This window comes from Pseudomonas sp. TWR2-1-1 (genome assembly GCF_049897045.1).
Lineage (GTDB): Bacteria > Pseudomonadota > Gammaproteobacteria > Pseudomonadales > Pseudomonadaceae > Aquipseudomonas > Aquipseudomonas versuta.
This window is the reverse complement of the sequence record NZ_JAFCVM010000007.1, coordinates 1-57,671: the sequence shown is the minus strand read 5'-3', so window position 1 is coordinate 57,671 and position 57,671 is coordinate 1. Positions and strand designations below refer to the sequence as shown.

General features: G+C 61.2%; 46 protein-coding genes and 1 pseudogene (1 of these 47 running past the window's edge). 30 read left to right on the top strand and 17 right to left on the bottom strand.

From position 1 onward, the window contains the following. The 4 genes in view from ACP7BO_RS17790 to ACP7BO_RS17775 are tightly spaced (at most 3 nt apart) and all read right to left on the bottom strand, a layout consistent with a single transcriptional unit that may run on beyond the window. Window positions 1–463, bottom strand: partial view of an amidohydrolase family protein gene (locus ACP7BO_RS17790; protein ID WP_426211820.1) — the start only. Its footprint begins 782 nt before the window's first position; only the first 463 of its 1,245 coding nucleotides appear in the window; it begins with the start codon at window positions 461–463; its stop codon lies off the left edge, out of view. After that, on the bottom strand, window positions 460–2,952 hold the full coding sequence (locus ACP7BO_RS17785) for an ATP-binding cassette domain-containing protein (RefSeq protein WP_426211818.1): 2,493 nt from the start codon (window positions 2,950–2,952) through the stop codon (window positions 460–462). Before ACP7BO_RS17785 ends, ACP7BO_RS17790 begins: the two co-directional genes overlap by 4 nt. Further along, entirely contained in the window at window positions 2,949–3,818 is an 870-nt protein-coding gene (locus ACP7BO_RS17780; RefSeq protein WP_426211816.1) for a branched-chain amino acid ABC transporter permease, read from the bottom strand. The genes ACP7BO_RS17785 and ACP7BO_RS17780 overlap by 4 nt, the downstream gene beginning before the upstream one ends. A gap of 3 nt (window positions 3,819–3,821) precedes the next feature. Further along, entirely contained in the window at window positions 3,822–5,015 is a 1,194-nt protein-coding gene (locus ACP7BO_RS17775; RefSeq protein ID WP_397457175.1) for an ABC transporter substrate-binding protein, read from the bottom strand. 188 nt (window positions 5,016–5,203) lie between these two features. Here ACP7BO_RS17775 and ACP7BO_RS17770 point away from each other — a divergent pair, with 188 nt between their 5' ends. The 3 genes from ACP7BO_RS17770 to ACP7BO_RS17760 all read left to right on the top strand — a co-directional run bounded on the left by ACP7BO_RS17770 (window position 5,204) and on the right by ACP7BO_RS17760 (window position 8,413). Next, window positions 5,204–5,602 carry a nuclear transport factor 2 family protein gene (locus ACP7BO_RS17770; protein ID WP_426211814.1) on the top strand — a complete coding sequence of 133 codons (399 nt, stop codon included), beginning with the start codon at window positions 5,204–5,206 and terminating at the stop codon, window positions 5,600–5,602. A 346-nt stretch (window positions 5,603–5,948) separates the two neighbouring features. Next, window positions 5,949–7,088 carry a mandelate racemase/muconate lactonizing enzyme family protein gene (locus ACP7BO_RS17765; RefSeq protein WP_426211812.1) on the top strand — a complete coding sequence of 380 codons (1,140 nt, stop codon included), beginning with the start codon at window positions 5,949–5,951 and terminating at the stop codon, window positions 7,086–7,088. Window positions 7,089–7,129: 41 nt separating this feature from the next. Further along, window positions 7,130–8,413 (top strand): MFS transporter, encoded by a 1,284-nt coding sequence (locus ACP7BO_RS17760; protein ID WP_426211810.1) that lies wholly within the window; start codon window positions 7,130–7,132, stop codon window positions 8,411–8,413. 88 nt (window positions 8,414–8,501) lie between these two features. Here the strand turns inward: ACP7BO_RS17760 and ACP7BO_RS17755 are convergent, their stop codons facing one another. After that, window positions 8,502–9,968 carry an amidohydrolase family protein gene (locus tag ACP7BO_RS17755; protein ID WP_426211808.1) on the bottom strand — a complete coding sequence of 489 codons (1,467 nt, stop codon included), beginning with the start codon at window positions 9,966–9,968 and terminating at the stop codon, window positions 8,502–8,504. A gap of 421 nt (window positions 9,969–10,389) precedes the next feature. On the opposite strand from ACP7BO_RS17755, the gene ACP7BO_RS17750 reads away from it, so the two are divergent. From ACP7BO_RS17750 to ACP7BO_RS17730, 5 genes are read left to right on the top strand one after another with little or no spacing between them, the layout of a single operon-like run. Next, complete coding sequence (locus ACP7BO_RS17750) at window positions 10,390–11,247, top strand: sugar phosphate isomerase/epimerase family protein (RefSeq protein ID WP_426211806.1); 858 nt, start codon at window positions 10,390–10,392, stop codon at window positions 11,245–11,247. Continuing rightward, on the top strand, window positions 11,240–12,289 hold the full coding sequence (locus tag ACP7BO_RS17745; protein WP_397457168.1) for an isopenicillin N synthase family dioxygenase: 1,050 nt from the start codon (window positions 11,240–11,242) through the stop codon (window positions 12,287–12,289). The genes ACP7BO_RS17750 and ACP7BO_RS17745 overlap by 8 nt, the downstream gene beginning before the upstream one ends. Window positions 12,290–12,312: 23 nt before the next feature. Beyond that, on the top strand, window positions 12,313–13,110 hold the full coding sequence (locus ACP7BO_RS17740) for an ABC transporter substrate-binding protein (RefSeq protein ID WP_060693331.1): 798 nt from the start codon (window positions 12,313–12,315) through the stop codon (window positions 13,108–13,110). Between the two features lie 49 nt (window positions 13,111–13,159). Continuing rightward, window positions 13,160–14,722, top strand: a complete 1,563-nt coding sequence (locus ACP7BO_RS17735) for an amino acid ABC transporter permease/ATP-binding protein (protein ID WP_426211803.1) — start codon at window positions 13,160–13,162, stop codon at window positions 14,720–14,722. A 39-nt stretch (window positions 14,723–14,761) separates the two neighbouring features. Further along, window positions 14,762–15,346, top strand: coding sequence for a histidine phosphatase family protein (locus ACP7BO_RS17730; RefSeq protein ID WP_426211801.1), 585 nt, complete (start codon window positions 14,762–14,764; stop codon window positions 15,344–15,346). Window positions 15,347–15,485: 139 nt separating this feature from the next. Here the strand turns inward: ACP7BO_RS17730 and ACP7BO_RS17725 are convergent, their stop codons facing one another. From ACP7BO_RS17725 to ACP7BO_RS17710, 4 genes are read right to left on the bottom strand one after another with little or no spacing between them, the layout of a single operon-like run. After that, entirely contained in the window at window positions 15,486–17,087 is a 1,602-nt protein-coding gene (locus ACP7BO_RS17725) for an ABC transporter substrate-binding protein (RefSeq protein ID WP_426211799.1), read from the bottom strand. A gap of 57 nt (window positions 17,088–17,144) precedes the next feature. Then, window positions 17,145–18,149: an aldo/keto reductase gene (locus tag ACP7BO_RS17720; protein WP_426211797.1), complete on the bottom strand. Its 1,005-nt coding sequence runs from the start codon at window positions 18,147–18,149 to the stop codon at window positions 17,145–17,147. A 16-nt stretch (window positions 18,150–18,165) separates the two neighbouring features. Beyond that, window positions 18,166–19,017 (bottom strand): ABC transporter permease, encoded by an 852-nt coding sequence (locus tag ACP7BO_RS17715; RefSeq protein WP_426211795.1) that lies wholly within the window; start codon window positions 19,015–19,017, stop codon window positions 18,166–18,168. After that, window positions 19,014–20,003, bottom strand: coding sequence for an ABC transporter permease (locus tag ACP7BO_RS17710; protein WP_426211793.1), 990 nt, complete (start codon window positions 20,001–20,003; stop codon window positions 19,014–19,016). The genes ACP7BO_RS17715 and ACP7BO_RS17710 overlap by 4 nt, the downstream gene beginning before the upstream one ends. 288 nt (window positions 20,004–20,291) lie before the next feature. On the opposite strand from ACP7BO_RS17710, the gene ACP7BO_RS17705 reads away from it, so the two are divergent. From ACP7BO_RS17705 to ACP7BO_RS17685, 5 genes are all read left to right on the top strand, one after another. Then, window positions 20,292–21,533: an acyl-CoA dehydrogenase family protein gene (locus tag ACP7BO_RS17705; protein WP_426211790.1), complete on the top strand. Its 1,242-nt coding sequence runs from the start codon at window positions 20,292–20,294 to the stop codon at window positions 21,531–21,533. A gap of 151 nt (window positions 21,534–21,684) precedes the next feature. Then, a complete protein-coding gene (locus ACP7BO_RS17700; RefSeq protein ID WP_426211788.1) occupies window positions 21,685–24,216 on the top strand; it encodes a TonB-dependent receptor plug domain-containing protein in 2,532 nt (843 codons plus the stop codon). A gap of 66 nt (window positions 24,217–24,282) precedes the next feature. Beyond that, window positions 24,283–25,449 (top strand): LLM class flavin-dependent oxidoreductase, encoded by a 1,167-nt coding sequence (locus ACP7BO_RS17695; RefSeq protein ID WP_426211786.1) that lies wholly within the window; start codon window positions 24,283–24,285, stop codon window positions 25,447–25,449. Between the two features lie 29 nt (window positions 25,450–25,478). Beyond that, window positions 25,479–26,540 (top strand): LLM class flavin-dependent oxidoreductase, encoded by a 1,062-nt coding sequence (locus ACP7BO_RS17690; RefSeq protein ID WP_426211784.1) that lies wholly within the window; start codon window positions 25,479–25,481, stop codon window positions 26,538–26,540. Further along, the gene (locus tag ACP7BO_RS17685; RefSeq protein ID WP_426211782.1) at window positions 26,533–27,687 is read left to right on the top strand and encodes a JmjC domain-containing protein; all 1,155 of its coding nucleotides are present in this window, start codon (window positions 26,533–26,535) and stop codon (window positions 27,685–27,687) included. The genes ACP7BO_RS17690 and ACP7BO_RS17685 overlap by 8 nt, the downstream gene beginning before the upstream one ends. Window positions 27,688–27,816: 129 nt before the next feature. Here ACP7BO_RS17685 and ACP7BO_RS17680 read toward each other — a convergent pair whose 3' ends face one another. The 4 genes from ACP7BO_RS17680 to ACP7BO_RS17665 all read right to left on the bottom strand — a co-directional run bounded on the left by ACP7BO_RS17680 (window position 27,817) and on the right by ACP7BO_RS17665 (window position 35,087). Continuing rightward, window positions 27,817–29,409, bottom strand: coding sequence for an ABC transporter substrate-binding protein (locus ACP7BO_RS17680; protein ID WP_426211780.1), 1,593 nt, complete (start codon window positions 29,407–29,409; stop codon window positions 27,817–27,819). A gap of 56 nt (window positions 29,410–29,465) precedes the next feature. After that, on the bottom strand, window positions 29,466–32,009 hold the full coding sequence (locus tag ACP7BO_RS17675) for a TonB-dependent receptor plug domain-containing protein (RefSeq protein WP_426211778.1): 2,544 nt from the start codon (window positions 32,007–32,009) through the stop codon (window positions 29,466–29,468). 161 nt (window positions 32,010–32,170) lie between these two features. Then, the gene (locus tag ACP7BO_RS17670; RefSeq protein ID WP_426211776.1) at window positions 32,171–33,373 is read right to left on the bottom strand and encodes an SfnB family sulfur acquisition oxidoreductase; all 1,203 of its coding nucleotides are present in this window, start codon (window positions 33,371–33,373) and stop codon (window positions 32,171–32,173) included. 124 nt (window positions 33,374–33,497) lie between these two features. Continuing rightward, entirely contained in the window at window positions 33,498–35,087 is a 1,590-nt protein-coding gene (locus tag ACP7BO_RS17665) for an ABC transporter substrate-binding protein (RefSeq protein ID WP_426211774.1), read from the bottom strand. Window positions 35,088–35,396: 309 nt separating this feature from the next. On the opposite strand from ACP7BO_RS17665, the gene ACP7BO_RS17660 reads away from it, so the two are divergent. Genes ACP7BO_RS17660 through ACP7BO_RS17645 form a run of 4 tightly spaced genes read left to right on the top strand, consistent with a single transcriptional unit; the run spans window position 35,397 to window position 40,268 of the window. Next, window positions 35,397–36,416 (top strand): ABC transporter permease, encoded by a 1,020-nt coding sequence (locus ACP7BO_RS17660; RefSeq protein ID WP_426211773.1) that lies wholly within the window; start codon window positions 35,397–35,399, stop codon window positions 36,414–36,416. A gap of 3 nt (window positions 36,417–36,419) precedes the next feature. Continuing rightward, window positions 36,420–37,415, top strand: a complete 996-nt coding sequence (locus ACP7BO_RS17655; protein ID WP_426211771.1) for an ABC transporter permease — start codon at window positions 36,420–36,422, stop codon at window positions 37,413–37,415. After that, window positions 37,412–39,202 carry a dipeptide ABC transporter ATP-binding protein gene (locus ACP7BO_RS17650; RefSeq protein ID WP_426211769.1) on the top strand — a complete coding sequence of 597 codons (1,791 nt, stop codon included), beginning with the start codon at window positions 37,412–37,414 and terminating at the stop codon, window positions 39,200–39,202. The genes ACP7BO_RS17655 and ACP7BO_RS17650 overlap by 4 nt, the downstream gene beginning before the upstream one ends. Before the next feature lie 43 nt (window positions 39,203–39,245). Next, window positions 39,246–40,268, top strand: a complete 1,023-nt coding sequence (locus ACP7BO_RS17645) for an aldo/keto reductase (RefSeq protein ID WP_426211767.1) — start codon at window positions 39,246–39,248, stop codon at window positions 40,266–40,268. 386 nt (window positions 40,269–40,654) lie between these two features. Here the strand turns inward: ACP7BO_RS17645 and ACP7BO_RS17640 are convergent, their stop codons facing one another. Beyond that, a complete protein-coding gene (locus tag ACP7BO_RS17640; RefSeq protein ID WP_426211765.1) occupies window positions 40,655–41,878 on the bottom strand; it encodes an MFS transporter in 1,224 nt (407 codons plus the stop codon). Between the two features lie 329 nt (window positions 41,879–42,207). Here ACP7BO_RS17640 and ACP7BO_RS17635 point away from each other — a divergent pair, with 329 nt between their 5' ends. The 4 genes from ACP7BO_RS17635 to ACP7BO_RS17620 all read left to right on the top strand — a co-directional run bounded on the left by ACP7BO_RS17635 (window position 42,208) and on the right by ACP7BO_RS17620 (window position 46,462). Beyond that, entirely contained in the window at window positions 42,208–43,200 is a 993-nt protein-coding gene (locus ACP7BO_RS17635; RefSeq protein WP_426211763.1) for an ABC transporter substrate-binding protein, read from the top strand. Beyond that, a complete protein-coding gene (locus tag ACP7BO_RS17630) occupies window positions 43,193–44,917 on the top strand; it encodes an FAD-dependent oxidoreductase (protein WP_426211761.1) in 1,725 nt (574 codons plus the stop codon). Before ACP7BO_RS17635 ends, ACP7BO_RS17630 begins: the two co-directional genes overlap by 8 nt. Before the next feature lie 19 nt (window positions 44,918–44,936). Beyond that, the gene (locus tag ACP7BO_RS17625) at window positions 44,937–45,326 is read left to right on the top strand and encodes a 2Fe-2S iron-sulfur cluster-binding protein (RefSeq protein WP_426211759.1); all 390 of its coding nucleotides are present in this window, start codon (window positions 44,937–44,939) and stop codon (window positions 45,324–45,326) included. A 68-nt stretch (window positions 45,327–45,394) separates the two neighbouring features. Further along, a complete protein-coding gene (locus tag ACP7BO_RS17620) occupies window positions 45,395–46,462 on the top strand; it encodes an ABC transporter substrate-binding protein (protein WP_426211757.1) in 1,068 nt (355 codons plus the stop codon). A 39-nt stretch (window positions 46,463–46,501) separates the two neighbouring features. Here the strand turns inward: ACP7BO_RS17620 and ACP7BO_RS17615 are convergent, their stop codons facing one another. The 3 genes from ACP7BO_RS17615 to ACP7BO_RS17605 form a co-directional block, all read right to left on the bottom strand. Continuing rightward, window positions 46,502–47,587, bottom strand: a complete 1,086-nt coding sequence (locus ACP7BO_RS17615) for a YkvI family membrane protein (RefSeq protein ID WP_426211755.1) — start codon at window positions 47,585–47,587, stop codon at window positions 46,502–46,504. A gap of 92 nt (window positions 47,588–47,679) precedes the next feature. After that, on the bottom strand, window positions 47,680–48,057 hold the full coding sequence (locus ACP7BO_RS17610) for a RidA family protein (RefSeq protein ID WP_426211753.1): 378 nt from the start codon (window positions 48,055–48,057) through the stop codon (window positions 47,680–47,682). Window positions 48,058–48,085: 28 nt separating this feature from the next. Further along, window positions 48,086–49,222 carry an NAD(P)/FAD-dependent oxidoreductase gene (locus ACP7BO_RS17605; protein ID WP_426211751.1) on the bottom strand — a complete coding sequence of 379 codons (1,137 nt, stop codon included), beginning with the start codon at window positions 49,220–49,222 and terminating at the stop codon, window positions 48,086–48,088. A 180-nt stretch (window positions 49,223–49,402) separates the two neighbouring features. On the opposite strand from ACP7BO_RS17605, the gene ACP7BO_RS17600 reads away from it, so the two are divergent. The 9 genes and pseudogenes from ACP7BO_RS17600 to ACP7BO_RS17560 form a co-directional block, all read left to right on the top strand. Beyond that, complete coding sequence (locus ACP7BO_RS17600) at window positions 49,403–50,026, top strand: helix-turn-helix domain-containing protein (RefSeq protein ID WP_426211749.1); 624 nt, start codon at window positions 49,403–49,405, stop codon at window positions 50,024–50,026. An 85-nt stretch (window positions 50,027–50,111) separates the two neighbouring features. Continuing rightward, complete coding sequence (locus ACP7BO_RS17595; RefSeq protein WP_426211747.1) at window positions 50,112–50,834, top strand: GntR family transcriptional regulator; 723 nt, start codon at window positions 50,112–50,114, stop codon at window positions 50,832–50,834. Further along, the gene (locus ACP7BO_RS17590; protein ID WP_060693322.1) at window positions 50,831–51,619 is read left to right on the top strand and encodes an SDR family oxidoreductase; all 789 of its coding nucleotides are present in this window, start codon (window positions 50,831–50,833) and stop codon (window positions 51,617–51,619) included. Before ACP7BO_RS17595 ends, ACP7BO_RS17590 begins: the two co-directional genes overlap by 4 nt. Before the next feature lie 171 nt (window positions 51,620–51,790). Beyond that, window positions 51,791–52,723 (top strand): 3-keto-5-aminohexanoate cleavage protein, encoded by a 933-nt coding sequence (locus ACP7BO_RS17585; RefSeq protein ID WP_060693320.1) that lies wholly within the window; start codon window positions 51,791–51,793, stop codon window positions 52,721–52,723. Between the two features lie 68 nt (window positions 52,724–52,791). Continuing rightward, window positions 52,792–53,670 carry an SMP-30/gluconolactonase/LRE family protein gene (locus ACP7BO_RS17580; protein ID WP_426211744.1) on the top strand — a complete coding sequence of 293 codons (879 nt, stop codon included), beginning with the start codon at window positions 52,792–52,794 and terminating at the stop codon, window positions 53,668–53,670. A gap of 62 nt (window positions 53,671–53,732) precedes the next feature. Continuing rightward, window positions 53,733–55,022 (top strand): annotated as a pseudogene (locus ACP7BO_RS17575) (MFS transporter); the annotation flags it as partial. A gap of 101 nt (window positions 55,023–55,123) precedes the next feature. Beyond that, on the top strand, window positions 55,124–56,452 hold the full coding sequence (locus tag ACP7BO_RS17570) for an MFS transporter (protein WP_426211742.1): 1,329 nt from the start codon (window positions 55,124–55,126) through the stop codon (window positions 56,450–56,452). Window positions 56,453–56,682: 230 nt separating this feature from the next. After that, window positions 56,683–56,814: a hypothetical protein gene (locus ACP7BO_RS17565; RefSeq protein ID WP_426211740.1), complete on the top strand. Its 132-nt coding sequence runs from the start codon at window positions 56,683–56,685 to the stop codon at window positions 56,812–56,814. Window positions 56,815–56,933: 119 nt separating this feature from the next. After that, window positions 56,934–57,671, top strand: a 738-nt coding sequence (locus ACP7BO_RS17560) for a hypothetical protein (protein WP_426211738.1), incomplete at its 3' end; no start/stop codon positions are given.

The window sequence follows — 57,671 nt, the reverse complement described above, 5'->3', positions numbered from 1 at the left end:
GCAGGCCTTCCTGGGGGAACACGCAGATTTGCAGGCTGATCGCCCAGGCATAATCCGCCTGCAACCGGCGTACGGCATTGAACCCGGTCAGGCCGATCTGCGGGTCCAGTTCCACGTGGGTGCGCATGTGCGTGGTGCCTTGCAGTATCGCCTTATCCAGCACCAGGGCTGCGCGCCGGTACACATCGTCTTCGGTGAACTCTGCCTTCGCGGCCCGGGTTTGCGCTACGGCTTCGGCCAGCGTGCCTTCGTGCAGCTGGCAGCGCTGCATGATGCAGGCCTTGTCCAGATGGATGTGGGTTTCAATCAGGCCCGGCAACATGAGCCGGCCGCACAGGTCCAGGGTCTGCCATTGACGGGTGTCGGCGCTGAAGGCTGTGACGAAGTAGCCGTTCTCGACATACAGCACGCTGGTGCGGTGATCGTCACCCAGCCGTGCGTTGATGATTTTCATGGCGTTCATGCGCTGACTCCTTCACCCAGGTAAGCGGCCGCCAGTTCGGTGTCCTCACGCAAGTGTGCAGCGCTGGCGGCTTTGACGATGGTCCCGGTTTCCAGCACATAAGCGCGATCCGCCACTTGCAGTGCCAGGTTGGCCATTTGGTCCACCAGCAGGATGGTCACGCCCTCGTCGCGCAGCGCGGCCAGTGCGTCGTACAGCTCGCCGATCATGGCCGGTGACAGACCGAGCGAGGGCTCATCGAGCAGCAGGATTTTGGGTTTGGCCATCAGGCCGCGACCCACCGCGACCATTTGTTGCTCGCCCCCGGAAAGCAGCCCGGCCGGGTTGTCGATACGGTCGCGCAGCCGCGGAAAGCGCTTGAGAATGGCCTCGATTTCAGCCTCGGCATCAAACGCCTCGCGGCGCGAATAGCCTCCGAGCAGCAGGTTGTCGCGCACGCTCAGATAAGGGAAAACCTGACGGCCTTCCGGCACCAGCGCCAGGCCTTTTGCGGCGATGGTGCTGGCGTTGGCCTGCTCGATGTTTTCGTTGTCCAGCAGGATGCTGCCGCTGGTGGCGCGATGCAGCCCGGCCAGGCATTGCAGGATGCTCGATTTGCCCGCGCCGTTGGCGCCGAGAATCGCCACCAGCTCGCCGGGATTGACCAGCAGACTGACCTTGTCCACCACGGCCGATGCGCCGTAATCGATGACCAGGTCCTTGACGTACAGGCGTGCATCGCGGCTACCGTCCCAGACCTGTTCACGAGGTGTCGCCTGATAGTCGGTGCCCCCCAGATACGCCGCAATCACTTGCGGGTTCTGGCGGATTTCAGCCGGTGGCCCCGAGGCGATCGGCTTGCCGGCGTCGAGCACCAGCAGGTGGGAAGACACGGCCATCACCAGCGCCATGTCATGCTCCACCAGAATCACCGTGAGGCCAAAGTCCGCCAGCTTGCGCAGCAGCACGGCCAGTTCATCGGTGTCGCGCCGACTCAGACCCGCAGCCGGTTCATCCAGCAGCAAGACCGCAGGAGCTGTGGCCAGTGCCCGGGCGATTTCCACCAAGCGACGGTCCACATGGGGCAAGTCTTCGGCGGCAATATTGACCTCGCCGCGGTAGCCCACCAGGGCCAGCAGATCCAGTGCCAGGCTGCGCTGCCCGGCACTGGCAAGACTGAATGGCAGGCCCAGGCGACCTTTTTGCATCGCCACCAGCAGGTTGTCCATGACCGACATTTCACCGAACAGCAGGGTGGTCTGATAGGTGCGGGCGATACCGGCCCGGGCGCTTTTCCAGGCCGCCAGCCCGGCCAGTGGCTGTTGCAGTTCAATCTGGCCGCTGTCGGGCGCATAAAACCCGCTGATCATGTTCAGCACCGTGGTTTTCCCGGCGCCGTTGGGGCCGATGATGCTGGTAATGCTGCCGGCGGGCGCATCCAGGCTGACGTGTTGCGCGGCCTGCACGCCACCGAAGCGAATCCCGATGTCGGTGACCCGCAAGCCGGTGGACGGGCCACGGCTGCGCAGATACGCGGCGATGCGTTGCTGATTAATCTGCGTCGGCGCCAGCAGCCGGGGCGGCTTGATCCAGCGGCGGGCGAGGGCGCCCAGCAGGCCGTTGGGTGCGATCCACAGCACCACCAGCAGCATTACGGAAAAAATCAGCAGGCGGTACTCGGCAAAATCCGATAGCAGCTCCGGTACCAGCACAATCAGCAGTGCGCCAATCAGCGGTCCGAACAGCATGCCGCTGCCGCCGACGATCACGGCCAGCACAAACAGGATGGACTGGGTGAACGGAAAGGATTCCGGGTTGATGAACATCATCAAGGGCGCGAGCAAACCGCCCGCCAGCCCGGTCAGGGCGGCCGACAAGGCAAAGGCCAGGGTTTTGCTGAGCACCGGGTTGAAGCCCAGTGAGCGGGCAGCAATTTCCGAGGCTTTGACCGCGCGCATGGCCTTGCCCCAACTGCTGTGGCTCAGGCGCTGATAAAACAGCAGCGCTCCAATCATCAGTGCGCCAGCCAGCAGCGCGAGCAGTACGGCCGGATCGAGACCGGCAAACTCTGGCAGCGGGATCCCCATCAAACCGTTGGAGCCGCCAGTCACCTCCCGCCATTCGATGAGGCTGTGATGCACCACAAAGGCAAAAGCAATGGTGATCATCGCCAGATACGGGCCGCTGACCCGCAGTGCGGGAATCGCCAGCAGCGCCCCGATCAGCCCTGCAACCGCGCCGGCGACTGGCAGCGCCAGCCACAGCGGCCAGCCGGCCATGGTCAACAGTGCCGAGACATAGGCGCCGATGGCGTAGAAGGCAATATGACCGAAGGAAATCTGCCCGCTGAGACCGATCAGGATATTGAGGCCCACGCCGACCACCGCCGCCAGGGCGCAGAGGGTGAAAACCAGTAATGAGTAGCTGTCCAGAGTGAAAGCCATGGCCACGCAGGCCACGGCGAGCAGGGCAATGCCGGCCGGTGCGGCCAGGGTGTTGAGGTTTTTCATACTTTCACCAGTGCCTGGCTGCCGAAGAGACCGTTGGGGCGTATTGCCAATGCGAGAATGACCAGCGCAAACGTGAATATCTGGGTGAACGCGGAGCCGAAATACAGGGTGATCAAGGCTTCGGTCAGGCCGAACAGCAACCCGGCGGTGAATACGCCGCCTGCGCTGCTGATGCCACCGAGAATGGCCACCGCAAACGCTTTGAGGCCGAACAGCATGCCCATTTCCGCGTTGACACTGAACAGCGGCGCAATCAACAGGCCGGCGATCCCGGCGAACACCGTGGACAGGGCAAAGGCGATGGCCACCACGCGATTGACGTTGATCCCCATCAGCATCGCCGCCCGTGGATTTTGCACGCAGGCCTCAAGCACTTTGCCCAGCCGGGTGTAACGCCGCACCAGGTACAGCGCCAGGGCAATGCCCGCGCCTGCCAGCGGGATCAGCAATTGCAGGGCGCCAATATTGCTGGCGAACAACTCGACCTTGAGGTTGACCAGGCTGCTCTCGAACTGACGAGGCTCCTTGCCAAAGGTAAAGAGTGCCAGGTTATCCACCAGAATCCCGCCCGCGACGGTTGCCATCAGCCAGGCCTGCGAGCCGCGGCTGTGGAACGGCCGCACCAACCAGCGTTCGATCACCAGGCCGTACAGGGCACAAAGGCACAGCGTCAGCGGCAGGGCCAGCCACAGTGACCAGCCCCAGGTGATGCAAAAGGTGTAGCCCAGCACTGCGCCGACCATCATGGCGCTGCCCTGGGCAAAGTTGACGGTTCGCGAGACAACCCAGGTCAGGTGAAAACCCAGCGCCAGTAACGCGTACATGCTGCCCAGCCCGAGGCCGGTGACGATGGCGGCGGTGAACATGGCTTACTCCTCAGGCGTGAGCGGTACGATCCGGTCATTGACGAAGTGGGTGAACACATAGTCGTCAGGCCCCAGCGCGTCATGCTTCAACGGCGTGAACGGCTGTTGGTAGTGCTTGATCAACCCGTCGTATTCGCGGATGGCGTAGAAACCGTCGCGTACCGCCTTGCCGTCGGTGCTCCCGGCGTTCTCGATGGCCCGGGCGGCCAGATGCAGGGCGTCATAGGCATTGGCAATACCCACTGCCGGTGTCACGTCGGCCAGGGTCTTGATCTGCGGGTAAGCGGTTTTCAAGGCGGCCAGCAGGGCATCGCCTTTGGCATTGTTGTGTTCGGTGAACACGTAGGTCTGGATGAAATGCACCCGGGATGCATTAGGCCCCGCCAGCTCACCAAAGCGGCCACCGGCCGGGCCCCAGTGCGAGACCACCGGCACGTCCCAGCCCATGCGGTCCAGAGACTTGACCACCTGTGCCGAGGGGCCGACGTTGCCGACCAGCAGCAGGGTATCGGCCCCGGCGTTTTTCAAGCGGGTCAGTTGCGGCACGACATCCAGGTCACTGTCCTGAATCCGCTCGACCCCGGCGTTGGCCAGCCCGCGTTTCTCCAGCGCGCGCTTGAAACCGGCCTCGTTGGACTCGCCCCATGGATTGTTGATCAGAATCATCCCCGGCTTGTGCATGCCGTGGTCGACCCCGTACTTGACCAGGGCCTCATCCACCAGTTCATCGACCGCGGAAACCCGGAAAACATAATTGTCGGCGGCGCCGTTCTCGGTGATTTTGGTCCCGGCAGCCCAAATGCCCATGAACGGCACTTTCATCTGATTGGCCAGCGGCACGATCGCCAGGGAAACCGGGGTATCAAGCCCCCCAAACAGCACGGCGACTTTCTCGCGCTGGACCAGCTCACGAGCGGCGAGCATACCCTTTGACGGATTGCTTTCGTCGTCACGCCGCACCAGTTCCAGTGGTCGCCCGAGCACGCCGCCGCTGGCGTTAACCTCATTGATCGCCATGGTCAGGCCCCGGGTCAGGGCTTCGCCGGATTTGGCCGACTGGCCAGAAAGGGCGGCCACCAGCCCGACCTTGATCGGCGGCTCGCCCGCTTGCGCGCCACCGGACATAGCCATGTTGAGGGTGACGGCAGCAGCCACGGGAAACAGCAGGCGTTGCAGGTTTGGAAGCCGGATGGCCATAGTGGAATCTCCTGATTGCTAGCATTTGCATATTTATTGCTAGCAAGTAGGGTGCCACTCGTAACCGTCCTATAAATGCGGGTTTTCTGCCGTGTACAAAGGCTGTTTACGCTCTAAATTAAAGCGTCTTGCACCATGGGGAGGCGCGCTTTATCCCCGGTAAATTCACTGATTCAGGAGTTTCAACGATGTCTGAAACCAATAAAGACGTACAGATTGTTAGCAATTTTCTTGAGGCCTCCATGGCCCCGGATCCGGTCCGGGCCGCGACCTTTATGAGCGAGGATGTAAAGATCACCTTCACGGGTGGCCGGGTCATGCCTGACCCCCTTACGATCACCGCATTCAACGGCTCGCGTTACGCCTGGGTGAAGAAAGCCCTGGGCAATTTCGACTGGATGGATCGCGGTGACCACACCGTGGTGTATTCCAACGGCACCCTGTATGGCGAGTGGCCGGACGGTCGCAGCTTCTCGGGTAATCGTTATCTGGACCGCTTCGAAGTACGTAACGGCAAAATCACCCGCATGGACGTATGGAATGACAGTGCCGAATGGCTGCTGGTGCCGGAGATAGCCAAAAGCTGATCGGGTTTATGGCCTCAGGCAACAGCTTGCTCGCGTAGCGCGTTGAAAAGCTCGCGAGCAAGCTCGCTCCTACAGGGGACGTGTAATGGATCAGGCTTATCGGCGCCTGCTCTAGAGGCGCAACGGCTTTACGCCGTACCGGGCCATACGTTCACCAACTGTAGGAGCGAGCTCTTCGTTGGCACGTTGAAAAGCTCGCGAGCAAGCTCGCTCCTACAGGGGATGTGTAATGGTTCAGGCTTGCCTGAATATGACAAAATGTTTCACAGTTACTTTTGATGTTGTACGATAACGTATGTGTAATTCGGCAAACCCAATAATCTTATAAAAATGGGAAAACCCGCCTGTGATCATTCGCAGTATCGAAATTATCCGCATCAGTATTCCGTTCACCGCGGGGTCGGTGCAGCGGCACAACCATGGCCTGGCCAAGGACGACGACGCGTTCAATGCCGCCTCGCCGAGCCACCGGCGGATGGAAAGCCTGATGCTGAAAGTCACGACCGACACCGGGCTGGCGGGCTGGGGTGAAGCGTTCGGGCATGGGTCCAATCCGGTGACGTTCAAGGCGCTGTCCGCTGTGGTGGGGCCGATGTTTATCGGCACGCGGCTTGAAGACCATGAGCAAACCATGGAGCGGGTGCGCCGGGCGGTGCATGGTTTTGGCTCTACCGGAGCAATGCTTTACGCACTCTCGGGCATCGACATTGCGCTGTGGGACCTTGCGGCCCAGACGGCTGGCGTGCCGCTGTATCAACTGCTGGGCGGCACCCCGCGCACGCTTGAGCTGTATGCCAGCCTGGTCAGTTATGGCAACGACCCCGATGAAGTGCGCCGCCAGGTCAGCCGCGCCCGCGAGCTGGGCTTTCGCAAGATCAAACTGCATGAAACCCATATCGACGCGATTGCCGCTGCCCGTGAGGCGCTGCCTGTGGCGGCGGGCGAGTTGATGGCCGACGTCAATTGCCCATGGTCTGTAGGCCAGGCCAGTGAAATCGCTCAGCATCTGACGGCCCTTGAGCTGACCTGGCTGGAAGAACCGGTGTGGCCACCCGACGACGTCGCCGGTCTGGCCCGTGTGCGTCGCATCGGGGTGCCGTTGTCTGCCGGTGAGAACGCTGCCGGGGTGCAAGGCATCAAGGCCTTGCTGGAACATCAGGCCATAGACATCGTACAACCAAGCGTGGCGAAGATTGGCGGCATCGGCGCCATGCTTCAGGTGTTTGCCCTGGCCGCAGAGCATGGAGTCAAGGTGGTACCGCACTGCTTTTACTTTGGCCCCGGGCTGCTGGCCGTGGCTCATCTGTGCACGTTACTGCCCGCGGATGTGGCCGTGGAGGTGCCGTTCATTGAGTTCGAGCGCCTGCTGTACCCGGCCCTGGCATTTAAACCACGCATGGACCTGCCCTCTGTTGCCGGTTTGGGCTTCGCCCCGGACCTGCAAGTGATCGATGACTACTGCATCGAGCGCGCCTTGATCGATTGAACCCGTTCAGCTGTTTCCAATAATAAAAAAGGCACACAAACATGAAAGGCAACTATCGCTGGTACATCGCCGGCTTACTGTTCTTTGCAGGCATGCTCAATTACCTGGACCGTGCGGCACTCTCGGTGGTTGCACCGCTGCTCAAGAGCGAGTTGCACATTGACGACGCGCAAATGGGCTTCATTTTCAGTGCTTTTTTCATCGGCTACTGCGCGCTGTGCTTTATCGGTGGCTGGGCCGCCGACAAGTACGGGCCGAAGAAGGTGTTCGCCTGGGCGGCAGGTACCTGGTCGTTGTTCTGCGGTTTGACCGCAGTGATCACCGGTTACTTTCAGTTGCTGATATTTCGCGTGTTGTTCGGTATGGGCGAGGGGCCAATGGGTACCACCACCAACAAGGCGATTACCAACTGGTTCCCGCGGGAAGAAGCGGGCCGGGCGCTGGGCTTCACCAACTGCGGGCAGCCGCTGGGTGCGGCCCTGGCCGGTCCTGTGGTCGGGCTGGTGGCATTCAATTTCGGCTGGCGTGTGTCGTTCGTGGTTATCGCGGTGCTGGGCGCCTTGTGGCTGTTGGCGTGGCTGATGATTTTCAAGGACACCCCCGAGCAGCATCCGAAAGTTTCCCGGGCCGAGTGCGAAATGATTCGGGCCAGCCGCGAGGAAGTGCTGGTTGAAGGTGTCGAAGAAGGCCGCAGCCTGTTCAGCTATATCTTTTCGGTACCGGTGCTGGCAGTGGCGACCGCATTTTTCTGCTTCAACTACGTGCTGTACTTCTTCCTTACCTGGTTACCCAGCTACCTGATGGACTACCAGCATCTGGACATCAAGAGCATGAGCATCATTGGCGTGATCCCCTGGCTGGGCGCTGCTCTGGGCTTTTTGGGCGGCGGTTTTCTGACCGATGCGCTGGGCAAGAAACTCGGCAGTGTGATCCTGGCCCGCAAGATCATGCTCGCCCTGGGGCTGGGGGTCGCCGCAGTGTGCGTGCTGATTACCACGCAAGTTTCTTCATTGGGCATGGCGGTGGCCTGCATCACCGTGTCCAGTATTTTCCTGTTCGTGACCCCGCAGATTTGCTGGGCGCTGATCCAGGACATCGTGCCCCAAAGTCGGGTCGGCGGTACCGGGGGCTTCGTTCATTTGCTGGCCAACCTTGCGGGGATCATCGCACCCACGCTGACCGGGCTGGTGGTGCAGTATGGCGGCGGTTACAACGTGGCCTTCGTCATCTCGGCCGCCGTATGTGGCCTGGGCATGGTGGTTGTGGTGCTGGCGGTGAAGGGGCAGAACCCTCAGGCGCCGGCGGCTGTTGCGGTGATGCGCTAAGGGGGGCTTTCGGGTACTGGCCGGGCAGAAACACCCGGCCTTGCCCCAGGCCGGCCGGTCCCACCCTGCGGGGTTACAGCGGTTTGAGCTAGAAGCTTTTCTTGAACACAACCCCGCCCTTCATGATCAGTTTGATGCCGTTGTCCGGGTCTTCCAAAAACCCCAGGCTCTGCGTCGGGTCGCCATCGACTACCAGCAAATCTGCCAGAGCGCCTTTTTCGATCACGCCAAGTTTGCCGGGGTAGGGGTTGCGGGCTCCGGCCATGGCCAAGAGTTCGCCATTATGTTTTGTCGCCATGTTCAGCACTTCGTTGGCCGCATAAAAGCGCGTCATTTTTGCCAGCTGTCGGCCCTGGGTCGCGGTTTTTTCGGGGTTGAATAAAACATCTGTTCCCCAGGCGGTCCTGATATTGAAACGCTGGGCAAACTCATAGGCATTTGCAGTCCCCTGAGCCACCAGACGCTGACGTTCACGACGCACAGGGTCGGGGTAAACATTGGCATCCTCATCTTGCAGAAAAGGCTGCAGGCTCCACCAGATGTCGTTGTCGGCCATCATGCGTGCAGTTTCTTCGTCCGCCAGTTGACCATGTTCAATGGATCTGACCCCCGCCCGAATGGCCCGCTGAATACTCCTGGGCATATACGCATGGACCATCACATAAGTGCCCCAGTCGGCAGCGGCGGCCACCGCCATTTTCAATTCCGACTCCATGAACTGAGTGCTATCCAGGTGATCGTGCAACGAGGCCACGCCACCACCGGCCAACAGTTTGATCTGCGAAGCCCCGAGCAGCAGTTGCTCGCGGGTGCGCCTGAGCACTTGAGCATCACCGTCGGCGATCTCGGCGGCGCCGATCTGCTCGGTAAAACTCAGTGACCTCAGTGCGCTGCGAGGGACCTCGGAGCGCATCCTGAAATCGCCGTGGCCCGAGGTCTGGGAAATCATGGCGCCCGAAGGGAAAATGCGCGGCCCGACCACCATTCCCTCGTCTATGGCCCGTTTCAATGCAAACGACGGCCCGCCCGGATCGCGCACAGTAGTAAAGCCACGCATCAAGGTTTTTTCTGCTTCATGAGCGGCCACCAAATGCACATAGCCTGCATCCGAACTCATGGCGTCAAGTTCGGTGATGGCGGCCAGGGTAGTGTGCCAGTGGGCATCAATCAGCCCCGGCATGACCACGCGCTGCCCGCAATCGATCACCAGCGCGCCCTCAACCGGGGTATCGACCGGCAGCAATGCATCAATCACGCCGTCCTTGATGAGTATGCAAACCTGCCCGTCAAGCACCGGGCTCCCGTCAAACAACCGCAGATTGGTCAGCAGAATGGCGCGTGCAGCGGCCTCGGTGGCGGTAATTTGCCCTGAAACACCGGCCAGGTTAGAGCCAGGTGACCGGGCGCTTTTCAACTTGCGGTAGAAGTCGCGCCGTGACAGATCGATCATCATTCTCTGGTGAAAGTCCTGTATTAACGGCGAGCTGCAATTACACAACGGGTGGGCTTCGAATTCAAAAGCGTGACTGGGCACATAACGCGAATAAGCAGGCATGACCGACCTCCGTTTGATCCTGGTCCGGGCTGGCAGATTTTTTTGATGCAGGCACAACTGCCCGTGATCCGCTTTAGCGCCGGGCGCCTTCAACCAGCAAGGTTTGCGACAGCATAGAAGATAAACCGCGCCTCGCCCGGGAGCAGGTGCGCTGCGGTTTACGATTGCTGCGCAACCGGACGTAGCCTTCGGCAACTGCTACGCAAAGCAGGCGTTGCAGTCGCTGACGAGGTAGCGGTTAGTTCATGTTTTTCTGAACTTTCTATTTGCTGCAGCCTATTCAATGATTTGCCGTTGTAGATTTAGGATTCGTCTCACGGGACCGATGCCATCAGAGCAGCAGCCCGCAGTCCCCCCTTTCTACTGCCCAGTAACGCCCATGGCTCAAATAGCCGGGCCCTGACGCAGTCGAGAGGAATGCATGAAACTGGAAATCTTCCGCACGTTGTGGGGCTTTACTGCCAGCAAGGCACAAGCCCTGGATGAATTGCTCACTGCCGGTTTCAATGGCATCGAAGCCCGCTTGCCACTGCAGGCCGGTGAGCGTGGCGAGTTCGGTGCTTTTCTGCGCAGCAATCACGTTCCCTATATCTGCACCCTGTTCAGTGACGCCGATGTCTTGCCCGATCAGAGCGCCACGCCGGCCCGACACCTGGCGGACATTGATCGCAAACTCGGCCTGGCCTCTGAGCTGTCCCCGCGTTTCGTCAATCTGCTTGCGGGCAACGACCGCTGGCCTCTGGCGGTGCAGGTGGAGTTCTTTGGCCACGCCATGGAGCTGGCCGCCAAGCATGGCGTGTTCTGCAGTTTCGAAACGCACCGCGCCCGTTCCCTCTACAGCCCATGGGTGACCCTGGAGCTGATCCGCCAATTGCCCCGGTTACGTTTCACCAGTGACATCAGCCATTGGGTGGTGTGCTGTGAGCGCTTGCTGGACGACCCGGCCGATGACCTTTCGAGCTTCGTTGAACGGGTGCATCACATCCAGGCCCGGGTCGGTTATGACCAGGGCCCGCAAGTGCCGCACCCCGGCGCCCCGGAATATGCCCGTGAACTGGCCTTTCACCAGGGCCACTGGCAAGCCGTCTGGGCTTCGCAGCAGCAACGCGGCTATTCGGTCAGCACCCTGACTCCGGAGTTCGGGGCCGATGGCTATCTGCATCACTTGCCGTTTACCAACATGCCGGTGGCCGATCTCTGGACCTTAAACCAGTGGATGGGCCGCACCGAACGCGAACACTTCGACCGCTTCATCCGTGAAGGAGCCCACCATGAGTAATGCCTCGCCAACCCTGGCCAACTTCAACAGCATTCCGGTGGTCAATATTGCCGGGCTGTTCAGCATCGAACTGGAGCATCGCCTGGCTGTGGCCGAGCAATTGGGCCGGGCCGCCAGTGAAGTGGGTTTTCTGTACATCACCGGGCACGGCATCGATCCGGCGCTGATCGAAGGGTTGCGCCAGGCCGCCAGGGATTATTTCGCCCAGCCGCTGGACGCCAAGATGCGCCACTACATCGGCACTTCGCAGAGCCACAAGGGTTTCGTGCCCGAGGGTGAAGAGGTGTATTCCAAGGGCAAGCCGGACCATAAAGAGGCATTCGACATTGGCTACGAGGTGCCTGCCGATGACCCGCTGTTCCTCAACGGCACACCGCTGCTGGGGCCAAATCACTGGCCTGACGTACCGGGCTTCCAGCACGCGGTACAGAGCTATTACCAGGCCGTGTTCGCCCTCGGTCGGCGCCTGTTTGATGGCTTTGCCCTGGCCCTGGGGCTGGAGGAGGGCTATTTCGACGCTCTGGTGACTCGCCCGCCGTCCAAGTTGCGGCTGATCCATTACCCCTTCAACGCCGAAGCCGTGGACGCGCCGGGCATCGGTGCACATACCGATTACGAGTGCTTCACCATCCTGCATGCCGATCAGCCGGGGCTCGAAGTGCTCAATGACCAGAACCGCTGGGTCGACGCTCCGCCGGTGAGCGGGGCGTTTGTGGTGAACATCGGCGACATGCTGGAAATCATGACCGCCGGGACGTTTGTCGCCACAGCCCACCGGGTACGCAAGGTCGCTCAGGAGCGCTACAGCTTCCCGCTGTTCTACGCCTGCGATTACCACACCCTGATCAAACCGCTGCCGGCCTTTGCCTCTGACGCCCAGGACTACGAGGCGCTGGCAATTGGCGAGCACATGTGGGGCCAGGCCCTGCAAACCTACCAGTACCTGCAAAAGCGCGTAGCGAGTGGCGAGCTTGAATTGCCGTCCCGGGCCCGCAAGCCATCGAGCTTCGGTCACCTGAAAAACACTGCCACTCAATCCTGAAAACACCCACGGAGCTTGCCACGATGAAAACCCACTACGCCCTGACCCGACTCAGCCTCCTGACCGCCGGGCTATTGTGCGCCGGTGCCGCCTTCGCCAGCACCGCAACCCCCGGCGAGTTGAAGGTCGGCATGGAAATCACCTACCCGCCGTTCGAGTCCTACGACGCGAATAAAAATGTGGTCGGCTCCGACCCTGATCTGGCCCGCTCACTGGCCAAGGCGATGGGGGCCAAGGCCAGCTTCGTCGATACCAAGTTCCCCAACTTGATCAACGGCCTCAACGCCGGGCACTACGACGCGATCATCTCCGGCATGTACATCACCCCCGAGCGCCAGGCTCAGGCGCGCACCATCCCCTATGCCAACACCGGCGCCGCAATCATGGTGCCCAAGGGCAGTGATTTGAACCCTCAGGTGCCCGAGGACTTGTGCGGCCTGAAGATCGGCCTGGAGCAGGGCACCACCTGGAGCGGCAAGTTTAACGAGCTGTCCCGCGACTACTGCGTGCCCAACAACAAGGGCGCGATCACTGTCCAGGAGTTCCCCTCGGCCCCTGAAGTGACCCAGGCACTGTTGTCGAAAAACGTACAGGCCCAGGTGGAAATCGCCGGTGCCGCACACATGATCGCCCAGCGTACCAACGGCCGGGTGGTGGTCACTTCGCACAAGCTGGTGTACCCGCAGACCCTGGGCATCTACGTCAAGAAAGACGCAGAGGACACGTATCAGGCGCTGGTCAAGGCCCTGGCCGAGAGCAAGGCCAACGGTGAGTACGCCGCGATGCTCAAGACCTATGACCTGGAACCGGTCTCCGAGTAATGCCTGAAATCGCGCCCTCGCCAGAGGGCGCGACTTGTGTGAGGTGTCTATGCAATTTGATTGGTCTTACTTTTTTTCGCTGTTTTCCATGTCGGACTTTTGGGCAGCGAGCCTCACCGTCATCGAGCTAAGCACCCTGGCCTGGTTCCTGGGCATGCTGCTGGGTTTTGTCCTGGCATCGGCCAAGCTGTCGCGCTCGCCCTTGTTGCGGATCCCGGCGTCAATTTACATCTGGTTCTTTCGCAGCATTCCGCTGCTGGTGCTGGTGGTATTCATCTACAACCTGCCCCAGTTGCTGCCGGGAACCGGACCGATCCTGTCGGTGCCGTTCTATTCCGGCCTGCTGGCACTGGTGGTGACCGAGGCCGCCTACATGGCGGAAATTCATCGTGGCGGGCTGATCTCGGTCGCCAAGGGCCAGAAGGAAGCCGGCCGCGCGCTGGGTATCGGCGTGTTCGGCCTGCAACGGCTGATCGTGATTCCCCAGGCTTTTCGTATCTCATTGCCGACCTTGATCAACGAATACATCACGGTGGTCAAACTGACTTCGCTGGTGTCGGTGATTTCATTGACCGAACTGCTGACGGTCGGCCAGCGCCTGTACGCGCAGAACTTCCTGGTGATGGAAACCCTGGCGGCAGTGGGGGTGTACTACGTGCTGATCGTCACCGTATTCGGCTTCGCCCTGCAGCGTCTGGAAAACTATCTGGATCTCAGCCAGCGCACCCCGCAAACCCTGGACAGCATCTCGGCTCGGGGGCTGCGGGACAATCTGCCGGTCACGACGCCAGTCAAGACCGCCACTGCGGCCAAAGGCGCCGCCCCGGCCTTGCAACTGCAAGGCGTGCACAAGCGCTACGGCGATCATCATGTGCTCAAGGGCATTGACCTGAAGGTGCAAAGTGGCGAGGTGATTTCCATCATCGGCCCGTCGGGCTCCGGCAAGACTTCGTTGATCCGTACGGTCAATGGCCTGGAAGCCATCGAGCAGGGGGAAATCCTGCTGTTCGGTGAAAGCTTCATCAATGCCGAGGACAAACCGGGCAATCTTCGGGTTCGCCAGGGCGTGCGGCGCATCGGCATGGTGTTCCAGAATTTCAACCTCTTCCCGCACCTGACGCTGCTGCAGAACATCAGCCTGGCGCCCCGTTACCATGGTGCCGGACGCGCCCTGAGCGAACAGCGCGCCTGCCAGTTACTGGACAAGGTCGGCCTGCTGGAGCATGTCCATAAATACCCCCATCAACTGTCCGGCGGCCAGCAACAGCGGGTGGCCATTGCCCGGGCTATGGCCATGGACCCGGACATCCTGCTGTTCGACGAACCTACTTCGGCGCTGGACCCGGAGCTGGTGGGCGAGGTGCTCAGCGTCATCGCCAGCCTGGCCCGCGAAGGCATGACCCTGTTGATTGTCACCCACGAGATGGACTTTGCCCTGTCGATTTCCGATCGGGTGATCTTCATGGAAAACGGCCTCGTACAGCTGGATGCATCGCCTGCTGCTATTCGCCAGGAGCCGGGGGCGCAAAGGGTCCGGCGTTTTATCGGGCTGCAAGAACCGCAGGCAGGGGAGGCCGGAGCATCGCCTGAGTGCTTCGTATCAGCCGGCTGATACTATTGCGCCCCCATGACAGAACAAGGACGCAAGACAGTGGACAGGGAAATTATCTTGATGCGCCATGGCCAGCCGGATCTGGTCAGGGTCGACAAGGTTTCAGCGCTCGACATGAAGCGCTGGATCGCCCACTACGACCTCTCTGAAATCGTTGACCAGCCCGCGCCGCAGGCCAGTGTGGAGCTGGCCGCCAGCGCCAAAGTGATCGTGTCGAGCAGTGCGCCCCGGGCGCTGACATCGGTTCGGGCGCTGGGCCTTGAACCGGCCCATGTCGATGAGATTTTCTGCGAAGCGCAGATGCCCCATGCACGCTGGACACAGCCACGCCTGTCACCCTTTACCTGGGCATTTATCCTGCGCATCTCATGGCTGTGCGGTTTCTCGGGGCAAGTCGAGTCAGCCCCCATGGCCAGGGCACGGGCCAAAACGGCAGCGCAACGGCTGCAGTCCCTTAGCGGCGAAGGCGCCGTGCTTCTGCTTGGCCATGGCTTTATGAATCGATTGATCGCCAAGCAACTGGAAGCCGGCGGATGGACCCGCCATCAAAGCAGTGGCAGCCGTTACTGGAGTGCCACGACTTATCGCAAGGCTCTAGCCACAGGCAGCCCGCAGGCTGACTGAGCCGTCAATAACAGGGTCGAGACCACCCGCCGGCTTGCCCGCGATGATCCCGTACACACCGCAGTCATCCTGTCAGTGCGCGTTATCTTAGAACAGCTCGCGAGCAAGCTCGCTCCTACAGGGGGGCTGCTTGATGGGCTCAGGATTTGATGAAAATCTGCGCCGCATTCCCCCCCAGCCCCTCGGCCCCGACGTAAAACCGGTTAACCCGTTTGTCATAGACAATCGGGTTGACCAGTGTCGAGATCCCCAGGTCGGGCAGGTCTTCAATAATGATTTTCTGAAACTCGCTGAACAGCGCAAATCGTTTTTGCACGTCGGTTTCCACAGCCGCGGCTTCGAGCAGCGAGTCGACTTTCGGGTTGCTGTAGTGCGCGCCGTTGGAGAAGGGCACCCCGGGCTGGAAGTTCTTTGACCAGTACAGGCGCTGCACGCCCACGGTCGGGTCGAACAGGTTGCTCATGCCGTTGAGGGTGAAGTCGAAATCGCGGTCGGTGTAGACCCGTTTGACGTAGGTGGCGAAGTCCTGGGAGCGCAAGGTCACCTGGATCCCGATCTTGGCCAGGGCCTGTTTGATGTAGTCGGCGGTGCGGCGGTAGGTTTCCGGGCCGGGCAGCGGATCCAGGGTCAATTTGAAGCGCACGCCGCTGGCATCCCGGGGCAGGCCGGCGTCGTCGAGCAGCTGGTTGGCCCTGGCCACGTCGAAGGCGTAACGCGGCAGGTCGGGGGCATGGAAGTTTTTCATGTCGGGGCTGATCGGCCCGTACAGCGGCTGGCCGTAGCCCAGGAAAATAGTCTTGCGGATGAACTCCAGGTTGATCGCGTGGGCGATGGCGGCCCGTACCGGGTGGTGTTGCAGGTAAGGGTTGTCGAAGTTGAACTCAACCCGGGTGATGCCGTTGATGTAGGGCTCGCCGCGGTCCTCGATAGCCAGGCGCGGGTTGTTCTTGATGCGCTCGATGTCACTTAGCGGCACGCCACCGGTGGAGATGTCGATTTCCCCGGCTTCCAGTGCCGCCACCGTGGCTGCCGAGTCGGCGATAAAGCGCACGATAATCCGGTCCAGATACGGCTTGGGCGCATCCCAGTAGTCGGGGTTGCGGTCGAGGATGAGATGGCTGCCGCGCACCCACTCCTTGAACACGAACGGGCCGGTACCGATCGGCGCGGTGGCGTTGGCGTTGGCGTGGGTCTGCGGTGGGGCATCGCGATACACGTGTCGGGCCACGATCGGCGACTCGCAGGCCGCCAGCGCCGTCAGCAGATACGGCGCCGGTTTGCTCAATTTGAGTTGCACCAGATACGGGTTGATCGCAGTCACCTCAGTGACGTTGGCGAAGGTCGCCCGGCCTCGGGGGTTGGAGGCCTTGAGGGTTTGCAGGGAAAACACCACGTCATCGGCGCTGAAGTCCTGCCCGTCGTGCCACTTCACACCCTGGCGCAGGCTGAAGGTGTATTGCAGGCCGTCGTCGCTGACGGTCCAGGCCGTGGCCAGTTGCGGTAATGGCTTGAGGTCGAAGTCGTAGGTCAGCAAACCCTCGGTGACCTTGCCGGTGATGTACACCGCCGCCCCGGCGGTATGGGTCAGGTTGACCAGAATCGGCGGTTCGATGGCGATGTGCATTTTCAACGTCCCGCCGCGCACCGGCGGTTCGTCGGCAAATGAGAAGCGCGGGGTCAGTTGCAGCAGCGTAGTGGTGGCGCTGGCGTAAACCAGCAACTGGCGTCGGGTCAGGCTCATGGTGGCATCCGGTGCGGCTCGGGTCCGCTTGGCGAACCCGGCTCGGGTGAGAGAAAGTCAGCGAGGGGTACGGCCTTCGACCGGATGGCCGGGGTCGGTATAGCCCGGGGTCGAGGTGTGGCCGGGGCTGACCAGCTGGTCGACGAAGGCTTCGTCTTCGGCTGTGATCTTCACTTTCAGCGCCCGCAAGTACTGATCCCACTGCGCTTCGGTGCGCGGGCCGGCGATGGCCGAGGTCACCTGACGGTTGTTGAGGACCCAGGCCAGGGCGAAATCTGCCGGCGTAATATCGCGGCCGCTCAGGTGTTCCTGGATACGTTGAGCCACGGTCAGCGACTCTGGACGCCACTCGGTTTCCAGCACCCGTTTATCGCTGCGCCCGACCCGCGAATCGGCGTCCGGCTTCTCGTCGGGACGGTACTTGCCGGTCAGCACACCACGGGCCAACGGGCTGTAGGTGACCACGCCGAGCCCGTAGCTATTGGCTGCCGGGATCTGCTCGGCTTCGGCGGTACGGTTGACGATGTTGTAGAGCGGCTGGCTGGCAACCGGGCGGTCGATGCCCTGTTCGTCTGCCAGTTGCGCCACCTCGGCAATGCGCCAGCCACGAAAGTTCGACACCCCGAAGTGGCGCAGTTTGCCCTGTCTGATTAGGTCGGCGATGGCGCGTACGCCTTCACCCAGGGGCGCGTCAAAGGTGGCGTGATGGAAATATAGAATGTCGATGTAGTCGGTGCCCAGGCGCCGCAGGCTGTCTTCCACCGACTGGATGATCCACTTGCGCGATTGACCGCCAATGTTAGGCCGACCGGCCCGCGAGTAACCGAACTTGGTGGCCAGCACCCAGTCCTGACGGTTGCCCTGGAGCGCCCGGCCGACCACGGTTTCGGACTGGCCGTCATGGTAGACGTCAGCGGTGTCGATAAAGTTGATGCCCTGATCGAACGCCGTGGCGATGATGCGACGGGACGTGGCTTCATCGGTGGGACCGCCGAACATCATGCTGCCCAGTGTCAGCGGTGAAACCTTGAGGGCACTACGGCCCAGATAGCGATAGTCCATAACATGTACTCCAGGGTTATTTGCGGCCTTGGGCCTGTGCGGGATTGAAGGCGTCGGTCAGGCCGTCGCCAATCAGGTTGAACGCCAGAACGGTAAACAGGATGGCCAGGCCGGGTATGGCCGTCAGGTACCAGGCGCTGCGGATCTGCTCTCGACCGCTGCCGATCATGCTGCCCCAGCTCACCTGATTCGGGTCGCCCAGGCCCATGAACGACAGTGCGGACTCCATCAATACAGCCGATGCCACCATGATAGAGGCCGTCACAATCAGGGTCGGCAGGATGTTGGGCAGCACTTCGCAGACGATAATGCGCAGGTGCGTATAGCCGACACTGCGGGCTGCAAGAATGTATTCGCGCTCGCGAATCGAGCGCACTTCGGCGCGAACCAGGCGGGCGACGGTGGGCCAGGAAATGATCCCGATGGCAAAAATCAGGGTCGGCACCGAAGGCTGGGCGATTGCCACCAGCGCCACCAGCAGCACAAAGCCTGGCATGGTCTGAAAAGTCTCGATCAAACGTTGCAGGCCATAGTCGATGCGCCCGCCGAAGTACCCGGCCAGGGCACCGATGCTCAGGCCCAGCAGCACCCCGAACAGGCTGGCGAGCAGCCCCACCTGCAGGGATACGCGGCCGCCGTGAACGATGCCGGCCATCAGGTCGCGGCCCATGGCATCGGTGCCCAGCGGGTAGTGCCAGTCCTGTCCCGGCCACAGCAGCGCATCGGCGTCCATCGCCAGCGGGTCGCCGGGATAGAGCACAGGCGCAAGCACGGCGAGGGCGGCGACGGCCAGCAAAAACAGCAACCCGGCAACCGCTGTCGGGTTGCGTAAAAAACGTTGCAGCGCAGCATTGCGCGGGGTGCTCATCGACGGCTCCCGATACGCGGGTCGAGCCAGCTTTGCAGCAGGTCCACCAGGACATTGGTGGCAATCACCAGCAATGACGACACCAGCAAAATGCCCAGCAAGACGTTGTAGTCGCGCGCCATCACCGCGTCGTAGGCCAGCCGCCCGAGGCCGGGCAGGCTGAACACGGTTTCGATCACTACCGCGCCGCCGAGCAGGCCGCCCAGGTGCAGACCGGCCATGGTGGTGATCGGCAGCAGCGCATTGCGCAGTACATGCTTGAAGGTGATGACCCAAGGCGACAGGCCCTTGGCGGTGGCCGTGCGCACGTATTCCTGGGCGCCGGCTTCGAGCATCGAGGCGCGGGTCAGGCGGGCATAAATGGCGATATAGATCAGGGCCAGGGAGCTGGCCGGCAGCGCCATATAGCGCAAGGTATCGAGCAGCGCCGGCCAGCCATGCAGGTCGGCGCCAATGGTCCCGGCGCCCCCGGTGGGCAACCAGCCGAGCTTGACCGAGAACACCACGATCAGCATCAGGCCGATCCAGAAACCGGGCACTGAATAGAAAAATTGCGCGCACATCGACAACAGGCGGTCCTGCCAGCGCCCCTGCCAGTGGGCCATCAACATGCCCAGGGCGATGCCCAGCAACAGCGAGAAAAACAACGCCAGCAGCATCAGCGTCAGGGTGGTACCCAGGCGCTGTGAAATCAGGCTTTCAACCGATGCCCCGTAGCGCGGCGAATACCCCAGGTTGAAGTGGGCCAGGTTGCTCAGGTAATGCCACAGCTGGACGGGGTTCGACTGGTCCAGGCCAAACTGACTGCGCAGCGCTGCCAGACTTTCTTGAGTGGCCGAGCCGGACTCGCCGGCCATCACATCGGCGGCATCCCCCGGCGCAAGTTGCAGTAATAGAAAGTTGATTAATAAAATACCGAACATGGTCGGCAATGTATGTAATAGCGCCCGCCAGAAGGCGGCGTTTAATGTCAGGAGGATTTTCATGGATGGACCCCGTCAAGTGCGCCGCTATTAACGGGGTGCTTATAACCTTTGTCAATAAATGAAAAAGTTCTATTGTTATACGTTTTAGTGCATCTAAGCATAGACAAAAAAGATATACGCCGACCCAATGCCAATGATTGACGGGCCGGCGAGCGATGATTACTGTCGGTCCCCCAGCCAAACTACCGGGTTGGGTAAAGTTGGGTGAAGTTGAGTAAAACACAAAAAGTTATAAGGTCTGCTCTAAAGTAGCAGAACACTTTAATACGCTCGTTAGATGAGGCAAGTGTGACGCTTAATCAAACTGTTAATGTCCGCTCAGTTCAGCCCCTGGCGTCTGCTGGTACTGACCTGCACGGGATGCTGGGGCGTATACCGGATCTGGTTCAGGAGATTGCCCGGGACGCCTCCCGCCGCGACCTGGAACGCGAGTTGCCATTTGCCGCCTTTGGCCTGATCCGCGAGGCAGGGCTGGGTGCCCTGCGTATACCCCGGGCCCTCGGCGGGCCTGGCGCCAGTGTCAGTGACTACATCGAAATGATTGCCACGCTGGCCAGTGCCGATCCGAATGTGGCCCACGCATTGCGCTCGCATTTCAACTTCACCGAAGCGGTCATTCATAGCCCCGACAGCCCGGAAAAACGTGATTACGTCAGCAAAATCCTCGACGGCAAGCTGTTTGCCGGGGCCCATACTGAAGTCGGCGCGCCACTGGGTACGATCCTGACGCGGCTCACCCGCACAGGTGACGACTATCGTCTGAACGGCAAAAAATGGTACGCCACCGGTTCGGCCTATGCAGACTACCTGTCATTTTCCGCGACCAACGATGAGGGCCAGCTGATTTCCGTACTGCTGCCTGCCGATCGCCCGGGGATCAACATTCTCGATGACTGGGACGGCATGGGCCAGCGCCTGACGGCCAGTGGCGGGGTGTTGCTCGATAACGTGCAAGTGCTGGCAACCGAGCTCAAGACCCGCAGTCACAATGCCGATGTCGGTCGCCATTGCTCGACATTGCGCCAGTTGCACCTGGCGGCCTGCGCCGCAGGAGTGGTGCGCAACATCCGCGAGGATGCCCTGGGGTATGTACGCAAACAGGCGCGGGCAGCGATGCATAGCCCGGCGGATAGCGCCCGTGATGATCAGTTTGTACAACAGGTGGTCGGTGAAATTGCCGCCAACGCTTACGCCGTGGATGCGTTGATTGCCCATACCGCGGGTATTCTGGATGCCGGTTCGCAGGCTTTGTTCAATGCCGATCCTGCGCTGGATCAGCAATTGATTGAGGCATCCATCAGCAATGCCCAGATGCAGGTAGTGGTGGCCAGGCTGGCCTTGCGTTCGGCTGAAGTCATGTTTGAAGTGGGCGGCGGTTCTGCCACGTCGCGAAAATATAACTTTGACCGGCACTGGAGAAACATAAGAACGGTATTGAATCACAACCCGTTATTGCACAAGGCGCGTGTAGTAGGGGACTTTTATATTAATGATACAACCACCCATCTTCGAGAAGGGCTGGTGTTTTAAGTTGCACTTTTGTCAGCCATTAGTGTTGTCCGTTTGATAACCGCATTTAATAGCGCGCACGACCCCGCCAGGTACCGCATCTCATAATCCTTGTTAGATGGCCAGGAACGTCCACCACGCCAGCAATAAATTGATTTTTTGCAGGTAGTTCATGAATGTTCATTTAAATACCCTTCGCTCGCCGCTGAGTCTGATGGTGTCCATCGGCGTCATGTCGCTGTGCGGCAGTACCGCGGCGTTCGCCGATGATGTTGTGCGCAGTGCCGAGCACTCCGGCAAAAGCGACAACGCACTGGAAACAGTGGTGGTCACCGGTTCCCGGGCCGAGTCGCGCACCGTGGCCCAGAGCCTGGCGCCGATTGATGTGATCAGTGCTGACGACCTGGCCCGTTCCGGCAAACAGAACTTGCGCGACGCCCTTGCGGCACAGGTACCTTCCTACAGCAATGACGCCGGCTTCACCGGCGCCACCGGGATCGCCGTGAAGTCGGCCACCCTGCGTGGTCTGGGCGGCAACTCGGTGCTGGTGCTGGTCAATGGCAAGTGTCGGCACAACACCGCGCAGATCTTCCACCAGTCGTCGTCGACCTCTAACGGCCAGTCGCCGGTCGACCTCGACCTGATCCCGGTCAGTGCCGTCGATCACATCGAAGTGCTGCGGGACGGGGCTGCCGCGCTGTATGGCTCGGACGCCATTGCCGGGGTGATCAATATCATCCTCAAGAGCAATAAAAGTGGCGGCCAGGCCTCCGCGATTTACGGTCAGTACGGCGAGCGGGTCGGACACAAGGGCAACTTCGGGGCCACCGGTGAAACCCTGTTCAACCAGGGTTTCGAACTTCCCAACGACGGTTTTTTCAACGTCAGCGGCGACGTCAAGATTCAAGAGACCAGTAACGTCGCGGGCGCGGTACCGGACCGGACCAAAATCTATTCTGGCAACGACCCACGCGAATTCGACGAAAGCCGCAACCGTCAGATCATGGGCCAGCCTCGAGCCCAGACTTACAGCTTTGCCTATAACGCTGAACTGCCGCTCAACGATGCGCTGGACTTCTACTCGTTCACCACCTTCAGCCATCGCGATTCCACAGGCTTCGGAACCTACCGGACGGCCAACTCGGCGCAGAATATTCCTGAGATCTATCCGGACGGCTTCCTGCCCAAATTCCGCTCGGTGGAAGATGACTACCAAAGTGTCTTCGGCCTGAAGGGCAAGGATGTCCTGGGCTGGGACTGGGACCTCTCCACCAGCTATGGCCGCAACGATGTGCACTACCACAACGACGACTCGCTCAATGCCTCCTTCGGCCCGGACAGCCCCACCGATATCGACAACGGCGAAGCGATTTTCGGCCAGTGGACCAACAACCTCGACATCACCCGCTCGTTCGACACCGGCTGGTTTGAAAGCCCGCTGCACGTGGCCAGCGGCCTTGAATACCGGGTCGACAGTTATCAGATCCGCAAGGGTGAATACGCCTCCTATGCCGACGGCGGTTATGTCTACCCGGTGGGGTCGCCCAACGCCGGTAAACGCCCGAGTTCGGGTTCGGCCGGTTGGGGCGGTTTCAGTCCTGAGGCTGCCGGTAGCTGGGACCGTAGCAACACCGCAGGCTATGTCGACTTCACACAGAAGCTGACCAGCGATTGGGAGCTGAGCGTGGCCGGGCGTTTCGAGCATTACAGTGACGTTGGCGACACCGCCAGCGGCAAGTTGTCGACCCGTTATCAACTGACCCCGACTTTTGCCGTGCGCGCCGCGGTCAACAACGGTTTCCGTGCCCCTTCGCTACAACAGCAGCACTTTTCATCCAGCACCTCCGCCTGGAGCGCCAACCCGATTACCGGGGTGCTCAGCCAGACCATCACCACCTATGCGCCGCCAGGTTCGGCCGCCGCCGTGGCCCTGGGTTCCAAGGAACTGAAACCGGAGAAATCGCTTAACTACAGCTTCGGTTTCGTCTCCACGCCGATGAAGAATCTGGACATTACCGTCGACTTCTACCAGATCGACATCAAGGACCGGATCCTGCAGACCAGTGCCCTGAGCGGGGTCAATGACCCGAACATTGCCGCATTGCTGACCAATGCCGGGCTGAGCGCCAACCAGAGTGTCGCCTACTACGGCAACCTCGCCGATACGCGTACCCGCGGCATTGATCTGGTGGCGGACTACCGCACCGAATACGGACCCTACGGGCGTGGCAAGTGGACCCTGACCAGCACCCAGAGCCTGCAGGAGATTCGCAGCATCAATGAGCCCGACTCCCTGGCGGGCACCGGTGTGCAAGTGCTGGGGCGTGACAAGCAGGGCAACCTGACCAGCGCCTTCCCGAAAAACAAAACCTCGCTGTCCCACACCTGGTTCATCGACGACTTTGAAGTGGCAATCAAGGAATCGCGCTTTTCGGCCGTAACCGGCAAGAGCTACTACAACGCCGACCGTGACGAGAAGGTCAAGCCGGCCTATATCACCGACCTGGACGTGGCCTACAACGTCAGCGACCAGTTCAAGGTGTCGGTGGGCGGTCTGAACATCTTCAACAAACGCCCCGAACAGCTGAGCGAACAGGCCAAGCTCTATTACTTCATGCCGGTCGATGACCCGGCCTACAGCTGGTACTCACCCTACGGTGTGGACGGCGCGTACTACTACGCCCGACTCGACTATTTCTGGTAATTGCGGCAGCGGGCCGGTGCTTGCCGACCCGGCTCGCCCCGGCATCGCCTAAAAAAGGACATCGAAATGGCTCAGCCCCACGTCAATCAACCGTTTGCCCGCGACACTTTTGCAGCCCCCCTGGACTTTGCCGACAGCCCCTTGAGCAAGGCCCTGAAGCAGCCGCTGCTGCTGGGGGTGTTCCTCAACATGCAAGACATCCGGCTGAGCAATCACCCGACATCCAACACCTGGACCTTCGACTACAACGCGAAAATCGTGCAGCAGGCCGAAGCCCTGGGTTTTGAACTGGCCTTCAGCCGTACCCAGTGGTTGCCCAAGGGCGGCTATGACGGCGAAGCCTCGCTGGACTCTTTCATTGCCCTCGGTGCGATGGCGGCCATCACCCACAGCATCCTGCTGGTTTCCACCATCCATGTGCTGTATGGCCCGTTGCATCCGCTGCACATTGCCAAGTACGGCGCCACCCTGGACCACATCGCCAAAGGCCGCTGGGGCATCAATATCGTCACCGGGCATCGGCCGGTCGAGCATGAAATGTTCGGCCGCCCCCAGGTGGAGCATGACGAGCGCTACCAGTTGGCCGGTGAGTTGTTTGACGTGCTCAACACCCTGTGGAGCAGCGACCGTAACTTCAGCTACGAAGGCCGCCACGGCTGGAAAATCAAGGACGGCTACATCACCCCCAAGCCACAGTTCGGCCGTCCGCTGCTGGTCACCGCCACTGGCTCCGAGGCCGGCATCGACTTCGCCGCCAGCCAGTCCGATCTGGTATTCATCACCAACTCGTCGGGCTCCGGGATCCGCGAAACCCTCGAAGACATTCCGGCCCACGTGCAGAACATCAAGGCCCGCGCCCGGCAATTAGGACGTGAGGTGCGCACCATCATCAACCCGATCATCGTCAGCCGCGACACCGAAGAGCAAACCCGCGAGTACCTGGAGGGGATCATCGGCAACAAGGTTCCCGGCAGCTTCGGCAACCACAAGGCATATGCCAGCGACGCCCACGCCTGGCGCGGGCGTACCGACGGTTCGCGCAATACCGGCCTGGGGCTGGGCGGCAACATTGAAATTATCGGTACCCCTGAGCAAGTGGTCGAGCAACTGGTGGCGCTCAAGGCCGCCGGTATCGACGGGGTGCAACTCAACTTTCACGACTTCGCGCTCGACCTGGCGCATTTCGGCGAACGCATCCTGCCGCTGCTCAAGCAGGCCGGGCTGCGCCTGTAACCGTTCGATCACCCTTTAAGGAGCAGTGCATGAGCCTCGAATTCATCGGCCATACCGGCAGTCGCAGCGGCGCAGAAACCATCGAGGCCAGCGGCCCGATCATCGACAAGGCCTACATCAAACATATGGCGCACACCGCCGAGGCCAACGGTTTCGACCGTCTGCTGATCGGCAGCTTTGCGACCTGGCCCGACAACAACCAGATTGCCGCCTACGTGCTGCACAACACCGCGCGTCTGGGGGTGATGCTCGCGCACCGCCCAGGGTTTGTCGCACCCACGGTGGCGGCCCGGCAACTGGCGACGCTGGACCAGTTCAGCGAAGGACGGCTGGCGGTGCACGTGATCAGTGGCGGTACCGATGAGGACCAACAGCGTGATGGCGATTTTCTCGCCCACGACGAACGTTATGCCCGCACTGCCGAGTACCTGACGCTGGTGAAAAAGGTCTGGCACAGCGAGCGGCCGTTTGATCATCAGGGCGACTACTATCGGGTGAAGGGCGCGTTGTCTTCGGTCAAACCATGGCAAAAGGGCGGGGTGCCGATTTACTTTGGTGGCTCCTCGGCAGTGGCTTTCGAAGTCGCGGGCCAGCATGCCGAGGTGTATGCCTTGTGGGGCGAGTCGCTGGCGCAAACCGCCGAGACCATCGCCAACGTGCGCCAGGCCGCAGCCAAATACGGGCGCGAGGATCAGATCAAATTCCTGCTGGCATTCCGGCCGCTGGTGGCAGACACCGAAGAGGCTGCATGGGCCCGCAGCCGTGAATTACTGGCTGCGGCCAAAGCCAAATACCCGGCGGCCCCGGCGTTGCATCAGAACATCGGTTCGCAGCGCTTGCGTGACGCGGCGGCGCAGGGCGCAGTGCTGGACCAGCGCCTGTGGACCGAGTTCGCCGCGGTCACCGGTGCTCACGGCAACTCCACGGCACTGGTTGGCACCCCGCAACAAGTGGCCGACGCCTTGCTGGAATACCACAGGCTGGGGATCGATAAATTCCTGATTCGCGGCTTCGATCCGGTGCCGGATACGCTGACATTCGGCCGCGATGTGATCCCGCTGGTGCGTGCTGCTGTAGCGCGTCATGCCTGAGCCCGGCCTGCTGCAACAACTGCTGGGTGAAGCGCGCCTGCCCTCGGCGGTACGGGTCGAACACGGACCATTGAGCCGGCTGCCCAGGTTGTTTCGCCAGCCGTTGCTGCAACAGCCTGATCGCCTGGCTGACGCCTACCGTGGCCCGCTGTCCTTTGGTCGCGGCTTGCGCTCGCCGCAGACGTTCGACAGTCGGGCCAATGCGGGTGCCTTGTTGCAATTGGGGCTTACCGTGTTCTTGCAGGACGTGGCGCCGACACTGCCCGGGGCGCTGGAGTTCCTGCGCCAACTGGAGCGCGAACTTGGGGCGGCGGCGGGCAGTGCGCGCCTGAGCGCGTTTGCTTCGGCGGGGGATGACGGGGTGTCCTGCCACTACGATGCCGAGGAAGTGATATCGATCCAGTTACTGGGGCGCAAAACCTTTCATGTGGCGCCGATGACCGAAATCGAGCAGCCCTGCGGTGCGCAGTTTGGTCCGGAAATGGTCGCAGTGGAGAATTTGTACGAACAGGCGCGGGACGGATTTCCTGATCCTGCGGGTGTGGCGTTCCAGGCCCATGAGATGCAACCGGGGTCGGTGTTGTATCTGCCCCGAGGGACCTGGCACCGCACCGAAGCACTGGAACCTTCGCTGTCATTGAGCATCGTGCTTCGCCCGCCGGTGCTGGCCGATGCCTTACTGGGCTGGCTACAGCCGTGGTTACTGGGGGATGCGCGCTGGCGCAAGCCTCTGTATGGCGCAGCGGATGCACACAGCCGCGAGCTGCAGAGCTTGCTCGGGGAGCTGGCGACGCGCTTGAAGCAAAATGCCGGGTCGACGATTCTCGACTGGAACGCCGCACCACCGGTGGACAGTGGCAGCCTGTTGCGAGTGCCAGGTGCGCGCCTGAGACTGACGCCAGCGGCCCGGCCCCGGGTTCGCTTAGAGGTCAGTGCACTGGATCGGGACTGGCGTTCACGCGTCACCTTCGACAGCGAAATCCCTGAGGCACTGGTGCCTGCCATCGAGTGGTTGCAGCGGCGCAAAACGGCGTTCGACTTGCAGACTCTGGGGCGACAGCTGCCGAAAATTGCCCCGGCAGATTTGCGCCAGCTTCTGGAGCTGCTGGTTAAAGCCAATGGTTTGCGCCAGCTGGTGCCGCGTTAATACAGAGACTGCGTGTGCTCGCGAGCCTGGCATTGCCGAAGTAATTTCAATCGCGGGCAAGCCCGCTCCCACAGGGGCGACGTATGCACTGTAGGAGCGAGCTTGCTCGCGAGCTTTTCATTGCGCGGGTCAGCCCAACCGCACATTGCTCAGGTTGCCGATGAAACCTGCGCCGCTGGTGTCCGTTAGATTCTGCACATCACGGCGAGCCAGCAATGCATCTTCGCTGGAAACAATCGGAATCCGTGGCAGGTCTTCCAGCACTCTTGTCTGTATCTGGTGGTACAGGTCCCGGCGGTGTACAGGGTCGTTGTCGACCTGTGCCTGTTCCAGCAACGCGTCTACCTGCGGGCTCGAATAATGTGTTGCGTTGGAGTACGCGACCCCCGACTGGATATTGCGCGACCAGTAAAACCGTTGCAGGCCGATGGCCGGGTCCGGGGCGGTGGAGGCCGGGGACAGGTTGGTGTCGAAGTCGTAACGGCCGTAAACACGGTCGATAAATTGCGCATAGTCCTGATTGCGAATCTCCAGCTTGACGCCGATTTTGCCAAAACTGCTGCGCAGGAAATTCGCGGTCTGCTGGTACAGCGGTGAAGGACTCGGGTCGTTTTTGATCCGCAGGCGGATGCCGTCCTTGTCCGGTTTAAGACCGGCTTCGTCCAGCAGGGCAGCGGCACGCTTGAGGTCAAAGGGGTATTGCGGTACCCCGGCACTGTAGAACTGCGGGAAGTTTTTCGGGATCGGCGAGTCGGCGATGGTGCCCTGGTCGAGCAGGATGTGTTTGAGGATAAAGTCTTTGTCGATAGCGTGGGCAAAGGCCTGGCGCACTCTTACGTCCTGGAACTGCGGGCGTTGCAGGTTGAATTCCAGGGCCATGATTCCGGTGCCGCCGTAGGTGTTGAGTTGGTCAATGACGCTCAGCGCCGGGCTGTTTTTCAGGCGCCTGATTTCACTGTTGGACAATGTGTCGGCATAGGCCACGTGTACCGAGCCGGTCTCCAGTGCCGCCGATACCGACGACGGGTCGGACATGAAGCGGTAGATCACCTGGTCCAGCAACGGCTTGCCGGTCTGCCAGTAGGCCGGGTTGCGTTCCAGGGTCAGGTAGTTGCCGCGTACCCATTCCTTGAGTCGAAACGGCCCGGTACCGATCGGTGCGATGTTGGCCGGGTTATTGAGGATGTCCGTGCCGGCGTAGAGGTGGCGCGGCAACACTTGCGAGTCCCGGGCGTTCAGGGCACTGAGCAGATAAGGGGTGGGCCGCGACAGGTTCCAGACGGCAGTCAGCGGGTCCGGGGTATCGACGCTTTGCACATTGGGAAAAGCCGAGCGCCCGCGCGAGCTGTACTTTTTCCATACCTGCATGACTGAAAACGCCACATCCGCTGAGGTGAACGGCTGGCCGTCATGCCACAGCACCCCGGGGCGCAGTTTGAAGGTCACTTGCAAACCGTCCGGGCTAAAGCTCCAGCTTTCAGCCAGTTGCGGTTGTGGGCCGTTGGTGGGGCTGAGGTAGAGCAGGCCGTCGAAAATTTTCGGCGAAATCAGCTGGGTCGCCGGTGCCGTAGTCAGGCCCGTGGTCAGCACCGTGGGCTCCGGGTTTTGCGCGATGATCAGGGTGCCGCCCGGGGTATCGCCATAACTCAGGCGCTGGCCCAGTAACCCGGCTGCAGCCGTTGAGACTAGCGAATAGCCGATGAACGTACGTCGATTAAACATGTGCAAAACCTTTGGGGGGTGAGGCTCCCCTTTGCGGGGAGCCGTACGCAGGTGGGCTACCAGTCGTAGCTCAGTCGCGCGTAATAGAACCCGCCGCCAATGCCGTAAGGCGTATTGCGGTTGGCGTAGGGGTCTTCATGGTTGATGGTCGAGGCCAGTGTGTCGGGCTGGTTGGGCGGGCGTTTGTTGAACACATTGTTGGCCCCGAGTGTGGCCTTGAGGTTGTCGGTCACCAGATAGCTGACGGCCGCGTCGGTGATGAAAGAATCGCTGGTGGTGGAGTCCTGGGCGCGGTTGAGTGCGTTGTTCACGGCGCGGGTTTTCGAGTAGTAGTGCTCGGTCAGTTGCACCATGAATTTGCCCAGCTCCCAGTCCAGCGAGGCACGGGCAATGTTTTGCGGCAACCCCTCTTCGAGCAGGGTGATGCGCTCGCGGTCCAGCAGGCTGAGCCCGGCATTTTTCAGCACGGCGGGGTCATTGACGCTTTTGACCTCGGTTTTATTGCGCGCATAGCTCAGGCCCCAGTGCGCCTTGCCGTAGCGATCGTAGTCGATGTCGTAGTCGAGCCTGAACTCGATGCCGCGGGTCTGGGTCTTGCCAAAGTTGGTGAAGTAGCGCACCTGCTGCTGGCTAGTGAGCCCGGCATCGATAAGCGCCTGCGCCACGGCCGGGTTGTTGAAACCGTTGAAGGCGCCGGTGAGGAAGATCCGGTCACGGATGTCGATCTGGTACAGATCCACCGATGCCGACAGGCTATCGGTGGGGGTGAAAACCAGGCCGAAGCTGGCGTTGGTGGATTTTTCCGGCTTGAGTTTTTTCGCCCCCAGGGCCTGGGCGGCCGGTGAGTCGGGACGCAAGGTGTCGTAGTAATAGGAGATGTACGAGGTGTTGGTGATCGGGTCGTTGACTGGCTGCACTGTCGCGCTTTGATAGTTCTGCTCGGCCAGTGACGGTGCGCGGAAGCCGTTGCTCAGGGTGCCGCGCACGGCCACCACCTCGTTGAACTGGTAGCGGTTGGAAAACTTGCCCGCCACCGCGGAACCGAAGTCCGAGTAGTTCTCGTAGCGCAGCGCCAGACCGCTGTCCCATTTCTCGGTGATCTGTTGCGCGAAGTCGACGTAGTACGCGGTATTGTGCCGCGCTTCGTCAAATTCAAACTGCGGGCTGAACCCGGTGAGGAAGGCTGAACCGGCCCCTGCCAGTTTGCCGCGCAGGTTCACTGCCGGATAATCATCGGGGTAGCGAAAACCGCCGCCGGCATAGGAGTAGTACTCGCCCGAGCCCAGTGACAGGCTGTCATAACGGTACTCGGTACCCAGCGTGACGTTTAACGGGTTGACGAACAGACCGGTATCGAAGGCGCGGCGGGCGGACAGCGAGGCGATGCTTTCAGCAAATTTGAGGTCGCCGGCGTGCATGTTCTGCAACGGTAGCAAGGCCCCGAACGAGGGGTTGGTGGTGTTGAGGACATTTATATCGGCGCGGTTCTGGCCGTAGCTCAGGCCCGCATCCCAGCTCCAGCCGAGGATGTCTTCGGCTTTGATCCCCAGGTTGACCTGCATGTCCTCTTCTTTGGTTTGCAGGCGCGAACTGTAGCCCCCGGGGGTGGTGATGACGTTGGCAGTAGCGTTGGTTTCCGAGCGGAACGAGCCCTTGGCCTCCGAGGTGCGGGGGCTGTAGGTGGCGAAGGAATACAGCTCCAGGTTGTCGTTCAGGGGCACGCCGAGGTTGTAGGCAAAACTGGTGCTTTCCTGGATCGGCACCACCTCGTAGTTCTCCGGCACATTGCGGTTGGCGGTGGCTTCACGCGGGTCGTTGGGCGCGGCGTAGATCTGCCAGATCGGTTGCGACGGATCTTTCCATGGTCCTACGGTGTGGCTGTCACCGGTCTTCAGGTAGGCCAGGCTGAGGTTGAGAAAACCGCCGTTGTCGCCCAGAGCAAAACCCGAGTTGAGGCCGCCGGTATAGGTGGCCCCGGCATCGCCCAGGCCACCGACTTTGGACACATCATGGTTGTACTCGCCATAGGACACGTCCGCCGAGCCGCCGGACGCTGCCGATTTGAGGATGACGTTGATCACCCCGGCAATCGCGTCCGAGCCATATTGCGCGGCCGCGCCGTCAGTCAGCACTTCAACCCGCTCGACCGCCGATATCGGGATCAGCCCCAGGTCGGCGGCGGAGGAGCCAAGGGTTGCGCCACCGCTGTTGTTGATCATCGAAGTGCCGTGACGGCGCTTGCCGTTGACCAGCACCAGCACCTGGTTGCCCGACAGGCCGCGCAGGGACGAGCCGCCGACGTTTTTCGCCAGGGCGCCGCCATTGCTGTTGATATTGATATAGGACGGGGTGACCAGTGACAGGGCACGGCGCAGATCACTGGCGCCGGTTTCGCGCAGGGTTTCGCCCTTGATCAGTTGCACGGGCGACAGGGCCTTGAGGGCCGTGGTCTCGACTCGGGAACCGGTAACAACCACGGTTTGCAGGCGCTCTTTGTCGTAATCGGTTTCGGCTTTGGCGCTGCCAGCGGGCGCGAAGGTAGCGGCGCCCATGGTAAATGCGACACCGAGGGTATGACGGCGGGAGTGAAGTGAGGACATGTGTTTGTGCCTGGTATTGCCTCTGCATTTTGTTAAGTGTGTGCAGTAGTGGGTCGACGCTGGCTGGTTTAAGCCTGGCAAGTGTGTGGGCTGATGCCACTCTTTGAATCGGGCAGAATTTTTGTCGGTGGTGGTTGCCTCCCGGCTCTGTTACGGGAGGATCAGCCCAGCAGGTGGTATTTGCCGATCAGGTTGAATTTCCACGCCACCGGATCGTGCACCGTGTGGGTACGGGCGTTGCGCCAGTGACGGTCGAAGCCGTATTCAAGGCGCGTCGAGCTGGCACCGCCAAGCTGGAACAGGGTATTGCTGGCCAGCAATGCTGCCTCGGTGGTGAGAATCTTCGCTGTCGCCAATGCAGCGGATACCTGGTCCGAAGGCCCGGGCCCCTGTTCGGCAGTGACCTGGTCGAAAAGCAGCGCGGCCCGTTCCAGCACCGCTTCGCCCGCATGAATGCGGGTGTGCAGATCGCCGATAATGGCCAGCACGTACGGGTCTTGTGCCACGGCTTCAACCCCGGTACGGGCGTAGGGGCGGGCGTGTTCACGGACGTAATTGAGCGTGTCGCTGAACGCGGCGCGGGCGATGCCCAGGTCGAGTGCACTGTGAAACAGATCGGGAATGCCATAGCTGTTGGCGCTGGTTTTGCCCAGTTCGGCATTCAGCACGTGGCTGTGCTCGACCTGCACGTTATCCAGCAGCAGGGTGCCGCTGGCAGTGGTGCGCTGGCCGAAGCCGTCCCAGTCATCAATGATGGTCAGGCCCGGTGCATGGCGATCTATTACGGCGGTTTTTGACAGGCCGTCCTCGTCCACGCAGCCGATGGAAATCAGTTGCGAAAACAGTGCACCCGTGGAGTAGGCCTTGGCCCCGTTGACCCGGTAATGCTCGCCTTCGCGGGTGATCCGGGTACGGGTAGTGCCTGCGGGCAGGCTGCCGCCTTCGGCGTGGCCGTTGCCCCAGCGATAGCCCTGCAGGATCTTGCCAAAGAACAGGCGTTGCTGTTCTTCGCGGCCCACGGCTTCGATCACGCTGCACGCCAGGATGATGCTCAGCAGCAGTTGCCCGATGGAGGCGTCCGCCTCGCCGATGGCCGCCACCACCTTGGTCAGGGTGAGGTAGGAGACATGCGCGCCGCCGTATTCACGGGGCACGCGGATGGCCAGCAAGCCGCTGCGTGCGCAGTCCTCCAGCTCCTGCCAGGGCAGCAGGCGTTCGACGTCGCGGCGCTGGGCGTTGAGTTTGAATTGCGCAGCCAGTTGTTCGGCGACCTGCACCGCCTCCAGGTCGCTGCGGATGATATGGGCCGGGCTGGCAGGTGGGGCGATGCCCGGGGGCACAATGGCGCGAAGTGGTTCGGTCATGGGTGGGTCCTGTTTCTTTGCTGTAGGAGCGAGCTTGCTCGCGAGCTTTATGCTGCGGTGAATCATTCAGGCCTGGGTCATCTTAATCGCGGGCAAGCCCGCTCCCACGGAGGCTGGCTGGCGTTCAGGCCTGATAACGGGCATCGGCGAAGTTGCCGTACAGCGCTTCCGAGGAGTTGAAAAAATCCTTCAGCTGTTTCTGGGTGACCACCACGACAGTCGGCGACACGATGGGGATCTTCGGCAGATCGGTCAGCACGATTTGCTGGAACTCGTCGTACCAGGCTTTGCGCTTGAGCGGGTCGACCTCGGACTGGCCCAGGTCCAGCAGTTCATCCACCCGTTTATTGGCATAGCGGGCGCCGTTGGAAAAGGCGATGCCGGGTTTGAAATTGCTCGAGTAATAGAACCGCTGCGTACCCATCACCGGGTCGGGGCCTGCGGTGGCACTGATCAGGGTGGTGTCGAAGTCGCGGCGGGTATAGACCCGGTTCACGTATTCGGGGAAGTCCTGGGAGCGGATCACCAGCTTGACCCCGATTTTGGCAAGATTGCTGCGCAGGTAATGGGCGATTTGCAGGGTTTCACTGGCCGGGTTGGGGTCGTTGAAAACGGTCAGGCGCACGCCATTAGCGTCTTTGACAAGGCCGGCTTCTTCCAGCAGCTCTTCGGCTTTTTTCAGGTCGAAGGGGTAGCGCGGCACGTTGTCGTTGTAGAAGTCGCTCATGCCCGGCGGGATGGTGCTGTAGGCCGGTTGGGCAAAGCCGAAATAGATGTTCTTGACCACAAAATCACGGTCGATGGCATGGGCAAAAGCCTGGCGCACCCGCAGGTCCTGGAACAGCGGTTTTTCCAGATTGAACTCCAGCCCGACCAGCCCGGGTGAATAGGGCGCGCTGATTTCGCTGACTTGCAGTTGGCTGATGCCGCGCAGGCGCTTGACGTTGCTCAGGGCCACGGACGCCAGTTGTACCGCCTGGGTTTCCAGGGCGGCCGAGGCAGCGGTGAGATCGGGAATGATGCGGAAGATAACGGCGTCCAGGTGCGGCTTGCCGGTGTCCCAATACTGCGCGTTGCGCACCAGATTGATCGACACCCCGCGATCCCAGCGCTCGAACTTGAACGGGCCGGTGCCGACCGGTTTGATGTTGTAGGGGTTGGTCAGCGGGTTAGTGCCGGCATACAAATGTTTGGGCAAGACCTGAGCATCGGTCGATGACAGCGCGGCCAGTAAATAAGGGGCCGGTGTCGACAGGGTCAGCACCACCTGCAGCGGCGTCGGCGTCTGGACCTCGCTGACCGGGGCAAAAGTGGTGATGCCGCGCGAGTTGAACTTGCGCCAGATGTTTTCCAGGGTAAACGCCACGTCATCCGAGCTGAACGGCTGGCCGTCATGCCAGGTGACCCCGGGACGCAGGTTGAAGGTGTAGACCAGGCCGTCGGCGCTGACCTGCCAGTCGGTGGCCAGGCGCGGCACTGGTTGGCGCTTGTCGTTATAGGACAGCAGGCCGTCGAACACCTTGCTGGTCACGGTATAGATGGTGCCGTCGGTGGTCAGTGCATTGGTCAGAATGGACGGTTCCGGGTATTGCGATACGACCAGCGTCTGTTTGCCGTCGACAGCGGCGAATACCCCGGATGCCTGGTTCAGCAGACCGGCCCCCGCCGTCAGAATCATGGAGTCCTTGATAAAACGCCTTCTGGAAATCGACATGCAGCACCTTTCGCAAAACAAGTAATAAGAAGACGCACGCATTCAGTTCTATGGTTAGAACTAAACGAGGCGTTTTATTAGTGTGGTGGTGAAGGGCTGTTCTGTTGAGTTCAGAACAGAGACGCGAGCCTAACGGATATTTTTCATCTTGTTCAAGGGTAATGGTTATAACGTTAAGTGCAGTTTCAATACCCAAAGTGATAATAAGTTTAGAACTTTTTTGTCAGTGTTAGAGGGCGCAAATTACTGTATTAGTGTTCGCCGTTAAAACAGTTCCCCTTTTAATTTATTGTGTTTGCAGAGAACTTAATGCTGACCCGTACTCTTTATCAGCGTTTGACCCGGCTTCTGAAATCGGGCTTTCGAGGGCCTCTGGTCCGTGCCTTGCCTACCGCTGCCGGGGTGATTGTTCTTAACTTTATTTTGTTGCAGATGGTGCCAGGTGATGCGGTGGATGCGCTGGTCGCTGAAGCCGGGTCGGCCAGCGCTGAAACCACCCAGTTGTTGCGTCAGCAATACGGGCTGGACAAGTCATCGCTGGCCCAGTTCGGTGATTACATCGGCCAACTGGCGCACCTGAGCCTGGGGGATTCGCCGCGGTATGGCCTTCCGGTTCTGGACGTAATTAGCCAGCGCCTGCCCAACACCTTGCTGCTGATGGGCCTGGCCCTGGGGATCTCCCTCGCAGCGGGAGTCAGCCTGGGGGTGGTGATGGCCCTGTGGGCAGGCAAATGGCCGGATCGGGTCCTGTCCTCGGTGGTGTTTGTTTTGTACTCGACGCCGGGATTCTGGATCGGGCTGATGGCCATCGTACTGTTTGCGGTCAAGCTCGACTGGTTGCCGGCGGGCGGCGACGGCACCATCGGTGCGGGGCTGGCGGGGGTCGACAAATTTGTCGACAAGCTGCGCTACGCCATTTTGCCGGCACTGACCCTGGCCAGTTTCTTCGTCGCCATCTACGCCCGGCTAACCCGCGCTTCTGTACTCGAAGTGCTGACTCAGGATTATGTGCGCACCGCCCGGGCCAAGGGCTTGTCGCCATGGCGCATCACCTGGCGACATGTGCTGCGCAACGCCTTGCTGCCGTTAACCACGGTGGTCGGCGCGCATCTGGGTGGTCTGCTGGGTGGCGCGGCTGTGGTTGAAACGGTGTTTGGCTGGCCGGGCATCGGCCGCCTGACCCTGGAAGCCGTACAGGCCCGTGAATACAAGGTGCTGCTGGGCATCCTGCTGCTGTCCTCGTTTATCGTGATCCTCGCCAATTTGCTGGTGGACTGGCTGCATACGCGGCTGGACCCGCGCATCGCGGCCCGGTTGAAGGGGGCTTGAGCCATGAGTATTGATACCCCGGGCACCGCCCTCGATCTTTCGTCCCCGGCGCTTAATGGCTGGCGCCAGCAACTGGGCAGTGTTTTGCTCGGGCGCTGGGCCCCGGGCGGGCGCCGTGGGCAATTGCAGGCCGAGGAGTATGTGCCTGTTGCGCACAGCAACTGGCCGGTGGCCCGTGCACTGTTGCGTGCGCCGGGCGCGGTGGTGGGGCTGACGGTGCTGCTGCTGGTGCTGCTGATGGCGTTGAGCGCCAACTATTGGTACCCCGGCGACCCGCTGGACATGGTTGCCCAGCCGTTGTTGGCGCCGGGTGAAGACTGGGAATTTCCCCTGGGCACCGACGCCCTGGGCCGCGATCTGGCGGCCGGTATCGTGCATGGGGCGCGGGTGTCGCTGCTGGTGGGGATCACCGCCGCACTGGTCAGTGTGTTGATCGGAACCCTGATCGGTGCCCTGGCAGGCTATTTCGGCGGTCGCACAGACCGGGTGCTGACGTGGTTGATCGAGATATTCCAGACCACTCCATCGTTTTTACTGGTGGTGGTTGTGGTTTCCATTACCCAGTCGACCGTGGGGATTATCGCCGTGGTTATCGGTCTTACCTCGTGGGACACGGTGGCGCGCCTGGTGCGTGCCGAGTTTCGAGCCTTGCTCGGTGCAGATTTCGTACTGGCTGCCCGCAGTGTCGGCTACAGCACGCGCTGGATCATCTTTCGCGAAGTGCTGCCCAACGCTTTGGCGCCCATCATCATTACGGCCTCGGTGATTGTGGCCTCGGCAATCCTCACCGAGTCGTCGCTGTCATTTTTGGGGGTTGGCGACCCGAACAAAATCAGTTGGGGCAGCATGATCGGTAGCGGCCGCGACATGTTGCGCAGCGCGCTGTACCTCACGGCCATTCCCGGGCTGGCGCTGGTAATCACTGTCTTTAGTCTGAACCTGACGGGCGACGCCCTGATCAGTGCCCTGAATCCACGACTGCGCGGGAGAACCGCATGAATGCTGTAGCCGACCTTGATGATCATCGCCGGATTTTGCTTAACGTCTCTGATTTACGGGTCAACTATGGCGATTATCAGGCCGTCAAAGGCGTGAGTTTCCAGGTGGCCCGGGGTGAAACCCTGGCGCTGGTGGGGGAGTCGGGGTGCGGCAAGTCGACCACAGCCATGGCGATCATGCGCTTGCTGGGCGGTCGCGCCGAACTCTCGGGGCGTGTCGATTTTGACGGCCTGGACCTGTCAGGGGTCAGCGACCCGACCATGCGCAGCCTGCGCGGGAACGATATTTCCATGGTCTTTCAGGACCCCATGACCTCACTGAACCCTGTGTTGAGCATCGGTGAGCAGATCGGTGAAGTGCTGCGCCGCCATCGCGGCTTGTCACGCAAAGAGGCCCGTGCCGAATCGCTGGCCTTGCTCAAGAAGGTCCGTATCCCCAATGCCGCGGCGCGCCTGGATGACTTTGCCCACAACCTGTCCGGCGGCCAGCGTCAGCGGGTGATGATTGCCATGGCCGTGGCCTGCAAGCCGCGGCTGCTGATCGCCGACGAACCGACCACGGCGCTGGACGTGACGGTTCAGGCGCACATTCTGCAGTTGCTCAAGGAGCTGAGCGAAGAGTACGCAATGGGTGTGCTGCTGATTACCCACGACCTTGGCGTGGTGGGGCAATGGGCGGACCGGGTGGCGGTCATGTACGACGGGCTGATCGTCGAAAGCGCCAGTACCGAAGCGATCTTCACCGCGGCGCAACACCCTTACACCCAAGGCTTGCTGGGGGCTTCGCTGCGCCTGGACAGCGACTTCCATTACGCCAGTGCCGCGCTGCCGGAAATCAATGTGCGGCGCAGTGAGGGCGGGCTCATCCAGTTTGAGCTGCACAGCACTGCACGCCCGCCAAAGACCCATGAACAGGCTGTCGACCCGGTGCAACCGCCGATTCTGGAAGTGCGCAACCTGCGCACCGAATACAAGACCCGCCAGGGCCTGGTGTCGGCGGTGGATGACGTGTCGTTGCGGATCCGGCCGGGTGAAACCCTGGGGCTGGTGGGGGAGTCCGGATGTGGCAAGTCGACCCTGAGCAAAACCATATTGGGCCTGATACGTGCCAGTTCCGGGGAAATCTTCCTCAATGGCATCGATATCGCCGCGTTGAGTGAAAAGCAGCTGCGCGCCCACCGACCCTTTGTGCAAATGGTATTTCAGGACCCTTATGGCTCGCTCAACCCCAAGCACAGCGTGTACCGCATCCTCGACGGGGTGCTGAAAAACCACGGCATCAAAGAGGCACAACAGCGCAGCCAGCGCATCCTGGAAATCATTGCCCGGGTCGGCCTGCCTCCGTCGGCGGTGTGGAAATACCCCCATGAATTTTCCGGTGGCCAGCGCCAGCGCATCGGTATTGCCCGTGCGTTGATCTTGCGGCCATCGTTGGTGATCCTCGACGAAGCGGTGTCCTCACTGGATGTTTCGGTGCGGGCGCAGATTCTGAATCTGCTTGCCGAGCTCAAGGACGAATTCGGCTTGTCCTACCTGTTCATCTCGCACGATCTGTCGGTGGTCAAGTACATGGCTGACCGGGTACTGGTGATGCATGACGGCAAAATCGTCGAGGAGGGTGCCCACGACGGGATCTGGAAAAACGCCCGCCACGCCTACACCCGAAAGCTCATCGGTTCCGTACCGGTGCCGCGCTACCCGGTTGCCGACGAAGAGTCGGTGCCCTATACCGATTCGGCCTGGCATGAACTGCCGGTGGCCATGCTGTTGTCGCGTTTTGCGATCTAGTGATGTTGTTACAAATCAACCAAAGACCATCAGGGGAGTGAACATGAGCACAATTGAGTACCGCAATCTGGGCCGCAACGGGATCAAGGTTTCGCCCATCACCCTGGGCACCATGATGTTTGGCGGGCAGACCGAAGACAGCGTGGCCGCGCGGATAGTCGACAAGGCCCATGAGCAGGGAATCAACTTCATCGACACCGCCAACGGCTATAACGGCGGCGCGTCGGAGGAAACCGTGGGCCGGCTGATTGCCGACCGCCGCTCGCACTGGGTGCTGTCGACCAAGTTCGTCAACCCCAACCCGGGAGCCACAGGGCCGAATGACCGCGGTGCTTCGCGGCATAACGTTATTCAGTCGGTGGATGCCAGCCTCAAGCGTCTGAACACCGACTACATCGACCTGTTCTACCTGCACCGCGAAGACCACAGCACACCGGTGGAAGAGACCCTGCGGGCGCTGTCGGACCTGATCCGTGCGGGCAAGATCCGTTCCTACGGGCTGTCCAACCACCGGGGCTGGAAACTCGCCGAATACAGCCGTACTGCCGACCTGCTGGGCATAGAACGCCCCTCGGCGAGCCAGCCGCTGTACAACCTGGCCAACCGTCAGATCGAAAATGAGCACTTGCCGGCTGCCGAGTACTACGGGATTGGCGTTGTGTCCTACAGCCCGCTGGCCCGTGGCGTACTGACCGGCAAGTACGATCCGTCGCAGCCGCCATCCGAAGGCACCCGTGCCGGCCGTAACGATAAACGTCTGCAGCAGACCGAATGGCGACCTGAATCGTTGAACCTGGCCCAGCGGGTCAAGGAACACGCCGAAGCGCGAGGCATCACCCCGGGCCAGTTTGCTTTGGCGTGGGTACTGAACAACAAACTGATCACCTCTGCGATAGCCGGGCCGCGCACGGAGGCGCAATGGAACGACTACGTTCCGGCGTTGAACTACGCCTTTACTGCTGAGGATGAAGCTTTTATCGATGACCTGGTCATCACCGGCCACTCCTCGACGCCGGGCTACAACGACCCTAGCCACCCGTTTGCCGGGCGTAAATCGCGGGTGTAGGAGCTAGCTTGTGGATCGGGGGTTGCCGGTCTTGCGACGACTGCGTCGCCGGACGCAGCCTTCGGCAGCTGCTACAGGGGGGGGCAATCGTTGTAGATCGATTGCGCAGCGATCGTAAATCCTGTGGATCGGGGTTGGCCGGTCTTGCGACGACTGCGTCGCCGGACGCAGCCTTCGGCAGCTGCTACAGGGGGGGCAATCCGTTGTAGATCGATTGCGCAGCGATCGTAAATCCTGTGGATCGGGGTTGGCCGGTCTTGCGACGATTGCGTCGCCGGACGCAGCCTTCGGCAGCTGCTACAGGGGGGGGGCAATCCGTTGTAGATCGATTGCGCAGCGATCGTAAATCCTGTGGATCGGCGTTGGCCGGTTTTGCGATGACCGCGTCAGTCTTTCGCCAGGTTCCAGTTGCGCCACTGCGATTGTGCCAAAAGCAAACTCGCAATCGTGACTGCCACCAGACCCCACAAGGCGATGGTGGTGGCCACTCCCACGCGGTCGGCTATATAGCCGGCAATCAGGGTGGCCAAGGGCTGCAGGCCAAAGCCGATGATGCTGAACAAACCCATGAGGCGACCGCGCATGGCCACCGGCGACAGTATCTGCACCATGCTGGTACAGGTCACCATTGCCTGTGAGGTGGCAAGGCCGAACATGAACAGCGCTCCCAGTTGCACATAAAGCACGTCACTCAGCGCCGAAACCACCAGCCAGGCGCCCATCCAGATCAGCGTCAATGACAGCGTGAGCCCCATGCGCTGGATATGGCTGATTATCGGCGACAGGAAAAACGCATAGACCAGCGAACCGGCCGCCGCCGCCCCCAGCAGCAGCCCGGTCAGGCGCGGGTCGCCGTGGGCCACCGCCGGTAACAGCGCCAGGGTGCCCAGGCCGAACATGGTCAGGGTGGCGCAGCAAATGTAGATATTGCGCAGTGTCAGGGTTTGGCCAATGTGCGCCACCGCTTCGCCGAGCGAGACCTTGTCGTGGGCGCTCGGTCGCCCCTGGCGTACGGCATGCAGTGAGATCAATGAGTAAATCACCATCCAGTACGACAGACCGTTGGCCCAGAAGGCCGCCGACATGCCGATCCGGGCCACCAGATAACCGGCCAGGGTCGGCCCCAACGTGCGGCAGACATTAAGAATCATCGAGTTGATGCTGATCAGCTTGCGGATGTTGTCCATGCCCGCCAGATCAAACAGGAACGCTTGCTGGGTGGGGAAATACACCGAGTTGACGCAGCCCATCAGGAACGCGAACACGAAGATATGGGTCAGTTGTACCTGGCCGGCCTGGATCATGGCCGCAATCACGCAGGTCAGGACTATTTCCACCAGGTGGCAACCGATCAGCAGTTTGCGCCGGTCATAGCGGTCTGCCAGGGCGCCGGTAAACATGCTGAACAGCAAAATCGGCAGGCTGGAACACAAGGCGCTGATCCCCAATGCTAACGCCTGCCCGCCAGACAGTTGATAGACCAGCAGTGCCATCGCCGTTTGCTGCAGCCAGATGCCGATCATGGAGACGGCCTGGCCACTGAGGTAAGTCCGGGTATGAGCAGAGTGCAACGGCGTAAAGTTATTAAGCCATAAAGTAAGAGCAGACATGGCGCGGCTGTATCCATAAATAAACAGGGCGGGGGGGCTTAAAGCGCGACGTAATCTGCGCAATGCACCGGGCACTGTCAATCCGTATACAGTCATAAACTCAGAACCTAATGATCTATGTAACTTAAATAACTTTGCCTTACACTCGCTGCACCTCGCACGGGGCGTTTGATACTTTAATGGCTGCCAGTAGAAAGTTGCAGCGCTTTAATCAATGTCGTGCGACCACGTCCGCCATTACTATTATTTTTGCTATTTAAGATCGTTGTCTTTAGAGGCGACGCGCTGCGATCTTTTATGGCCCGGGTTTTATTCAATCGCGGACTTTTATGGCTGATCTCAATCTTTGGTATACCCGTTGCCCGACGCCGACGCCTCTGGGGCTTGCCGTCAAACTGGGCTTTCTGGAGTCTGCGCTGGCGCACAAAGCGGTAGGGCTGCAATCGCTGCAAAGTTCGGCGGACGAAAAAGTCCGCGCCAGCCATTTTGATCATTCGCAACCCTGGTCCTTTCGCCAGGGCGGCAACATTCCACCGATCCATGCCCGTGCCAGTGGCCGCGATACCCGGCTGATCGGAATTAACTGGATCGATGAGTTTCAGGCAGTCATCACGCTGCCATCCTCCGGCGTGCGCCATGTTCACGAACTGGCGGGCAAACGTCTGGGCCTGCCGCGCCAACCGCCGGGGCTTATTGACTTCCAGCGCGCCACCTCACTCAAGGGGTTGCTGTCGACTCTGCAAGTGGCCGGGATTGCCCGCGACTCGGTGCAGTTTGTCGATGTCGCTACCTGCGCTTCGCAGTTGGGCAGCACTACACCGGGCTATCCGCCGCAACTGCTGCGCCGCTTGCCCTATGCCAACGAAATCAGCCAATTGATCAAGGGCCAGATCGATGCCTTCTTCGTCAAGGGCGCTGAGGGCTTGAGCATCGCCCATCAATTCAATGCACTGATTCTCAGCCAGACCGGTGCGCATCCCGACCCGGCAATTCGCATCAATAACGGCACGCCGCGTTTGTTGACGGTGGATGGCACCCTCGCGCGCGAACGTCCGGATCTGGTGCAGTCGCTGCTGGGCGCGGTGGATGAGGCTGCGCAATGGGCAGCCGTTAATCCGGATCAGACCCTGCGCTTTGTCGCCCAGGAAATAGGTGTCTCGGAGGAGGCAGTGCAAGGGGCGTTTGGCCCGGATCTGCATTTGAAATTCAGCACCTCTATCGATGCGCCAGGTTTGCAGGCGATCAATTCGTTCAAGGGTTTTTTGCTGGCGGAAGGTTTTATCGACGCCGATTTCTCTCTTGAGGACTGGGTCTATGCCTGAGTCCTCGGCAATCTGGGACGTCATCGTGCTCGGTGGCGGCGCGGCAGGTCTGGTGGCCGCGTTTCATGCCCGCCAGGCAGGCGCTTCGGTGCTGGTGGTGAACAAGGGCCTGGTCGGGCGCAGCGGTGCGACCATTACTTCCGGCGGCGGGGTTTCGATTGCCGGCGAGAGCCTGGTGGCCATCGGTCTTGAGGCTGATGCCAGCGACACCCAGGAGCGTTTTTTACATGACACCATCGCCGCCGGTTCCTGGCTCAATGACCAGCATCTGGTGCAGAGCATGGTCACCGGGATCGGCGCCGAGATGCGCCGGTTGATCGACTGGGGCATCAAGTTCACCGTGAACCGGCGCGCCCCCGGGCATAGTAGCGGACGCGGCGTGCACATCAGCGGCGTCGACATGCAGCGGGCCCTGACCCGGATTGCCCAGCAGGCCGGGGTGAGTTTTCGCGAAGATTTCCAATCCACCCAGTTGCTCCGTCGCGAAGGTGCCGTGGTCGGCGTACTGGGGCTGGACCGGCGCAGCGCAGCGGTCGAGAGCATTTATGGCCACAGCACGGTCCTGGCCACGGGTGGCGCGACATCCAACTGGAGTTTGCGTACCGCCCCCGAGGAGTTGTCCGGGGAAGGGCAACACATGGCAGTGGAAGCCGGTGCAACCCTGATCGACATGGAAATGATGCAGTTTTTGCCCTGTTGCCTGGCGGCCCCAGCCATCTGGCGCGGCTTGCAGTTCCCGTGGATTCTGGGCCCGCAAAGCGGGGTGCATGCCTGGTTGATGAACCGCTTCGGTGAGCGTTTCATGGCGCGCTGGGACCCGGTGCGCATGGAGCTGGCGACCCGCGACATGGTGTCGGCAGCCTGCGCCACCGAAGTTCATGAAGGGCGTGGCAGCCCCAATGGCGGGGTGTATCTGTCATGGAAGCATCTGCCCAATGACATCATCGATCACTTCCCGGCGCACTCGCGTTCGATCAGCGCCGACTGGCAGTGGGAAGGTTTCGACATGACGCCGCTGGTGGAGCGGATCAAGCAGGGCTACGGGATTGAAGTGGCGCCGGCCGCGCATTTTTCCCTGGGCGGGGTGCGCGTCGATGCTGGCACCGCCACCGGGGTGCCGGGTTTGTTTGCCTGTGGCGAGGTCACCGGCGCGATGCATGGCGCCAATCGTTTGTCCGGCAATGCCGGGGCGCAGGTGCTGGTGCAGGGACGGATTGCCGGCCAGGCGGCGGCAGGCGATGCCAGGCAGCGCCGGGCCCTTGATCGCCGGGCGGATAACCGCGACCAGGCAATCGCCGTGACCGTGGCGCCGTTCGAGCGCAGCAACGGGGTTGCTCCTTTTGAACTCAAGGAAAAACTCTCGCAACTGGCGGAGCGCGCCCTCGGTCCAGTGCGTACGGCTAGCGCGCTGGAGGAAGGGCGGCTGTTGCTCGCCGACCTGAAAGCGACGCTGTTGCCGCAACTGGCCTGTCGCACCCGTGATCGGATGTGGAACCGCGACTGGAGCGATGCACTGGAGTGTCAGGCAGCATTTACGGTGATCGAATCGGCCTTGCTGGGGGCTGCCGGGCGCACTCATTCGATTGGCGCGCACCAGCGTCACGATCACCGGCAGGCCGACACTGGCGTACTCAATCACTCGCTGGTGCGTTTCGAGGGCGGCGCTCTGCTGCGCAGTACCACGCCAGTGACATTTCCATGGGTGGCGCGGCCATGAACCCTTCGAGGAGCCCTGAATGCTGATCCACCTGACGCTGTTTCGTGACGGCCAGCTGCGCCCGCTGGATATCCGCTTGCCGCCACCGGCCGGTCTCGGCCTGGGCATTGATAGCTGGGAGGGAGCTTCGGTAAGCACTGCGTTGCAATACGCGCAACGTGAGTTCGAGCCCAACCTCGGTTACTCGCTGTCGTGCCGTCGCGGGCTGTGCAAGCTGTGTGCGATGCGTATCGACGGCGAAGTCAGGCTGGCCTGCACCGTGGCCCTGCATGACGGCATGCGCATCGAACCGGCCAAGCCCGGGCTGGCCCTGCATGACACCGTGATCGAGCTCAGCCTGGTCAGGGTCAAGCCTGCGCGGGTAGCCAAAACTGTCAGCGAAAATCGAATTCCTACAACAACCACCTGACTGCCTGTCGGACTTGCATGCTCATCGCCAGGCACTTTCGCCGGGCGAACCCTCTCAGGAGTTGAACCATGTCTGAAGCACTGCTTAAAGAATTGCCCGACACCGAAGTGACCGTGCAGCCGAGCGCAATCTGGTACACCCGTTGCCCGGTGCCGACCACCTCCGGCATCGCCCAGCACAAACGCTGGTTGCAGAATGAATTTGCCCGCCAGGGCATCACTCTCGACTCGATCCGCGCCAGCGAAGACCGCAAGGTGCGCGAGTCACACTTTCGCCACAGCCTGGCGGGCAGTTTCCGTGAAGGCGGCAACGTGCCGCCGATCTGGGCCCGTGCCCTGGGCCAGGACACGGTGGTGGTGGCGATCACCTGGGTTGACGAGGAGCAGCAGGTATTCGTGCGCGGCGACAGCGATATTCAGACCGTTGCCGACCTGCGCGGGCGCAAGCTGGGAGTGGTGCGCAAGGCCGCCGGTGATCTGGTGGATGTCGGGCGCGCCGAAGGTTTACGCGGCTTGCTGACTGCCTTGCAGTTGGGCGGGGTGCCACGCGAGAGCGTCGAATGGGTCGACATTGCGGCACCGGAGTGGGACCTCAAGGAAGTCTCCAAAACCCGCGAAGATCACCACGCCCTCCCGACCCTGGCCCTGCTCAACGGCACGGTCGATGCCATTTTCATCAAGGGTGCGGGCAGTGCCCGGGCCCTGGCCCAGGGCTTGCGTGCGATCATCAACATCAATGAGCAGGAGGACCCGTTACTGCGCCTGAGCGCCGGCTCGCCGCGACCGGTTACGGTCGATCGCCAGACCCTGATCGACTCGCCGCAGATCGTCGCGCGCTACCTCGCGGTACTGCTCAAGACCTACGAATGGGCCAGGGAGCATCCGCAGCAAGTGCTGACCACCATCGCCGCTGAAACCGCCACTGATGAAGCGAGCGTGCTGCTGGCGTTCGGCAGCAAATTGCATCTGGCATTCGAGCCGAAACTGTCAGAGATCTATATCGAAGGGTTGCGTCGGCAAAAGGACTTTCTGCTGGCCGAAGGCTTTATCGACCAGGATTTTGACTTCGACAGCTGGATCGACCCTGCGCCGTTGCAGCAGGCGTGGGCGATTAAGGACCAGATCGTGCTTGACTGAGGGAGAGGGCGGGGGCGCGCGTGGCGCGCTCCCGGTTGTTCACTGATCGAATTCTTTCTGCGCCTGGGGGCTCAGGCCTGCTGTACTTTTGGCGCGCAGCCAGGCAATCAAAACCGCGGCAATCAGCACAAAACCCAGGTAGCCGAACAGCGGATAGACCTGGCCCACGAGGCTGATGAAGCCGACCAGGCTGCCAATGAAGGCCAGCACCCCGGCGGCGACCGAGCCAATACGGAACTTGCGGGTGCCTGCCGGCAGCAAGCGGGCGGAGAAGGAATAGAGGGTCCCCACTGCGGTGTTGAGGATCATGCAGAAAATAATCACGGCCATCAGCAGGCCCAGTGCCGGGGACACTTCTGTGGCGATGGACAGCATCGGCATTGGCAGGTCAGCCACGCTGTCCAGGCGTGAAAGCAGCCCCAGGCTCATGATCAGCATGAGCAAGCCGAGGATTGCGCCACCAATGATGCCGCCCCGGATGGCCTGTTTCTCGGATTTCGCGGCGCCGCCCATGATTGCCAGAATAGGCACCCCGGCCACGATGTTGTACGAGACGTACAGCAAGGCCCCGAGCAACCAGTGGCTGGCACCGGCAGGCTGCCGGCTGGCCAATTGGTCGAGTTGGCTGAAGCTCAGGTCGCGACTGGCGACGCCGTAGAGTGCCACCGCCACTGCAGTCAGAATCAAGAACGGCGTTGCTGCGCCGATCATGCCGATGACCTTGTGTACATCCAGACACACCACTGCCACCACGATCAGCGTCACGATGACGCTGCCGAGTATTGCCGGGATGGCGAATTGCTGCTCCAGCAAGGCGCCACCCCCTGCCAGCATGACCACGGTGACCGCGAACATGAAAAAGGTAATCATCAGATCGACGAAGGCACCCAGGTAGCGCCCGCAGATGGCATAGACCACGTCTTTGTGCGAGGTTGCCTGCAACCGGCTGCCCATGCCCGTCAGCGCCATTGCGAGAAAGGCGAAGAGCGCGGCACTGACCACGGCTCCGAGCAGTCCCCACAGGCCGAAATCCACAAACATCTGCAACAGTTCGCGGCCGGAGGCAAAGCCTGCGCCGACTATTACGCCGACAAACGCACCGGCGATCTTCAGACTTTCTTTCATGACGATTTCCCTCGATTGTTTTTCTTATGCAGTTGGGGGCGGGCCACTGTCCGTGGCCACGGGGCATCGCACTGACGGTCAGCAGGTCAGGATCAACTGGCGCCGACCCAGGCCTGTACTTCTACTTCCACATCCACCCCCAGTGCCAACTGGGCACTGACCGTGGAGCGAACCGGGAAACCGTTGTTGAAGCGGTTTTTGTAGACCTCGTTGAATCCGCTGAAATGTTGCATGTCCGACAACCACACTGTGGCCTTTACCACGTGATCAAAGCCCACGCCGCACTCGGCCAGGGTTTCGCCGATCCGGGCCATCACGGCTTCGGTCTGCACCCGGATATCGCCGCGTACCACCTCACCCTCAGGCGTCATAGGCACTTGCCCGGAGAGGAACAGGAAGTCGCCGACCCGGATCGCTTTGGAGAACGGGTAGGGCAGGTGGCTGGGGTAACGCTTGAGACCTTCGGACATGGTGTGCAACCTCTTGGCAAATAAATGATTAACGCAAACGGGCGGGGGCCAGCAGCCGGGGTTCGACACCCTGGCGCTGTAACTCTTCAGGTAGCGGTTGGTGGAGCAATTGGCTGCAGGCCAGTTGCGAGACGCCGGCCGCGGACTGGATGCCGTAACCGCCTTGTGCCGCCAGCCAGTAGAAGCCTTCGCAGCTGTCGTCCCAGCCGACCACCAGATCGCCGTCGTGCACGAATGAGCGCAGGCCTGCCCAGCTGTGGCGTGGACGGCGGATACTCAATGTGGTGCTGGCTTCGATGTGATAAATCCCGGTGGCAATATCCAGCTCCTCGGGCATGACGTCCTGTGGCGCGACCGGATCGGCGTTGGCTGGCGAACCCAGGAGCTGGCCGGCATCGGGTTTGAAGTAAAAGCTTTCATCAATCCCGATCACCGCGGGCCAGCGTGAAAAATCCAGCTGCGGGGGCCCATCGAAGGTGAAGGCGGTGCGTCGGCAAGGCTGCAAGCCAACAGGCGCGACACCGCACTGGTGGGCCACCTGGTCGGCCCAGGCACCGGCGGCGTTTACCAGGTTGCGCGCATGCAACTGTCGTCCGTCGCTGAGCAGCAGTTGCCAAAAACCGTCACGGCGGCTTGCCGTGCTCAATTGGGCGTTGCAATGCAGCACACCACCGGCACGGCGCATGGCCCGCAAAAAACCCTGGTGCAGGGCATGTACGTCCAGATCGCGGGCCGCGGTTTCGTGCATTGCGCCAGCGATTACCTCCGGCCGCAGGCACGGCACCAGGGCCAGGGCCTGCTCGGTATCCAGCAGCGCAACATTGGCAGCGAGGGCCTGGCTGGCTTCGAAGGTGTGTTTGAGCATCGACTGTTGCTCACGGCTGGCAACGTACAGGCAGCCGCGGGGCTCCAGCAGCGCATGCTCGGTGAATTCTGCTGGGGGCTGTTCGTAGAAGGCCCGGCTGGCCCTGGTCAGGGCCTGGATTTGTGGGGTTCCGTAAGCCTCCATGAACATGGCAGCGGAGCGCCCGGTGGAGTGATAGCCCGGCTGGGACTCGCGCTCGAGGATGGCAACGCTGGCATGTCCGGCCAGACGATAGGCCACTGACGCCCCGGCAATGCCGCCGCCGATGATGACGTAGTCGAAACACTCATTGTCGTGCATGCCGTCTTCTCTCCTGTCTGGGGGCGGTGGAGGGGTTCATCTTCCTGCGTCACATAATTCTCATATGAGAGAAATGTAAGATATGAGAATTTATCGGTCAACCCTTCTCTGTGAGTTATTATCCCGGCCACTGCCCGGGCCCCGTTCCGCGCACCTTCTTTTGCACGACAGAGAGTCCGCATGAGTTCCGATCGAGCCCCTTCAGCTTCGAGCCTGCAACCCCATCCCCTGATCGACCGGACCCAGGTCGGTGCACGCCTGCGGGCCATCCGCAAAGCCCAGAAACTGACCCTCAAACAGCTGTCCGAGCGTTCGGGCGTGGCGCTGTCAACTTTGTCGAAAATGGAGTTGGCGCAAGTCTCGGTCAGCTACGAAAAACTCGCCGCAGCGGCGCGCGCGCTGAGTGTCGATATCGCCCAGCTGTTCAGCCCGGCCCGGGCGGCGACAGGTCTGTTACAGCCGACGGTGGTGACCACCGCGATTGATAACGCGGCGGGTTACAGCACCGGTAACTACGACTATCACCCGATGGCCGGGGATTTTCCGGGGCGCAACATGACCCCCATGTACGCGCGGATTTTCGCCCGCGAACTGACCCAGTTCGAAGACTACATTCGCCACCCTGGCCAAGAGTTTGCGCTGGTCCTTAGCGGCCGCGTGCGGATTCAGTTCGAGACCGGTGAGTGGATCAGTATCGGCTGTCGCGAGACCGCCTATTTCAATAGTGCTATTGGCCATATTTACCTGGCTCAAAGCGATGACGGGGCTGATGCTGAAGTGATGGTGGTGATGTCAGAGGGCTGAATTCGTCCGTTCTGAAACCATTTGACATATTTGATTTGTGATCACATATTGAGGGCCATAAGAACGACAACCCAGGTTTTGACTCATGACAGATGGCCCGAACCCTATTCCCGCATTGCGCCAGGTTTCTCGCGATACCCTGCAAGACCAGGTCTATCGCCAGATCCGCGAGGCCTTGATGAGTGGCCGTTTCCAGCCCGGCCAGAAGCTGACCATCCGCGGGCTGGCCGAGGCTCTGGGTTCCAGCCCCATGCCCGTTCGTGAAGCCCTGCAACGGCTGAGCGCTGAAAACGCCTTTGAAGTCACCGAAACTTCCCGTCTGCGGGTGCGCATGATGACGGTCGAACGCCTGCGCGAGATTCGCGATGCGCGGGTCGCCCTCGAAGGCTTGCTGGCAGAGAAGGCGGTGCTGTTGCTGAATAAAGTCGACCTTGATGAAATTTCCGACCTTTGCCAGCAGATGCAAAAGGCTGCGGATCAAGTCGATGTGTCCCGTTACCTGTGGACCAACTTCGCCTTTCACCGGCGTATCTACGCCGTGGCCCGGGCAGAACTGACCATGGCCGCCGTGGAGAATTTCTGGCTGCACATGGGGCCGTGTTTCGCCCTGGTCGCCCCCGACAAAGCTCACTTGCAGCGCTCAATGGAAGCCCACACACGCATCGTCGAGGCGCTGGCCGCCCGTGACGGCGGCGGGGCGCGCGCCGCAGTGACCGATGACATCATGCAGGCCGCCGATTCGCTGGCGCGTCTGCTCGTCAAGAACGACCTTTCGCGGTCGTCTGTTTCTGGAGGTAAACGTGCATGAGTGTCTTACAGCGGCTGCAGCCCTATCCCGGGTTACGTGTGTTGATTTCCGGCGGGGCTGCCGGGATCGGTGAAGTGCTGGCGGCAGCCTACCTGGAAGCCGGTGCCCTGGTGCATGTCTGTGATGTCAGCGAGCCGGCACTGGCCGCGTTTCGCGACAAGTACCCGGGGACTGTGGCCACCCGCGCCGACGTCAGTGACGCAGCGCAGATCGAAGCGGTGTTCAAGGTTCAGCGCGAGCACTTCGGCGGCCTCGATGTACTGGTCAACAACGCAGGAATCGCCGGGCCCACCGGTGGCATTGACGCCATCAGCGATGCCGAGTGGCAGGCCACGATCAACATCAACCTTACGGCGCAGTACCGCTTTGCCCACCATGCAGTACCGTTGCTCAAAGAGTCGTCCCACGGCCACATGTTGCATATCGCTTCGGTCGCCGGTCGCCTCGGGTATGCCTGGCGCACCCCGTATGCCGCGACCAAGTGGGCCATCGTCGGTTTGATGAAATCTCTGGCGTCGGAGCTGGGCGAAAGTGACATCCGGGTCAATGCCTTGCTTCCCGGCATCGTCGAAGGGCCGCGGATGGACGCTGTGATTCGCGCCCGCGCCGAGCAGGTCGGGCTGCCTGAAGCCGAGATGCGTCAGCAATACCTCGACAAAATATCCCTCAAACGCATGGTGACGGCTGAAGACGTAGCGGCCATGGCGTTGTTCCTCTGTTCGCCCGCCGCCCGCAATGTGACCGGCCAGGCCATCAGTGTCGACGGCAATGTCGAGTACCTGTAGGCCGCAGCCCTGTTAACCAGCTGCCCCCTGTAGGAGCGAGCTTGCCTCGCGAGCACTTCAACGCGGCATCCAAGAGCTCGCGAGGCAAGCTCGCTCCTACAGGTTTTAGCGCCGTCGTCGCATCGCAGGACCCAGGATTTTTTTCATAAGAATAAAAGTCGGAGAATCGTCATGTCCAAAAAACGCCCCGTGATCATTACTTGCGCCGTTACCGGTGCCATTCATACACCCTCGATGTCGCCCCACTTGCCGATAACTGCGCAGCAAATTGCCGAGGCCGCGATCGGTGCTGCCCAGGCCGGTGCCGCCATCGTCCACTTGCATGCCCGTGACCCCAACGATGGCCGGCCCAGCCAGGACCCGGCACTGTTTGCCGAGTTCCTGCCACAGATCAAGGCGGCCAGCGATGTGGTGATCAACATCACCACCGGCGGCGCGCCGAACATGACGGTTGAAGAGCGCTTGCAGCCGGTGCTGCAATTCAAGCCGGAACTGGCCTCGCTGAACATGGGCTCGATGAACTTCGGCTTGTACGAAATGCTCAATCGCTTCACCGAGTTCAAGCATGACTGGGAGCGTCCGTACCTGGAGGAGAGTGACGACCGGATCTTTCGCAATACCTTCCGCGACATTGCCCACATCCTCAATTCCTGCGCCGAGAACCGGACCCGTTTCGAAATCGAGTGCTACGACATCGGCCACCTCTATACCGCTGCCCACTTCATGGAGCGCGGCCTGCTCAAGCCGCCGCTGTTTATCCAGTCGGTATTCGGCCTGCGCGGCGGCATTGGCGGCCACCCGGAAGACCTGGCCCACATGCGTCGTACCGCCGACCGGCTGTTTGGCGAAGACTATGTGTGGTCGATCCTCGGCGCCGGGCGCGGGCAGATCCCGCTGGCAACCATGGGCCTGTCCATGGGCAGCAATGCCCGGGTGGGGCTGGAGGATTCCCTGTGGGACGGCCCCGGCAAACTGGCGGCGTCCAATGCCGATCAGGTACGGCGCATCCGCACGGTAGTCGAAGCCCTGGGCGGGCGTGTGGCAACCCCGGATGAAGCCCGGGAAATCCTCGGCCTCAAGGGGCGCAACCAGGTCAACTTCTAAACCGCGAGCAGGCCGCGTCACGGCGCGGCCATGCCCATCCCGCACAACAACAAAAAAGGGATAACACCATGCGTATCGAAGTACTCGTCGACGTTAAAACCACCCTCGGCGAAGGACCGGTGTGGGACGTCGGGCAACAACGGCTGTACTGGCTCGACAGCGCCGATGGGCGGATCCTGCGCTGTACCGCTGACGGTCGCGAGTTAAGGGCCTGGGACGTGGGCCAGAAAATCGGCTCCATGGCCCTGCGCCACAGCGGTGAGCAGGCCATCGTCGCCCTGCAGAACGGCGTGCATACCCTGGACCTGCACAGCGGTGAACTGGCCCTGATCATCGATCCGGAACCGGGACTGCCAGACAACCGCCTCAATGACGGCAAGGTCGACCGCCAGGGCCGGTTTGTGTTCGGCTCCATGGACACCCTGGAGGAAAGTGCCAGCGCCAGGCTCTATCGCCTGGATGCGGACCTGAGCCTGCACACCCTCGATGAAAACATCATCGTGTCCAACGGCCCGTGCTGGAGCCCGTCGGGAGAAACCTTCTATTTCTGCGACACCTGGTCCGGCGAAATCTGGGCCTATGACTACGACCTCGCCACAGGGGCGGCAAGCAATCGACGCACCTTCGCCAAGGTTGATACCCGTGGCGGTGGCGCGGCCGACGGCTGCACCGTGGATGCCGAAGGCTGCCTGTGGCAGGCCTTGGTCTACGCCGGGCAACTGGTGCGTTACAGCCCGGACGGCAAGGTTGACCGGGTGCTTGAAATGCCGGTGAAAAAGGTCACTAGCCTGACCTTCGGCGGACCGAACCTGGACACCCTGTTTGTCACCTCGATGGCCAGGCCGCCGTTGCCGCGTTTTCCGGCCGACGGCCAGCAGCGCGGGGCACTGTTCGCCATTACCGGGTTGGGCGTGCAAGGAATCGCCGAGCGCCGCTTCGCCAGCTAGGGCGTTTTTCAACCTTCCGCAACCTTGTGTCAGTGCGCGCCCTCGCGCGCCTGGAGAGGCCCATGGCTACCTTAAAAAAAGCATCGCTGCGCAGCATCCACCGGCATTCCTGGGTGTCGTTGCTGGTGTGCTGGATGATCTGGATTCTCAACGCCTACGATCGCGAGATCGTGCTGCGTCTGGGGCCGACCATCTCCAAGAATTTCGATTTGTCCGCTGATCAATGGGGCACCGTGGCTACGGTGATCATGCTTGCTCTGGCCCTGCTGGATATACCGGGTTCGATGTGGAGCGACCGCTACGGCGGTGGCTGGAAACGGGCACGGTTTCAGGTGCCGCTGGTGCTGGGGTACACGGCTATTTCCTTTCTCAGCGGGTTCAAGGCGTTGAGTGGCAACCTGGCAACCTTTGTGGCGCTGCGGGTGGGGGTCAACCTCGGCGCCGGCTGGGGCGAGCCGGTGGGGGTGAGCAACACCGCCGAATGGTGGCCTGTTGAGCGCCGCGGTTTTGCCCTTGGCGCACACCACACCGGCTACCCGATCGGCGCGATGCTCAGCGGGCTGGTCGCCAGCTTTGTGATTGGCACCTTTGGCGAAGAGAACTGGCGCTATGTGTTTTTCTTCGCCTTTGTCGTGGCTTTGCCGTTGATGATTTTCTGGGCCCGCTACTCCACGGCCCAACGGATCACCGAGCTGTACGTCGATATCGCCGCCCAGGGCATGACTGCGCCCGACAGCGCGCCGCCGAGCCAGGTCAAGGGCCATGCCTGGCGCACGTTTGTCGCGACCCTGCGCAATCGCAATATCGCCCTCACGGCGGGCAGCACCCTGCTGACCCAGGTGGTGTACATGGGCGTCAACATTGCCCTGCCGGCCTACCTCTACAACATTGCCGGGCTGTCACTGGCAGAGTCGGCGGGGATGAGCGTGGTCTTCACCCTGACCGGGATTCTCGGGCAGCTGGTATGGCCATCGCTGTCGGACATTATCGGCCGGCGTATCACGTTGATCATTTGCGGGCTGTGGATGGCTGTCAGCGTCGGGGCCTTTTATTTTGCCAGCACCATGACTCTGATCATCGTCGTGCAACTGCTGTTCGGCCTGGTGGCCAACGCGGTGTGGCCGATCTATTACGCGGTGGCCTGCGACTCGGCCGAACCCTCGGCGATATCCACGGCTAACGGCATCATCACCACTGCGATGTTTATCGGTGGGGGTCTGGCGCCGGTGCTGATGGGCAGCCTGATTTCCATGGGCGGCGGCTGGACCAGCCTGCATGGCTACAGCGTGTGTTTCCTGGTCATGGCCGGATGTGCCCTGGGCGGGGCGCTGCTGCAACTGTTTTGCCAGCGTGCGACACCGTCGCCTGCGCTACCCGAATTTCAGAACAACACCGATGCGCCCTCCGGCCGTGCTGGCGGGGCGCCAATGTCGCTCGACAAGAGGCTCGTCCCATGAATAGCGCCCCACATGCCGCTCCCCGCGATGAGCGGGTACTGAACAAACTGATGTTCGTCAAATTGATGCCCTTGCTGATTGCCGCCTACGTGCTGAGCTTTCTCGACCGCACCAACATCGCCCTGGCCAAGCATCATCTGGATGTTGATCTAGGGATCTCGGCAGCGGCCTACGGCCTGGGCGCGGGGCTGTTTTTCCTGACCTATGCACTGTCGGAAATCCCCAGCAACCTGATCATGCACAAGGTCGGCGCGCGCTTCTGGATCGCCCGGATCATGGTGACCTGGGGCCTGATCTCGGCGGCCATGGCCTTTGTCCAGGGGGAGACGTCGTTCTATGTGTTGCGGTTGCTGCTGGGCATTGCCGAAGCCGGATTGTTCCCCGGGGTGATGCTGTACCTGACCTACTGGTTCAATCGCGAGCAGCGGGCACGGGCCACCGGGTATTTTCTGCTGGGCGTGTGTTTTGCCAACATCATCGGCGGCCCCGTGGGCGCAGCATTGATGCGCATGGACGGGCTGCTGGGCTGGCATGGCTGGCAGTGGATGTTCCTGCTTGAAGGGTTGCCGGCGGTGGCGTTTGCCTGGGTGGTGTGGTGCAAGCTGCCGGACCGTCCGTCCAGCGCAACGTGGCTCAGTGCTGAAGAGGCGATGGGCATCGAGCAGCGAATTGCCCGGGAGACCGAGGAGGGCGCAGGGGCAGGCGGGCACTCCTTGAAACAGTGTCTGAACAAGCAAATCCTGCTGGCGATCTTTGTTTATTTTTGCCATCAGATCACGGTGTATACGGTGATCTTTTTCCTGCCGGGCATCATCAGCCGGTATGGAGAAATGAGCACCATGAGTGTTGGTTTGCTGACCTCCCTGCCATGGATCGCGGCGGCATTGGGCGCGGTCTGGCTGCCGCGTTACGCGACCACCCCCCGGCGCGCGCGGCAGATGCTGGTGGCAGGCTTGCTGACCATGGCGCTGGGGCTGGGGATTGCCGCGGTATCGGGGCCAGTGTTCAGCCTGATGGGTTTCTGCCTGTCGGCGGTGATGTTCTTTGTGGTGCAGTCGATCATCTTTCTGTACCCGGCCTCGCGACTTAAGGGCGTTGCACTGGCTGGCGGCCTGGGTTTCGTCAATGCATGCGGTCTGCTGGGTGGTTTCGTCGGGCCGTCGGTCATGGGCGCCATCGAAATGAGCACCGGCGACGCTGTGAACGGCCTGAAAGTAATGGCGCTGGTGCTGGTGGTTGCCGCTTTGGCAGCGCTGCGCTTGCGCCAGGGACAAGAGCCGGTGCGGTCGCAGATTGCCCCCGGCGGGGTTGAGCGAGCTGTGTAAAAACAACGCGAACTGGCGTGATAACTGCGGTGCGCCTGAGACCATCGCGGGGCAAGCCCGCTCCTACAGGGGGAATGGTCTCTATCTCTGTAGGAGCGAGCTTGCTCGCGAGCTGTTTGAAAGCCACGCGCACAGGTGCAATGACTGGGGTGGGCCTGAGATCATCGCGGAGCAAGTTCGCCCCTACAGGGTAGGGCGGTTGGTGTAAATGCCGGTGCAGCACCGGTGAAGTGTTTACCTCTCGCGCCCTGCATCGCGCCCTGGATCATCTGTTCGGTCTGGCCGAGCGTCGCTCCAGTCGTTTGATCACTTCGTTTTTTGATGTGGTGTTGGCTTCGCCCGCACATGGCTCCCGTGCGTAAACCAAACGTTTAACCTGCGTGTTTTGTTGCGATGCCATCTACAACGTGCGCCCGTTGTTAGCCGCAACCCGGCATTTCTATCCTGTGACTTCTTTCCAATAAATCAAGAAGTTGCAAGCATGACTGACCCTTCTGATCACATTCCCGAGGCCCGATCTGCAGCCAGCCTGCTTGGTAGCGGTGACGTTTATTCTGGCGCCTACAACTTCATGAGCAGCATCAGTGCCGGGGTTGATCCGCGCACCGGCATGTTTTCGGCCTCGGTGACCTTGCCCACCGGAGCCGCCAACGATTTACGCGGGCCCATCAGCCAATTGCGCCTCGGTTACAGCCCTTTGATGACCGAGGATCAGGGCTTTGGTCTGGGCTGGATGCTCGGCACCACGTCCTGGGACGGGGCCAGTCAGCAGTTGCAACTCAATTCCGGCGAGCGTTTTCGTGGGGAGATTGTGGGTCAGAGCATGCGCTTCCCGGACGTTCGCTTGCCGGTGGTGACGGTCACGGTGCAGCGTCAGGAGATGTGGGTGCGGCATAACGACGGTACCTCCGAGCGCCTGATTCCGTTGGCCGGGCATCCGAGCTTGTGGGTGGTCAGCACCCTGGTGGGAGCCGATGGCAGTGCCCTGAGTTTTGACTGGCGTTCGATTGGCAACGCCGCTTACTTGCAAAAAGTCAGCGATGCCCAGGGCCGGACTGTGGTGGCACTTTCCTACGAAGGTTTGCAAACCCATCTGACCTTGCAGCCGGATACCCCCTCGCAGATGGTGATGACTTTTCAGCGCATCTCCGGGCAGTTGCGCCGGGTGACGGTGGACGGGCTTCCCGACAATGGTTGGCAATTTGACTACAGCACTGCG

Bases quoted from the DNA above. Each gene is read 5' to 3' on its own strand.
- ACP7BO_RS17785 (WP_426211818.1), bottom strand. From the start codon at position 2,952: ATGAAAAACCTCAACACCCTGGCCGCACCGGCCGGCATTGCCCTGCTC.
- ACP7BO_RS17780 (WP_426211816.1), bottom strand. From the start codon at position 3,818: ATGTTCACCGCCGCCATCGTCACCGGCCTCGGGCTGGGCAGCATGTAC.
- ACP7BO_RS17775 (WP_397457175.1), bottom strand. From the start codon at position 5,015: ATGGCCATCCGGCTTCCAAACCTGCAACGCCTGCTGTTTCCCGTGGCT.
- ACP7BO_RS17770 (WP_426211814.1), top strand. From the start codon at position 5,204: ATGTCTGAAACCAATAAAGACGTACAGATTGTTAGCAATTTTCTTGAG.
- ACP7BO_RS17760 (WP_426211810.1), top strand. From the start codon at position 7,130: ATGAAAGGCAACTATCGCTGGTACATCGCCGGCTTACTGTTCTTTGCA.
- ACP7BO_RS17755 (WP_426211808.1), bottom strand. From the start codon at position 9,968: ATGCCTGCTTATTCGCGTTATGTGCCCAGTCACGCTTTTGAATTCGAA.
- ACP7BO_RS17750 (WP_426211806.1), top strand. From the start codon at position 10,390: ATGAAACTGGAAATCTTCCGCACGTTGTGGGGCTTTACTGCCAGCAAG.
- ACP7BO_RS17745 (WP_397457168.1), top strand. From the start codon at position 11,240: ATGAGTAATGCCTCGCCAACCCTGGCCAACTTCAACAGCATTCCGGTG.
- ACP7BO_RS17740 (WP_060693331.1), top strand. From the start codon at position 12,313: ATGAAAACCCACTACGCCCTGACCCGACTCAGCCTCCTGACCGCCGGG.
- ACP7BO_RS17735 (WP_426211803.1), top strand. From the start codon at position 13,160: ATGCAATTTGATTGGTCTTACTTTTTTTCGCTGTTTTCCATGTCGGAC.
- ACP7BO_RS17725 (WP_426211799.1), bottom strand. From the start codon at position 17,087: ATGAGCCTGACCCGACGCCAGTTGCTGGTTTACGCCAGCGCCACCACT.
- ACP7BO_RS17720 (WP_426211797.1), bottom strand. From the start codon at position 18,149: ATGGACTATCGCTATCTGGGCCGTAGTGCCCTCAAGGTTTCACCGCTG.
- ACP7BO_RS17715 (WP_426211795.1), bottom strand. From the start codon at position 19,017: ATGAGCACCCCGCGCAATGCTGCGCTGCAACGTTTTTTACGCAACCCG.
- ACP7BO_RS17710 (WP_426211793.1), bottom strand. From the start codon at position 20,003: ATGAAAATCCTCCTGACATTAAACGCCGCCTTCTGGCGGGCGCTATTA.
- ACP7BO_RS17700 (WP_426211788.1), top strand. From the start codon at position 21,685: ATGAATGTTCATTTAAATACCCTTCGCTCGCCGCTGAGTCTGATGGTG.
- ACP7BO_RS17695 (WP_426211786.1), top strand. From the start codon at position 24,283: ATGGCTCAGCCCCACGTCAATCAACCGTTTGCCCGCGACACTTTTGCA.
- ACP7BO_RS17690 (WP_426211784.1), top strand. From the start codon at position 25,479: ATGAGCCTCGAATTCATCGGCCATACCGGCAGTCGCAGCGGCGCAGAA.
- ACP7BO_RS17685 (WP_426211782.1), top strand. From the start codon at position 26,533: ATGCCTGAGCCCGGCCTGCTGCAACAACTGCTGGGTGAAGCGCGCCTG.
- ACP7BO_RS17680 (WP_426211780.1), bottom strand. From the start codon at position 29,409: ATGTTTAATCGACGTACGTTCATCGGCTATTCGCTAGTCTCAACGGCT.
- ACP7BO_RS17675 (WP_426211778.1), bottom strand. From the start codon at position 32,009: ATGTCCTCACTTCACTCCCGCCGTCATACCCTCGGTGTCGCATTTACC.
- ACP7BO_RS17670 (WP_426211776.1), bottom strand. From the start codon at position 33,373: ATGACCGAACCACTTCGCGCCATTGTGCCCCCGGGCATCGCCCCACCT.
- ACP7BO_RS17665 (WP_426211774.1), bottom strand. From the start codon at position 35,087: ATGTCGATTTCCAGAAGGCGTTTTATCAAGGACTCCATGATTCTGACG.
- ACP7BO_RS17660 (WP_426211773.1), top strand. From the start codon at position 35,397: ATGCTGACCCGTACTCTTTATCAGCGTTTGACCCGGCTTCTGAAATCG.
- ACP7BO_RS17655 (WP_426211771.1), top strand. From the start codon at position 36,420: ATGAGTATTGATACCCCGGGCACCGCCCTCGATCTTTCGTCCCCGGCG.
- ACP7BO_RS17650 (WP_426211769.1), top strand. From the start codon at position 37,412: ATGAATGCTGTAGCCGACCTTGATGATCATCGCCGGATTTTGCTTAAC.
- ACP7BO_RS17645 (WP_426211767.1), top strand. From the start codon at position 39,246: ATGAGCACAATTGAGTACCGCAATCTGGGCCGCAACGGGATCAAGGTT.
- ACP7BO_RS17640 (WP_426211765.1), bottom strand. From the start codon at position 41,878: ATGTCTGCTCTTACTTTATGGCTTAATAACTTTACGCCGTTGCACTCT.
- ACP7BO_RS17635 (WP_426211763.1), top strand. From the start codon at position 42,208: ATGGCTGATCTCAATCTTTGGTATACCCGTTGCCCGACGCCGACGCCT.
- ACP7BO_RS17630 (WP_426211761.1), top strand. From the start codon at position 43,193: ATGCCTGAGTCCTCGGCAATCTGGGACGTCATCGTGCTCGGTGGCGGC.
- ACP7BO_RS17625 (WP_426211759.1), top strand. From the start codon at position 44,937: ATGCTGATCCACCTGACGCTGTTTCGTGACGGCCAGCTGCGCCCGCTG.
- ACP7BO_RS17620 (WP_426211757.1), top strand. From the start codon at position 45,395: ATGTCTGAAGCACTGCTTAAAGAATTGCCCGACACCGAAGTGACCGTG.
- ACP7BO_RS17615 (WP_426211755.1), bottom strand. From the start codon at position 47,587: ATGAAAGAAAGTCTGAAGATCGCCGGTGCGTTTGTCGGCGTAATAGTC.
- ACP7BO_RS17610 (WP_426211753.1), bottom strand. From the start codon at position 48,057: ATGTCCGAAGGTCTCAAGCGTTACCCCAGCCACCTGCCCTACCCGTTC.
- ACP7BO_RS17605 (WP_426211751.1), bottom strand. From the start codon at position 49,222: ATGCACGACAATGAGTGTTTCGACTACGTCATCATCGGCGGCGGCATT.
- ACP7BO_RS17600 (WP_426211749.1), top strand. From the start codon at position 49,403: ATGAGTTCCGATCGAGCCCCTTCAGCTTCGAGCCTGCAACCCCATCCC.
- ACP7BO_RS17595 (WP_426211747.1), top strand. From the start codon at position 50,112: ATGACAGATGGCCCGAACCCTATTCCCGCATTGCGCCAGGTTTCTCGC.
- ACP7BO_RS17590 (WP_060693322.1), top strand. From the start codon at position 50,831: ATGAGTGTCTTACAGCGGCTGCAGCCCTATCCCGGGTTACGTGTGTTG.
- ACP7BO_RS17585 (WP_060693320.1), top strand. From the start codon at position 51,791: ATGTCCAAAAAACGCCCCGTGATCATTACTTGCGCCGTTACCGGTGCC.
- ACP7BO_RS17580 (WP_426211744.1), top strand. From the start codon at position 52,792: ATGCGTATCGAAGTACTCGTCGACGTTAAAACCACCCTCGGCGAAGGA.
- ACP7BO_RS17570 (WP_426211742.1), top strand. From the start codon at position 55,124: ATGAATAGCGCCCCACATGCCGCTCCCCGCGATGAGCGGGTACTGAAC.